Source organism: Micromonospora sp. NPDC023888 (assembly GCF_040639415.1).
Lineage (GTDB): Bacteria > Actinomycetota > Actinomycetes > Mycobacteriales > Micromonosporaceae > Micromonospora.
Genome location: NZ_JBEZZW010000002.1, coordinates 283,831 through 331,688 on the forward strand (window position 1 = coordinate 283,831; position 47,858 = coordinate 331,688).

41 protein-coding genes (1 of these 41 running past the window's edge) are annotated in these 47,858 nt (G+C 71.6%); 22 read left to right on the plus strand and 19 right to left on the minus strand.

The features are described from left to right. The 3 genes from AB0F61_RS02835 to AB0F61_RS02845 all read left to right on the plus strand — a co-directional run. A protein-coding gene (locus AB0F61_RS02835) for an adhesin (RefSeq protein ID WP_279517142.1) crosses the window boundary here: on the plus strand, positions 1-137 show its 3' end. It extends 145 nt beyond the left edge of the window; 137 of the gene's 282 nt are visible here — the last part of the coding sequence; the start codon falls outside the window, past its left edge; it ends in the stop codon at positions 135-137. A 268-nt stretch (positions 138-405) separates the two neighbouring features. Then, positions 406-798: a cupin domain-containing protein gene (locus tag AB0F61_RS02840; RefSeq protein ID WP_357802658.1), complete on the plus strand. Its 393-nt coding sequence runs from the start codon at positions 406-408 to the stop codon at positions 796-798. Positions 799-846: 48 nt separating this feature from the next. Then, on the plus strand, positions 847-2,646 hold the full coding sequence (locus AB0F61_RS02845) for a glycoside hydrolase family 15 protein (RefSeq protein WP_357802659.1): 1,800 nt from the start codon (positions 847-849) through the stop codon (positions 2,644-2,646). A gap of 1 nt (position 2,647) precedes the next feature. Here the strand turns inward: AB0F61_RS02845 and AB0F61_RS02850 are convergent, their stop codons facing one another. Together AB0F61_RS02850 and AB0F61_RS02855 are read right to left on the minus strand one after the other, a co-directional pair. After that, a complete protein-coding gene (locus AB0F61_RS02850; RefSeq protein ID WP_357802661.1) occupies positions 2,648-3,838 on the minus strand; it encodes a threonine synthase in 1,191 nt (396 codons plus the stop codon). A gap of 15 nt (positions 3,839-3,853) precedes the next feature. After that, positions 3,854-4,903, minus strand: coding sequence for a DNA polymerase ligase N-terminal domain-containing protein (locus AB0F61_RS02855; protein ID WP_357802662.1), 1,050 nt, complete (start codon positions 4,901-4,903; stop codon positions 3,854-3,856). A 94-nt stretch (positions 4,904-4,997) separates the two neighbouring features. Here AB0F61_RS02855 and AB0F61_RS02860 point away from each other — a divergent pair, with 94 nt between their 5' ends. The 3 genes from AB0F61_RS02860 to AB0F61_RS02870 all read left to right on the plus strand — a co-directional run bounded on the left by AB0F61_RS02860 (position 4,998) and on the right by AB0F61_RS02870 (position 7,027). Beyond that, positions 4,998-5,786, plus strand: coding sequence for an aldo/keto reductase (locus AB0F61_RS02860; protein ID WP_357802664.1), 789 nt, complete (start codon positions 4,998-5,000; stop codon positions 5,784-5,786). Between the two features lie 126 nt (positions 5,787-5,912). Beyond that, entirely contained in the window at positions 5,913-6,065 is a 153-nt protein-coding gene (locus tag AB0F61_RS02865) for a hypothetical protein (protein ID WP_357802665.1), read from the plus strand. Continuing rightward, complete coding sequence (locus tag AB0F61_RS02870) at positions 6,065-7,027, plus strand: N-acetylmuramoyl-L-alanine amidase (protein ID WP_357802667.1); 963 nt, start codon at positions 6,065-6,067, stop codon at positions 7,025-7,027. Before AB0F61_RS02865 ends, AB0F61_RS02870 begins: the two co-directional genes overlap by 1 nt. Positions 7,028-7,173: 146 nt before the next feature. Here the strand turns inward: AB0F61_RS02870 and AB0F61_RS02875 are convergent, their stop codons facing one another. Beyond that, positions 7,174-8,298, minus strand: coding sequence for a cellulose binding domain-containing protein (locus AB0F61_RS02875; RefSeq protein ID WP_357802669.1), 1,125 nt, complete (start codon positions 8,296-8,298; stop codon positions 7,174-7,176). Positions 8,299-8,598: 300 nt separating this feature from the next. On the opposite strand from AB0F61_RS02875, the gene AB0F61_RS02880 reads away from it, so the two are divergent. Both AB0F61_RS02880 and ctaD read left to right on the plus strand, forming a co-directional pair. Beyond that, the gene (locus AB0F61_RS02880) at positions 8,599-9,705 is read left to right on the plus strand and encodes an FAD-dependent monooxygenase (protein WP_357802671.1); all 1,107 of its coding nucleotides are present in this window, start codon (positions 8,599-8,601) and stop codon (positions 9,703-9,705) included. 130 nt (positions 9,706-9,835) lie between these two features. After that, the gene (gene ctaD / locus AB0F61_RS02885) at positions 9,836-11,593 is read left to right on the plus strand and encodes a cytochrome c oxidase subunit I (RefSeq protein ID WP_357802673.1); all 1,758 of its coding nucleotides are present in this window, start codon (positions 9,836-9,838) and stop codon (positions 11,591-11,593) included. A gap of 910 nt (positions 11,594-12,503) precedes the next feature. Here the strand turns inward: ctaD and AB0F61_RS02890 are convergent. The 4 genes from AB0F61_RS02890 to AB0F61_RS02905 are packed head-to-tail and all read right to left on the minus strand — an operon-like array spanning position 12,504 to position 18,405. Further along, the gene (locus AB0F61_RS02890; RefSeq protein ID WP_357802675.1) at positions 12,504-13,754 is read right to left on the minus strand and encodes an MFS transporter; all 1,251 of its coding nucleotides are present in this window, start codon (positions 13,752-13,754) and stop codon (positions 12,504-12,506) included. Between the two features lie 28 nt (positions 13,755-13,782). Further along, positions 13,783-14,376: an isochorismatase family protein gene (locus AB0F61_RS02895; protein ID WP_357802677.1), complete on the minus strand. Its 594-nt coding sequence runs from the start codon at positions 14,374-14,376 to the stop codon at positions 13,783-13,785. Between the two features lie 47 nt (positions 14,377-14,423). Next, complete coding sequence (locus AB0F61_RS02900; RefSeq protein WP_357802678.1) at positions 14,424-15,710, minus strand: nicotinate phosphoribosyltransferase; 1,287 nt, start codon at positions 15,708-15,710, stop codon at positions 14,424-14,426. Positions 15,711-15,726: 16 nt separating this feature from the next. Next, the gene (locus AB0F61_RS02905; RefSeq protein WP_357802680.1) at positions 15,727-18,405 is read right to left on the minus strand and encodes a LuxR C-terminal-related transcriptional regulator; all 2,679 of its coding nucleotides are present in this window, start codon (positions 18,403-18,405) and stop codon (positions 15,727-15,729) included. 196 nt (positions 18,406-18,601) lie between these two features. Here AB0F61_RS02905 and AB0F61_RS02910 point away from each other — a divergent pair, with 196 nt between their 5' ends. The 11 genes from AB0F61_RS02910 (at position 18,602) to rdgB (ending at position 27,803) form a co-directional block, all read left to right on the plus strand. After that, complete coding sequence (locus AB0F61_RS02910; protein ID WP_357802682.1) at positions 18,602-20,158, plus strand: hypothetical protein; 1,557 nt, start codon at positions 18,602-18,604, stop codon at positions 20,156-20,158. Positions 20,159-20,306: 148 nt separating this feature from the next. Next, positions 20,307-20,597 (plus strand): ATP-dependent Clp protease adapter ClpS, encoded by a 291-nt coding sequence (gene clpS / locus AB0F61_RS02915; protein ID WP_357376538.1) that lies wholly within the window; start codon positions 20,307-20,309, stop codon positions 20,595-20,597. A 2-nt stretch (positions 20,598-20,599) separates the two neighbouring features. Continuing rightward, positions 20,600-21,094: a DUF2017 domain-containing protein gene (locus AB0F61_RS02920; protein ID WP_357802747.1), complete on the plus strand. Its 495-nt coding sequence runs from the start codon at positions 20,600-20,602 to the stop codon at positions 21,092-21,094. A 52-nt stretch (positions 21,095-21,146) separates the two neighbouring features. Beyond that, positions 21,147-21,635: a M67 family metallopeptidase gene (locus AB0F61_RS02925; protein WP_357802684.1), complete on the plus strand. Its 489-nt coding sequence runs from the start codon at positions 21,147-21,149 to the stop codon at positions 21,633-21,635. A 66-nt stretch (positions 21,636-21,701) separates the two neighbouring features. Beyond that, positions 21,702-22,088: a MoaD/ThiS family protein gene (locus AB0F61_RS02930; protein ID WP_357802686.1), complete on the plus strand. Its 387-nt coding sequence runs from the start codon at positions 21,702-21,704 to the stop codon at positions 22,086-22,088. 11 nt (positions 22,089-22,099) lie between these two features. Continuing rightward, positions 22,100-23,065: a pyridoxal-phosphate dependent enzyme gene (locus AB0F61_RS02935; RefSeq protein ID WP_357802688.1), complete on the plus strand. Its 966-nt coding sequence runs from the start codon at positions 22,100-22,102 to the stop codon at positions 23,063-23,065. A gap of 223 nt (positions 23,066-23,288) precedes the next feature. After that, on the plus strand, positions 23,289-24,032 hold the full coding sequence (locus AB0F61_RS02940; protein ID WP_357802690.1) for an MBL fold metallo-hydrolase: 744 nt from the start codon (positions 23,289-23,291) through the stop codon (positions 24,030-24,032). A gap of 110 nt (positions 24,033-24,142) precedes the next feature. After that, positions 24,143-25,288 (plus strand): glycosyltransferase family 1 protein, encoded by a 1,146-nt coding sequence (locus AB0F61_RS02945; protein ID WP_357802692.1) that lies wholly within the window; start codon positions 24,143-24,145, stop codon positions 25,286-25,288. Next, the gene (locus tag AB0F61_RS02950; RefSeq protein WP_357802694.1) at positions 25,285-26,454 is read left to right on the plus strand and encodes a glycosyltransferase; all 1,170 of its coding nucleotides are present in this window, start codon (positions 25,285-25,287) and stop codon (positions 26,452-26,454) included. Before AB0F61_RS02945 ends, AB0F61_RS02950 begins: the two co-directional genes overlap by 4 nt. Positions 26,455-26,463: 9 nt before the next feature. After that, positions 26,464-27,189: a ribonuclease PH gene (rph, locus tag AB0F61_RS02955; RefSeq protein WP_357802696.1), complete on the plus strand. Its 726-nt coding sequence runs from the start codon at positions 26,464-26,466 to the stop codon at positions 27,187-27,189. Continuing rightward, on the plus strand, positions 27,186-27,803 hold the full coding sequence (gene rdgB / locus AB0F61_RS02960; RefSeq protein WP_357802698.1) for an RdgB/HAM1 family non-canonical purine NTP pyrophosphatase: 618 nt from the start codon (positions 27,186-27,188) through the stop codon (positions 27,801-27,803). The genes rph and rdgB overlap by 4 nt, the downstream gene beginning before the upstream one ends. A 64-nt stretch (positions 27,804-27,867) precedes the next feature. On the opposite strand, the gene hutH is transcribed toward rdgB, so the two are convergent. Genes hutH through AB0F61_RS02990 form a run of 6 tightly spaced genes read right to left on the minus strand, consistent with a single transcriptional unit; the run spans position 27,868 to position 35,667 of the window. Then, positions 27,868-29,406: a histidine ammonia-lyase gene (gene hutH / locus AB0F61_RS02965; protein WP_357802699.1), complete on the minus strand. Its 1,539-nt coding sequence runs from the start codon at positions 29,404-29,406 to the stop codon at positions 27,868-27,870. Next, the gene (gene hutI / locus AB0F61_RS02970; protein WP_357802701.1) at positions 29,403-30,602 is read right to left on the minus strand and encodes an imidazolonepropionase; all 1,200 of its coding nucleotides are present in this window, start codon (positions 30,600-30,602) and stop codon (positions 29,403-29,405) included. Before hutI ends, hutH begins: the two co-directional genes overlap by 4 nt. Then, positions 30,599-31,960 (minus strand): formimidoylglutamate deiminase, encoded by a 1,362-nt coding sequence (locus AB0F61_RS02975; RefSeq protein WP_357802703.1) that lies wholly within the window; start codon positions 31,958-31,960, stop codon positions 30,599-30,601. Before AB0F61_RS02975 ends, hutI begins: the two co-directional genes overlap by 4 nt. Then, positions 31,951-33,153: an allantoate amidohydrolase gene (locus tag AB0F61_RS02980; RefSeq protein WP_357802705.1), complete on the minus strand. Its 1,203-nt coding sequence runs from the start codon at positions 33,151-33,153 to the stop codon at positions 31,951-31,953. Before AB0F61_RS02980 ends, AB0F61_RS02975 begins: the two co-directional genes overlap by 10 nt. Beyond that, positions 33,150-34,805 carry a urocanate hydratase gene (hutU, locus tag AB0F61_RS02985; RefSeq protein ID WP_357802707.1) on the minus strand — a complete coding sequence of 552 codons (1,656 nt, stop codon included), beginning with the start codon at positions 34,803-34,805 and terminating at the stop codon, positions 33,150-33,152. The genes AB0F61_RS02980 and hutU overlap by 4 nt, the downstream gene beginning before the upstream one ends. A 16-nt stretch (positions 34,806-34,821) precedes the next feature. After that, positions 34,822-35,667, minus strand: coding sequence for a MurR/RpiR family transcriptional regulator (locus AB0F61_RS02990; RefSeq protein WP_357802708.1), 846 nt, complete (start codon positions 35,665-35,667; stop codon positions 34,822-34,824). Between the two features lie 261 nt (positions 35,668-35,928). On the opposite strand from AB0F61_RS02990, the gene AB0F61_RS02995 reads away from it, so the two are divergent. The 3 genes from AB0F61_RS02995 (at position 35,929) to AB0F61_RS03005 (ending at position 40,707) form a co-directional block, all read left to right on the plus strand. Next, complete coding sequence (locus tag AB0F61_RS02995; protein WP_357802709.1) at positions 35,929-37,017, plus strand: hypothetical protein; 1,089 nt, start codon at positions 35,929-35,931, stop codon at positions 37,015-37,017. 92 nt (positions 37,018-37,109) lie between these two features. Continuing rightward, positions 37,110-38,675: an O-antigen ligase family protein gene (locus AB0F61_RS03000; RefSeq protein WP_357802748.1), complete on the plus strand. Its 1,566-nt coding sequence runs from the start codon at positions 37,110-37,112 to the stop codon at positions 38,673-38,675. Between the two features lie 40 nt (positions 38,676-38,715). Beyond that, positions 38,716-40,707 (plus strand): hypothetical protein, encoded by a 1,992-nt coding sequence (locus AB0F61_RS03005; protein WP_357802711.1) that lies wholly within the window; start codon positions 38,716-38,718, stop codon positions 40,705-40,707. 147 nt (positions 40,708-40,854) lie between these two features. Here AB0F61_RS03005 and AB0F61_RS03010 read toward each other — a convergent pair whose 3' ends face one another. From AB0F61_RS03010 to AB0F61_RS03035, 6 genes are all read right to left on the minus strand, one after another. Further along, positions 40,855-42,471 (minus strand): hypothetical protein, encoded by a 1,617-nt coding sequence (locus tag AB0F61_RS03010; protein ID WP_357802713.1) that lies wholly within the window; start codon positions 42,469-42,471, stop codon positions 40,855-40,857. A gap of 114 nt (positions 42,472-42,585) precedes the next feature. Further along, positions 42,586-43,446, minus strand: a complete 861-nt coding sequence (locus tag AB0F61_RS03015; protein WP_357802715.1) for a glycosyltransferase family 2 protein — start codon at positions 43,444-43,446, stop codon at positions 42,586-42,588. Continuing rightward, on the minus strand, positions 43,446-44,360 hold the full coding sequence (locus AB0F61_RS03020) for a glycosyltransferase (RefSeq protein ID WP_357802717.1): 915 nt from the start codon (positions 44,358-44,360) through the stop codon (positions 43,446-43,448). Before AB0F61_RS03020 ends, AB0F61_RS03015 begins: the two co-directional genes overlap by 1 nt. Before the next feature lie 49 nt (positions 44,361-44,409). Next, positions 44,410-45,489, minus strand: coding sequence for a glycosyltransferase family 4 protein (locus tag AB0F61_RS03025; protein ID WP_357802719.1), 1,080 nt, complete (start codon positions 45,487-45,489; stop codon positions 44,410-44,412). Continuing rightward, on the minus strand, positions 45,486-46,337 hold the full coding sequence (locus tag AB0F61_RS03030; RefSeq protein WP_357802721.1) for a glycosyltransferase family 2 protein: 852 nt from the start codon (positions 46,335-46,337) through the stop codon (positions 45,486-45,488). The genes AB0F61_RS03025 and AB0F61_RS03030 overlap by 4 nt, the downstream gene beginning before the upstream one ends. 1 nt (position 46,338) lies before the next feature. Then, positions 46,339-47,598: a hypothetical protein gene (locus tag AB0F61_RS03035; RefSeq protein ID WP_357802723.1), complete on the minus strand. Its 1,260-nt coding sequence runs from the start codon at positions 47,596-47,598 to the stop codon at positions 46,339-46,341. Positions 47,599-47,858: the final 260 nt, after the last annotated feature.

The window sequence follows — 47,858 nt, forward strand, 5'->3', positions numbered from 1 at the left end:
GCGATCGTGTGGTCGACAACCAGGGCGCCCGGATATTCCTGGACGAGGACGCGGCCGAGCTGCTCGGTGACGCCTCGGTGGACGCCACTGTCGACGACGAGGGTGTCATCCAGTTCGGCTTCACCGAGCGGCAGTAGACGCCCTCGGGTGAGGCGTTCTGGAGTGCTGGGCACAGGAGCGCGCGGCGCCGCTTCGACAGTGGTCGGAACGTCGCCGCGCTCTGGCCGTCTCCCACCATCGCAGCCGTTCGGCGGTACGCCGGCAGGGACCTGGCTCGACCGGCTGTTGGTGCCGGTCCGCGTACTCGATCCCCGGTCTGCGCGGATCCAAACCCGCCGACCGTGGGGAGTTCCGCCATTCGCGAGTCCCGGCGTGGCGCGCCGACGAACGGGGTATGAGCGGGTCATGGAGCATTTCACGATCGCGACCATTGCCGAGCAGAGTCCGGATTTCCGGCGGGTGCTGTGGACCGGTGAGCACAGCCAGTTGGTCATCATGACCATCCCCGAGGGCGGGGAGATCGGCGAAGAGGTGCACGAGGACGTCGACCAGATCCTGACCTTCGTCAGTGGCGTCGGTGAGGCCCGGGTTGCCGGCTCGAAGCGGAAGGTCGTCTCCGGCGACCTGGTGGTCGTGCCGGCCGGCACCAAGCACAACTTCGTCAACACCGGCCCCAATCCGTTGGTGCTGTACACGGTCTACGGCCCGGCGGAGCACGCCGACAAGGCGGTGCACCGGACCAAGGAGGAGGCCGACGCGGCCGAGGAGGCGGGCAAGGACGAGCCGCCGACCGGGTGAGAAGTCGGCTAGCGGTCTGATCCGGGCCGATGCGGGTACCCGCGGCGGGTGGAGCAGCAGCCGGCGATCTCCGACTACGGGTTCCTCTCGGACTCCCGTTCGGGTGCCCTGGTCGGCAAGGACGGCTCCATCGACTGGTGGTGCCCGCACCGGTTCGACGGGGCCTCCGTGTTCGGGCGGCTGCTCGACCCGACCGCCGGGCACTTCCGGCTCGCGCCGGTCGGCGCCGGTGGCCCGGGGTACCGGGTGGAGCGCGCGTACCGGCCGGGCACGCTTGTGCTGCGCACGGTGCACCACACACCGCACGGCAGCGTGTCGGTCACCGACGCGCTCGCCGCGGAGGTCGGCGCCCGCGCCCACGAGCTGGGGATGAACTCGCCCGCCGTGCTGATCCGGGTGGTCGAGGGGCTGTCCGGGCGAGTCCGGATGGGGCTGGACTTCGCGCCCCGACCGGAGTACGGACTGCTCACGCCGTACCTGCACGAGCAGCCGGACGGCGGGGTGCTGGCCGGCGCCGGCCCGGTGGTGCTGGTGCTGCGCGCGCCGGGCCTGCGCCTGCGGGCGGACCGCGACCGGGTGACGCACGAGTTCGAGGTGTCCGCCGGTGAGGTGGTCGGGGTGGACGTGGCGTTCGGCGCGGCCTACGGCGACCCACCGGCACGGCTGGACCCGGTGGCCGCGCTCGCCGAGACGACACAGGCCTGGGACGCCTACCGGGACGTGCACCAGTATTCCGGCCGGTACCCCGAACTTGTCCGGCACAGCGCGACGGTCCTGACCGGCCTCACGTACGCCCGCAGCGGCGCGGTAGCCGCGGCGCTCACCACGTCGCTGCCGGAGCGGATCGGCGGCGACCGTAACTACGACTACCGCTACTCCTGGCTGCGGGACTTCTCGTTCACCATGCGCGCGCTCTGGGTGGCGGCCTGCCCCGACGAGGCGTCCCGGCTGTTCGCCTGGGCGTCCCGCTCGATCGGCCGGATCGGCGACCAGCCGGTGCCTGTGCTCTTCGGGCTGGAGGGCGAGCGTGACCTCTCCGAGCACCACTGCCAGCACCTGCGCGGATACCGCGACAGCAGTCCGGTCCGGATCGGCAACGACGCGTGGCGGCAGCGGCAGTTGGACGTGCCGGGTGAGGTGATGTCGGCGGTGTGGCGGTTGCGCGACTATCTCGGCACGCCGTTCGAGGGCGAGTTGCGCGAGATGGTGCTCGGGTTGACCGAGCAGGTGGCGGCGACCTGGCACCTGCCGGACCGGGGCATGTGGGAGACCCGGGACGAGGAGCGCCACTACCTGTCGTCCAAGGTGATCTGCTGGCTGACGCTCGACCGGGCGGTGGGCCTCGCCGACCGGCTCGGGGAGAGGGCCGACCCGCAGCGCTGGGCCCGGGTGCGCGACGAGATCCGCGAGACCGTGCTGCGCGAGGCGTGGAACGACCGGATCGGCGCGTTCACCGGTTCCTTCGGCTCGGCGGAGCTGGACGCCTCGGCGCTGACCCTGCCCGTGGCGCACTTCCTGCCGGCGACCGATCCGCGGATGCGGTCGACGATAGCGATGGTGGAGCGGGAGTTGGGCACGGACGGCGGGCTCGTCCGACGGTGGTCGACCGACCCGGGCGGTTTCCTGCTGTGCTCGTTCTGGCTGGTGGAGTGCCTGGTCATGGTGGGTGAGTCGAAGCGGGCTGAGGCGCTGTTCGAGCGGGTGGTGGGGTACGCCAACGACGTGGGGTTGTTCAGCGAACAGATCGACCTGACGAATGGGGAGCAGCTCGGCAACACTCCGCAGGCGCTCTCCCACGTCGGGCTGATCAACGCGGCCTGGCGGTTGACCGCGCCGGACAGCTACTGAGTCAGACCACCACCGGTACGCCGGACACGTCGACCGTGTCCGGATACTTCAGACCAGCGCCGGTGTTGAGCACCACCACCCGCTCGCCGGCCCGGATCCACCCGCCGGCGCGTAGCTGCCGCGCCGCGGTCAGGCAGGCCGCCCCCTCCGGGCAGAGCAGCAACCCCTCCCGGCCGGCGAAGTCCCGGAGGTCGGCCAGGATGTCCGCGTCGTCGACGGCGACAGCGGTGCCGGATGACTCCCGCAGCGCCGCCAGGATCAGCTCGTCGCCAAGCGGGGCCGGCACGGTGATGCCGAACGCCACGGTGTGCGCGTCCGACCAGGGCTGCGCCCGGTCCTCGCCGGCGGCGAACGCCCGCACGATCGGTGCGCAGCCGGTCGACTGCACCGCCACCAGCCGGGGCAGCTTGTCGCCGACCCAGCCCAGCTCGCGCAGCTCGTGCAGTGCCTTGTGGATGCCGATCAGCCCGACCCCACCGCCGGTCGGGTAGATGATCACGTCGGGCGTCTGCCAACCGAGCTGCTCGACGATCTCGTACCCCATCGTCTTCTTGCCCTCCAGCCGGTAGGGCTCGCGCAGCGTACCGGCGTCGAAGATCGCCCCGTTCGACTCCGCGATCAGCTCGGCGACCCGCCGGCCGGCGTCGCTGATCAGCCCGTCGACCAGGCGCAGGTCCGCTCCCGCGGCGACGCACTCGCGCCGGCAGATGCTCGGGGCCTCCAGCGGCATGACGATCGTGGCACCGATCCCGGCCCGCGCGGCGTACGTCGCCCAGGCCGACCCGGCGTTGCCGTTCGTGGGCATCGCGATCCGCCGCACGCCCAGCTCCCGGGCCCGGCTCACCCCGACCGCCGCGCCGCGCGCCTTGAACGAGCCGGTCGGGATCAACCCCTCGTCCTTGACCATCAGGTCCGTGATGCCGATCTCGGCGCCGTACGCCGGGGCGCGCAGCAGCGGCGTCCAGCCCTCGCCGAGCGTCGTGACGTTCCGTGGGTCGTCGACCGGCAGCAGCTCCCGGTAGCGCCACAGGTCGGCAGGGCGCAGCGGGAAACGTTCCGGGGTGACCGCCTTCGCCACCGCCGGCAGGTCGTAGCGGGCCAGCAGCGGGGAGCCGCACGCGCAGAGGTTGCGCAGTTCGTCGGCGGAGTGCTCCCTGCCGCAGCGCGGGCAGTCCAGGTGGGTCAGGTACACATCGCTCCTCGCCGTTCAGACCGCGTCGATGCTCAACCAGCGCCGGCTGCGCCGCCCCGGCTCGTAGACCGAGTCAAGCCGCTTGGCGACCACGCCCGGCAGGCCCTGCTCGCGCCCGGTGCGCAGGGCCTCGTCGCCCGCGCCCGGGAACCATGGCGGAGTCTGCCAGTGCGCACCGGCCAAGGCCAGCCCATCGAGCAGCTCCCGGCGTTGCGCGTACGGCACGTCGACGCTGCTCACGCCCTCCAGCCAGAGCAGGTCGACGATCAGGAACTGGGCGCCGGCCGGCACCCGAGCGCCGCTGGTCGGGCGGACCGGGCGGACCCGGCCGGCGTCGTCGATGCGTACCAGCACACCGTCGAGCACCGCCTCGGTGGGTGCGAGCGCCTCGGCCATCGCCCGCAGCCACGGGTACCCGCCGGTGATCTCCTCGTCGGTCTCGGAGAGCAGCCGCAGCCGCCCACCGGAGACGTACGCCATCGCCCGGACCCCGTCCCAGCGCAGCTCGTACCCCCAGCCGGCCCGGTCGCGGGGGAGCCCGGCGGCGGCCGTGGCGTGCATCGGGCGGACCAGGTCGGGCATCGGCGTCCAGCCCGGCGGCGCGGGGTCGGTCCGGCGGACCATCCAGTCCCGTCCTCCGGTGGCGAAGAGGACGTAGCGGCCGGCCGTCCGGTCGCCGGAGAGGGTCACGATCACCTCGTCGTCGCGCCACTTCTCACACCGGTAGGTGCCCCGGTCGTGGATCAGCATCCGGCCGCCGCCGTATTCGCCCGCGGGAATCTCACCGGCGAAGTCGAGGTATTCCATCGGGTGGTCCTCGGTGTGCACGGCGAGGTGGTTGCGACCCGGGTCGCGGGGCAGGCCGCGCGGGACCGCCCAGGACGCCAGCACCCCCTGGTGTTCCAGGCGCAGGTCCCAGTGCAGGCTCCGGGCGTGGTGCTGCTGGATGACGAAGCGGCCGCCGTCGTTGTCGGCGCCGGCCGCCGGGTGGCTCCGCTCCGGCACCGGCTCCGGCGTACGGGCCGCGTCCCGTCGCCGCCGGTACTCCTCCAGCCGGTCGGTCACACCCGCATTCTGCGGCAAACCGGACCGGTGCGCTGGATGCCGGAGTGTCCGGTTCGCTCGGCGGGGGAGGGCTCGGCGGGGTAGAACGGACCTCATGGACCTCACCGACCAGCCCACCGCACTGCTTCCGGGGGATGTCCGGATGCCCCTGCTCGGCTTCGGCACCTGGCAGGCCACCGGCCAGGCCGGTTACGAGGCGGTGCTCGCCGCGCTCGACACCGGCTACCGGCATGTCGACACCGCCACGGTGTACGGCAACGAGCGCGAAGTCGGCCGGGCGGTGCAGGAGAGCGGGCTGCGCCGGGAGGATGTCTTCATCACCACCAAGCTCCCGCCGAACCGGGTGGGCCAGGAGCGCGCGACGTTGGAGGCCAGCCTGGCGGCGCTCGGCGTCGACCAGGTGGACCTGTGGTTGATCCACTGGCCGCCGTCGTCGCCGTCGGACAGCATCCCGCTCTGGCGTGAGCTGCTGGCGGCCCGGGACGAGAACCTGGTTCGAGCGGTGGGCGTCAGCAACTACAGCACCGCGCAGATCGACGAGCTGATCCAGTCGACCGAGGAGAACCCGGCGGTCAACCAGATCGAGTGGAGCCCGGCGCTGTACGACCGGCAGCGGCACGCCGAGCACCGGGACCGGGGTGTGGTGCTGGAGGGTTACAGCCCGTTCAAGACCAGCGACCTCAGTGACCCGGTGTTGACCAGGATCGCCGCCGCACACGGGGTTTCTCCGGCGCAGGTGGTGCTGCGGTGGCACATCGACCACGAGATCGTGGCGATCCCGAAGTCGGTGACCCCGGAGCGGATCAGCGCCAACTTCGACATCTTCCACTTCGCGCTGACGGCGGAGGAGATGCGCGACATCGACGCGCTCGGCGAGGTCTGATCCGGTGGTTTCCTTCACGGCTTGACGCGGGGATGAAGGCTATCGACATCGACGCTCGTGACGGTATAGCGTGCCCGTCATCACGTTCGTCGATCCGTTCGAACCCGCCGTCGCTGGAGGATCGCCATGGCCCGATCACCGTCCATCCGTCTGCGCCGTCGTGGGGTGCTCGGCATCCCCGCCCTGGTGGCCGCCGCGCTGACAGTCGTCGCCCGACCCACCGCGGCCAGCGCCGCGCCGAAGGCGGAGTGCCTCGCCGACCTGCTCCAGGACGCCTGATGGCGACGATTCCCTGGCTGGTGGACGTGCTGCGCGCCGCCGGGGTCCAGGTCGTCGTCGAGGGCGACTGGCTCAACCGGATGCGACCGGGGTCGTTCGACCCGATCGGGGTGCTGTGGCACCACACCGCCTCGACCTCCAGCGCCAGCAACCCGCATCCGGCGCTCGGCATCTGCATAAACGGCCGGTCCGACCTGCCCGGGCCGCTGTGCCAGGCGCTCGTCGACTACCACGGCGTCTTCCACGTCATCTCCGCCGGCCGCTGCAACCACGCCGGGGTGAGCGGCGGCAGTGGCCCGATCCCCGCCGGGGACGGCAACACCCTCATGATCGGGTGGGAGATCGACTACAACGGCGTCAGCCAGGAGATGACCGCCGCGCAGTACGACGCGTCACTCGCCGCTACCGCCGCCGTGCTCACCCGCCTCGGCCGGGACAGCAGCTACGCCCGCGGGCACCGGGAGACAAGCACCACCGGCAAGATCGACCCGTCCTTCATCGACCTGAACGTCATGCGCGCCGACGTCGCCGCGCGGATGGCCGGCGGCACGGCCTGGTCCTCCACCGTGGACAACACCACCGCCGGCCGGTTCACCGCCAGCGCCAACTGGGGCGTCTCGACGTTCTCCAGTCAGCGCTACGGCGCCGACTACCGGTACGCGGACCCGGTCGCCGCCAGCGATCCCGCCTGGTACCGGTTCAACGTGCCGACGGCCGGCACCTACCGCGTCGAGGCCTGGTGGCCGACGAACTCGGGCTACAACAGCGCCACCCCGTACATCGTCGCCACCACCACCGGCAACAAGACGGTGTACGTCGACCAGCGGGTGACCGGTGGGCAGTGGCGGGTCCTCGGCACGTTCACGCTGCCGGCCGGGGACGCCAACCGGGTGGCGGTGAGCCGGTGGAGCAACGCCACCGGCCTGGTCATCGCGGACGCCGTCCGCCTCACCCGGGTCTGACCTCGACGGCCCTGCCTCGGCTTGATCGACTCGGCTTCTTGAAAGTCGGGGTATTTCAGGTGCGGGGATGCCCCGACTTCAAGGACTCCGAGTGGATCAGGGCGTGCGCGGTGGCGGCGCACGCCCTGATCCTTCCCACCGTCAGTTCAGGAGCGCGAGCAGGTGGCGCCGTTGAGCGAGAAGCTGGTGGGCGACGAGTACGACCCGCTCAGCGTGCCCTGGTAGCCGAAGCTGGCCGTGCCACCCGGTGCGACGGACCCGTTGTGGCTGATGTTCCGGGCGGTCACCGTGGACCCGCTCTGGCTCACCGTGGCGTTCCAGGCGTTGGTGACCTGCTGCCCGCCGGGCAGGTTGTAGGTGAGCGTCCAACCGTTTATCGCGCTGGACCCGGTGTTGGTGATCTGCACGTCGGCCGTGAAGCCGTTGTTCCACGAGTTCGCGGTGTACTTCACCGCGCACCTGGCACCGCCCGGCGGGGGCGTCGGCGTCGACGGGTTGGTGGGCGGGGTGCCGCCGCCGTTGACCGCCGCCGAGAACGAGGTCACCGCGAGGCCGACGCCGCCCTGCCAGGGCTCGAAGCCAGCCTGGATGCTGGTCAGGTACCAGGAGTTGTTGATCGCGCCCCGGTTACGGACGTCGTTGATGAAGTCCAGCACGCTGAAGTTCAGGCTGGAGATCGCCGACGGCGCGACGTACGAGATGACGTTGTTGGAGCCGTTGCTGCCCTGCCACACCTGCCACGTCCGGCCGGCCAGGTTCGTCGAGCCGACCACCGAGCCGATGGGCTGGATCGAGCCCTGCCGGTTGAGCCAGATCATGATCTCCATCTGGTTCACCCCGTCCCGCTTGGGCGACGGGTCCAGCCAGATGTCGTACGACGCGTTGTACGTCGCCCCGCTGACGTAGCGGTAGGAGATGTTGCTGGTGGCGCTGCTGATCTGGCTCACCTGCATCGGCAGGTTCGTGCCGGGGGAGCAGTTGGTGTAGTGACAACCGAAGAACACCGAGGGGTACGCCGTCGGTGCGCCGTTGGTGGGGCTGCTGCCGTTGAGGGTGGTGATCTCGAAGCCGCTGCCGGTGACGTTGATGCACTGCTGGGCGGTGGTGCCCCAGCGGTTGTTCTGCACCACGTACCGGCCCTGGATCACGGTCGAGCCGTACTGTTCGCAGATCTGGGTGTCGGCGGAAGCGTTGCCGCCGAAGGCCACCGCTACCAGCGAGCCGGCGAGCAGCACGCCGGCGGCGGCCAGGGCCCGAAGTTGACGTTTCATGACGCTCCTTGACTCGGCGCATGCCGGGCGCCGCATGTGGTGGGGTGGTGCGGGAGCGCTCCCACGCTCAACGACACATTTACATGCTTGAAACTGCTGCGCAACCGTACGCGCCAAACTGATGAATCGGGCGGATTGCCGCCCACCTACCGGACGGCTGTCGGGGGCCGACCAGCCAAGCGGCACGGGCACGCCGACGAGCGGCTTTGGGCGGCCGATCGGGCCTGGCGTGCGCCGATCGCTCCGAGTAGCGTGTTGCCTCCAACGCGTTCCGCTCCCCCTCCGGAGGCGTACACCACAATGGGTGGTTCCCCCCTGCGCATCCTCGTCGTCGGCGCGGGCATCGCCGGCCTTGCCGTGGCCCGGGCGCTGCGCCTCGCGGGCTTCCGGCCCGACGTCACGGACAAGCTGCCACCGGGGGAGTCCACCGAAGCCGGCCTCTACCTGCCCGGCAACGCCGCCCGCGCGCTGCACCGGCTCGATCTGCACCACCCGGTCCGCCCGCTCGGGCAGGTGATCCACCGGCAGCGGTTCTTCGACGCCACCGGCGCGCGCCTCTGCGAGGTCGACCTCGACACCCTCTGGGCGGGCGTCGGCGAATGCCGGGCGCTGCCCCGGGCCGACCTGCACCGGGTGCTGCTCAGTGGTGCCGGCGGCGCCGTCCGGCACGGCGCCGAGGTTCGCACCCTGGAACTGCTGCCGGGTGCGGTCGGGGTCACCTTCACCGACGGCACCACCACCGAGTACGACCTGGTCATCGGCGCCGACGGGCCACGCTCCTCGGTGCGCGCGCTGGCCGCGCTCGGCGGGCCGCCCCGCCCGGTCGGGCAGGTGGTCTACCGGGCCGTGCTGCGGGACGGCCCACCCGTCACCGAGTGGACCGCCCTGCTCGGCCAACGCTCCGGGTTCCTGATGGTGCCGATGGGCGCCGGGAGGCTGCACCTCTACGCCGACGAGGCCGGCAGGGAGGCGCCCGCCGACCCGCTGGGCCGGCTGCGCGACCTCTTCGCCGACTACCGCGGCCCGGTCCCGGAGGTGCTGGCGGCGCTTGACGGGGTGCACGTCGGGATCACCGACGAGGTGGAGTTGGGCCGCTGGTACCGGGGACGGGTGCTTTTGGTCGGGGACGCCGCGCACGCCACCGCGCCCACGTTGTCCCAGGGTGCGGCGATGGCACTGGAAGACGCGGTGGTGCTTGCGGAGTCGTTGCGCGCCGCCGGCAGCGTGGAAGCGGCCCTGGTGGCGTACGAGAGCCGTCGCCGTCCGCGTACCCGATGGGTGCGGGACCGGACCCGGGACCGCAACCGCACCAGGGACGTGCCGCCGGCGCTGCGCGACCCGCTGCTGCGCGGGCGCGGCGGCCGGATCTTCGGGGAGCACTACCGGCTACTGCTCGGCCCGCTGTAGGCCCGTTGTAGATCGTGTCACGCCACCCCACGCGGCGCTGCGACCTGCCGGGGACTATCCTCCTTGCGGATGACGGCCCGCCGATAAACAGCGTGTGCCGAGCGGGACAACCGAGAACCGGAGGCCACTCGTGACCACCGTCGCACCCAAGCCGGTCGTGACCCGGCCCTGGCCGGTCCGGGAGCCGGTCAAGGGGTCGGCCATCGCGCGGCTGCTGCGAACCACGGACGCGAAGCAAATCGGGATCATGTACATGGTCACCGCGTTCGCGTTCTTCATGATCGGTGGCCTGATGGCCCTGATCATGCGTGCTGAGCTGGCCCGACCCGGGCTGCAGTTCCTGTCGCCGGAGCAGTACAACCAGCTCTTCACGATGCACGGCACGATCATGTTGCTGTTCTTCGCGACGCCTATCGTGTTCGCCTTCGCGAACTACATCGTGCCGATCCAGATCGGCGCGCCCGACGTCTCCTTCCCCCGCCTGAACAGCTTCGCCTACTGGCTGTACCTGTTCGGCGGCACGATCGCGACCGCCGGTTTCCTCACCCCGGGTGGCGCCGCTGACTTCGGCTGGTTCGCGTACGCGCCGCTGAGCAGCGTCGAGCACTCGCCCGGCGTCGGCGCCAACATGTGGATCATGGGTCTGGCCATCTCCGGTCTGGGCACCATCCTCGGCGCGGTGAACATGATCACTACGGTGCTCACCCTGCGTGCGCCCGGCATGACCATGTTCCGGATGCCGATCTTCACGTGGAACATCCTGGTCACCAGCCTCCTGGTGATCCTGGTCTTCCCGCTGCTGGCCGCCGCGCTCTTCGCGCTCGCCGCGGACCGCATCCTCGGCGCCCACGTGTACGACCCCGCCACCGGTGGGCCGATGCTCTGGCAGCACCTGTTCTGGTTCTTCGGGCACCCCGAGGTCTACATCGTGGCGCTGCCGTTCTTCGGCATCATCAGCGAGGTCATCCCGGTCTTCTCCCGTAAGCCGATCTTCGGTTACAAGGGTCTGGTCGCCGCGACCGTCGCGATCGCCGCGCTCTCCATGAGCGTCTGGGCGCACCACATGTTCGCCACCGGCCAGGTGCTGCTGCCGTTCTTCAGCTTCCTGAGCTACCTGATCGCCGTGCCGACCGGTATGAAGTTCTTCAACTGGATCGGCACCATGTGGCGGGGGCAGGTCAGCTTCGAGACGCCCATGCTCTGGGCCATCGGCTTCCTGGTCACGTTCCTCTTCGGTGGTCTCACCGGTGTGCTGCTCGCCAGCCCGCCGATCGACTTCCACGTGTCCGACTCGTACTTCGTGGTGGCGCACTTCCACTACGTGCTCTTCGGCACGATCGTGTTCGCGGTCTTCGCCGGCATCTACTTCTGGTTCCCGAAGATGTTCGGCCGGATGCTCGACGAGCGCCTGGGCAAGGTGCACTTCTGGCTCACCATGATCGGGTTCCACACCACGTTCCTGGTGCAGCACTGGCTCGGCAACGAGGGCATGCCCCGCCGCTACGCCGACTACCTGCCAAGGGACGGCTTCACCACGCTGAACACGATCTCCACGATCGGCGCGTTCATCACCGGTATCTCCACGCTGCCGTTCATCTACAACTGCTGGAAGTCGTACAAGACCGGCCCGGTGGTCGAGGTGAACGACCCCTGGGGCCACGGCAACTCGCTGGAGTGGGCGACCAGCAGCCCGCCGCCGCTTCGCAACTTCGACCGGATGCCCCGCATCCGCTCCGAGCGGCCGGCGTTCGACGCGAAGTTCCCGGAGCTGGCCGCCGGTCAGACCCTGGCCGGCCCGCCGGAGGGTGGCTCGAAGCCGCTCACCAGCGAGTCGGACGGCGGCGCCAGCTACCGCGAGGACACCGCAAGCGACATCGACAGGCACTGACTCTCAAACCGAGCTGTACGACGGGCGCCGCCCCCGGGACCACCGGGAGCGGCGCCCGTCGCCATGTCCGGCCAACCTCACTCCCACCATTCCGTCCTCGTCCTGACCCACGGTCCCTCCACCGGCGACTGCTCACCCGCCGCTGACTGGACTTCCGTCCCGGCCTCAGCCCGTCCCGGCCTCAGCCCGTCCCGGCTTCAGCCCGTCCCGGGCGTCAGCCCGTCCCGGCTTCAGCCCGGCCCGGCTTCAGCCTGACCCGGCCTCAGCCCGGCCCGGCTTCGGCTCGGCCTGGTCCTGCCTGGTCTGCCCCGGCTCGGCTTGCTGGCTTGGTCCGGCTTGGTTCGGCTTGGCCCGGGTCGGCCCGACTTGGAGGTGGCTATCTCCCTGATGAGCGTGATGCCTGTGAGTCATCATGATGACTCACAGGCATCACGCTCATCGAATGCGTTCGGTCCGGAAGCCCGGCGGACCTCCGATTGGTCACCGCCGCGGGGCAAGCCTGGGACCGATCAGCCGAAGTCGCTGTGCCACCCACCGTCATTGAACGCATCGGCGAAGCATTGTCGGGGTGGCGCACCCACTCGATGTAATCGCTGCGTTTGGCACGTTCACCGGCGTGCCAGCAGGTCCAGCCCGGCCGATCGAGGCCGGACCATCCGACCTCGGCCCCCGACCCCAGGCCCTCGGCCCTCGGCCCTCGGCCCAACGGCCTAGCGTGCGCGGCGGCTCCAGCGTGCCCGGTCTGTCCGCCGGCCCCCGCCGTGCCCAGCGGACTCACCCGGGCGACCCTGCCTGCCTGGCCTGCCTGCCTGCCTGCCTGGCCTGCCTGCCTGCCTGCCTGGCCTGCCTGCCTGGCCTGGTCGGCAGGGTCGCCCGCATCAACGTGCCGTCGGTGGCGTGGGCGTAGCCGTCAGCGGGAGGTGGGGGCGAGGTTGGCCTCGACCGGCTGCGTGGGGGTGGCCGCGTCGGCGTTGCGACGGCGGCCCAGCTCGATCACGAACACCACGAGGGTGACCAGTGCGCCGAGCGCGCCGGTGACCACGAAGCCCCAGAGCGGCGCGCTGGCGTCGATGACCGCGCCGGCGAGCGGTGCGCCGACCGCGATGCCGACGGTGACCGCGGAGCCGTGCAGGCCCATCGCCTCACCGCGTACCTCGGCCGGAACCAGGCGGCTGACCGCGTCGGACGAAGCCGCGATGGTCGGTGCGCAGAGCGCGCCGGCCGGGATCAGCGCCAGGCACAACAGCCACCAGTGCGCACCGCCGAGCCCGACCGGGATGGTGCACAGGGCGAGTGCGGCGGTCAGGGCCAGCGGAGAGAACGAACGGTGGACGGCCCCGTAGGCGAAGCCGCCAGCCAGCGAGGCGACCGCCCAGCTCGCCAGCACCACGCCGGTCCAGCCGACCTCGCCGCTGGCCCGCAGCACGGCGACCACCGCCACGTCGGTGCCGCCGAGCACCAGGGTCGCGGCGGCGCTGAGCGCCAGCACGGCGAGCAGTCGAGGTGTCAGCCACTCCCGGCGAGGCGTCCGGCGCTGCGGACCGGTGGCCTCGGCGGCGCCGCGGATCGGTGGGTTGACCACCCACAGGGCGATCCCGGCGGCGACGATGCCGCCGCCGACCAGGTACATGGTGGTCTGTGCGGAGATCGCGGTGACCAGGGCCACAGCCAACGCCGGGCCGATCATGAAAGACAGTTCCACAGACATCGAGTCCAGCGCGTACGCGGGGCGACGTTGGTCCTCCGGAACCAGCGCCGCGATCGACTGACGCACCACGGAGAAGATGGGCAGGGCCAGGGAGCCGGCCACAAAGGCCGCCGGCAGCAGCAGGGGGTACGGCAGTCCGGGCGCGGTGGACCAGAAGACCGCCTCGGTGATGCCGGTGAGCACCAGGACCGGGCGCAGGCCACGCCGGTCCACCAGTCGGCCGAGCAGGGGTCCGCCGATCGCCGCGCCCACGGTGACGGCCGCGCCCACCAGACCGGCGGCCCCGTAGCCTCGATCAAGGTCGAGCACCACATGGAAGGTGAGTGTCACCCCGGTCGCGGTGAGCGGGATGCGGGCAAGGACGGCGACCAGCAGGAGCGACCGCAGGCCGGGCAGGGCGAGCGCCTGCCGGTAAGGCTTCATGTTCACGTGGGTCCGTACCTCCGGCGACATCCTCGACCGGCGGCGTCCCGATGACCAATCAATTACCGTCTTGTGCGGCCCTCATCACAGGCTGACCGTGCAGGGTCACCCCGGCGCCGTCCATGGCACGCAGTGCCACGTCGGTGGTCGCCGGAGCGACCGCGGCGGTCAGTTCGAGCAGCACGGTGGTGGCGAAACCCTCCCGAGCGGCGTCCAGCGCGGTCGCCCGGACGCAGTGGTCCGTGGCGATGCCGACCACGTCCACCCGGTCCACGTTGTGCCGGCGCAGCCAGTCGGCCAGGCACTCGCCGTCGTCGGCGTGCCCCTCGAACCCGGAGTACGCCGCCGCGTGCTCGCCCTTGTGAAAGATCGCCTCGACCCGACCGGTATCCAGTTCGGGATGGAACTCCGACCCGCTGGTGCCGACCACGCAGTGCCTCGGCCAGGACTCCACGAAGTCCGGCGGATCGCCGAAGTGCGCACCGGGGTCGACGTGGTAGTCCTTGGTGGCGACCACGTGCGACCAGCGGTCCGGCTCGGAGGCGAGCAGCCGGGAGATGCCGGCGGCCACCCCCGCGCCGCCCTCGACGGCCAGCGAGCCACCCTCGCAGAAGTCGTTCTGCACGTCCACGATGATCAGAGCGTCGGCCATTGGAGTCCCTTCCTCATGGTCTGTCTGCGGCGAGATGCCCGGCGAGCTCAGTCGGCGGGTACGACCGAGACCGGCACCGCCGGGTCGCCGGCCGAGAGCTTCAGCCCCTCCCACGGGATGGAGATCAGGCACTCGCGCAGGTGCTCCCGCGACTCGTCGAGGGTGGGCAGCCACACCGGCTCGCCGGCGACCACGTACGAGTGTTGGAGCATGCGGTCGTTGGGCTGCCGGTCCGGTACGCCCTGCGGCACGATGATCTCCTCGGTGGCGGTGCCGGTCGGCTTGTGCCGGCGGACCGCGACCTTCCGGCCGCCGATGGTCGCCTTCTGCTCGGAGCGCTTCACCACCGGCCGCCCATCGACCTCGACGAGCTTGTAGACCAGCCCGGCGGTCGGTGCCCCGGAGCCGGTGACCACGGCCGTGCCGGCGCCGTACATGTCCACCGGTTCGGCGGCCAGCGCGGCGATCGAGTACTCGTCCAGATCACCGGAAACGATGATCTTGGTCTCGGTGGCGCCCAACGAGTCGAGCAGCTCCCGGGACTGCTGGGCGATCACCGCCAGGTCGCCCGAGTCGATCCGTACCGCTCGCAGCTCCGGCCCGGCCACCGCTATCGCGTTGCGGATGCCCTGGCTGATGTCGTACGTGTCGACAAGCAGCGTGGTGTCCTTGCCCAGCGTGGCGACCTGCGAGGCGAACGCCGCCCGCTCGTCGTCGTGCAGCAGGGTGAAGGCGTGCGCCGCGGTGCCCGCCGTCGGGATGCCGTAGCGCGCACCGGCGGCGAGGTTGGACGTGAACCGGAAACCAGCCAGGTACGCGGCCCGCGCCGCGGCCACCGCCGCCTCCTCGTGGGCCCGGCGCGAGCCCATCTCGATAAGCGCTCGACCCCGCGCAGCGGTCACCATCCGCGCCGCCGCCGCGGCCACCGCGCTGTCGTGGTTGAGCACGGAGAGCGCAAGCGTCTCCAGCACCACACACTCGGCGAAACCGCCGGAGACGGTGAGGATCGGTGAACCGGGGAAGAACAGCTCACCCTCGGCGTACCCGTCGATGTCGCCGGTGAAGCGGTAGTCGGTGAGCCAGGCAGCGGCCGCGTCGTCGACCACGCCGGTCCGCCGTAGGAAATCGACATCGGTGGGGTCGAACCTGAAGTCGCGGATCAGTTCGATCAGCCGGGCCGTGCCGGCGACCACGCCGTAGCGGCGGCCGCTCGGCAGCCGGCGGCTGAACACCTCGAAGACACACCGGCGGTCGGCGGTGCCGTCCTTCAGTGCCGCACTGACCATGGTCAGCTCGTAGTGGTCGGTCAGCAGCGCGGGGCGGTTGATGCTCACCGCCCCAGCCTAAGGTTCAGTCCGCGTCGCCGTCGTCGTGGCCCGGGATCGCCCGCAGCGCGGCCCACAGCTCGGCCCGTCCGGTCACGCCCAGCTTGCTGTAGATCCGTTGGAGGTGATTTTCGACTGTGCGCGCCGAGAGGTAGAGCCGTTCCGCGATGGCCCGGCTGGACGCGCCGTGCGCGGCGAGGCGGGCGACCTGCCACTCCCGCTCGGTCAACACCGGCGCTCCCGCGTGCAGCGCCGGCGTCCGGATCAGGTCACAGCGCCCCAGCAACCCGGCCAGACGTTCCCGGGCGCCGTTGGTCGCGGTCGAGTGCTGCCGGCGCAGCCGCTGCACGGCCTGGGAGGTGGCCTCGGCGGCGTACACGGTCAACTCCAGCGCGGCGTAGTCGTCGGCGACCGCGAGCAGATCCGCGGCGGAGTCCGTCACCGCCGCGCGGGCGTGCCGGGCCAGCAGCGGCGGGAGCACCCCGTCGACCCGCTCGGAGAGCTCGGCCAGGCGCTGCGCCACAGTGCGTCGACCACCATCGGAGCAGGTGGGACCGACCGGCATGCCGGCCTGGTCCAGCCGGACGAGGTCGTGCAGGGCGTGCACCTCGTGCCCGGCGAAGCCGTCCGCGCGCAGCCGGTCCACCAGGTCGGCGAGGTGCTTGACCGCACCCGGCAGGTCACCCGACGCGGCGAGGGTCGCACCCCGGGCCTGCTCCAGCCACGGGTAGAGCACCGCCATGCCCGGTGCGTGGGTGCGGTCCGCCTCGGCCATCGCCGCAGTGGCCTGCGCGGCGTCACCGCGCAGCGCGGCCGACTGGGCTCGCTCGGCCTGGGCCAGACCGGCGTAGACCCGGCTGGTGGCCAACACCGCGCAGGCACCCAGCGAGGCGCGGGTGGCGGCGTCACTCTGCCCCCGCAGCCGGGCCGCATACGCCTGGAGGATGGCCAGGTAGCCGGTGCCGAGCCGGAAGTCGCCGGCATCGGCGAGGTCGGCGAACTCGTCGGCGACTATCGCGTCGATCCCGGCCAGGTCGCCGGTGAGCATGAGCCGGGTGCCCCGGGCCAGTTCCAGGGCCAGTTGCAGGTACGGCATGTCGGTGCGCCAGTTGGCGACGGCGGAGTGCACCTGGGCGATCGCCGTACCGCTGTGGGTGAGCTGGCCCTGCGCGGCCTGGACGTACGCGATGGTGCAGCGGGCCAACTCGCGGGCGGCGACGCCGGCCGCCGGCCGGTCCAGCACCTGTTGGCTGAGCCGTACCGCGGTGGTCGTGTCCAGTCGGTGCAGGCGCATGATCGCCTCGAAGGCGTGCACCCGGGACCGGTCCGCGGAGTCGCTGAGCTGCTCGACGCGGCCGGCGATCTCCTCCACGGTCGACTGCTGGCTCAGCCCCCAGTAACTGACCATCCCGCGTACGGTCAGCCAGCGGCAGTACCGCCGCTCGTCGCCGGGCTCGGGGGTCACGGCGTCGAGGACGTCGATGGCCTCCTCCGGCCGGTCGGCGAACATCAGAATGGTGGCCAGCAGCTCCGCCGCGTCGGAGCCTCCGCCCGCGTGCAACGCGGCCCGCGCCAGGCGGGTCGCCAGCGGCACGTCGTACCGGGTGAACGCCTGGACCGCGGCGTCCACCAACAGGGCCGGATCCTGTGCGGTGCCCGAGTCGAGGCGCCACACCGCGACCCGCAGCAGGTCGTCGCGGCGGCGCTTGCCGACCTGTTCGAGAAGCTCCGCGAGGTGTGCCTGAAGCCGGCGGGTGCGGCTGACCGGGCAGCGGCGGCGCATCACCTCGCCGTAGAGCGGATGGGCCAGCCGGACGTTCGTCCGTCGGTCGTTCTGGACCACGCTGATCAACCCGCGTTCCTCGGCGGTCTCCACGTCCGACTGGTCGGCGGCCTGCCGCAGAAGCTGTAGGCCGAGTGGTTCGCCGAATGCGACAAGCTCGACGACCGCGCGGACTCCGTCGGTGAGTTTGCCGACCCGGGTGTCGATCAGGTCGGTCAGGCTGGGTGCCAGCTCCAGCCGCCCGGTCCACTGCCAGATCCCGTAGGTCTGTTTCAGCTCCGCGCTGCCGCTGGCCGCGTGCACCAGCTCCCGCAGCAGCAGCGGGTTGCCCGCCGACAGCCGGCCGAGCCGGTCGGCGGAGTTGGCGTCGACCGGGCCGCCCAGGATCTCCGCCAGCAGGCCGGCGGTCTCCCCCTGCGGCATCGGGGTCAGCTCGACGTGTTCGACCAGGTCATCGGTCCACAGTGCACGGATCGGCAGCGGGATCTGCTCGCCGTCGCGCAGGGTGCCGACCACTGTGGCGTTCTCGGCGCGGGCGACCAGGTGGACAAGTGCCGCCGAGGGGGGATCGAGCAGATGGGCGTCGTCGATGGCGAGCACGATCCGTCGACCGGCCGCCTGCTGTTGCAGCACGTTGAGCGCCCAGCGCAGGATGCCGGCGGGGGAGAGGCCCTGGGGCTGCTCGGCCGGAAGAACCTGCACCAGCCCGCCGAAGGGTAACGCCGCGGTGGTGGCGCTGGCCGCGATGGTCCAGATCGCGAAGCGTTCGGTGGGCAGCGTGCTCACGCCTTCGCGCAGCAACCGACTCTTGCCGATCCCGGCGCTGCCGCTGAAGAAGAGCCCGCGGCCAGCCTCGCCGGTCACCGCCGCCAGCAGGCGGTTGAGCTCGTCGGTCCGGCCGACGAACTTCCATCGACTCATTCGCGCAGCATATCGACCGGAATCCGTCCGCGCCCGCACCGTCACTCAACGAAGTTGAGTAGTCGCACAATTACCGCTGAGTATCCGAGGTGTTCCACCTGGTTGCCGGCCCGCCCGTAGTCTTCCGGCATCCGGATTCTTCACCGGATTTCCCACCTGGCCGGGCGTCCGGTCACCTGCCCCGGGAGGCCGCCTGATGAAGCAGGGCCCTCTCCCCTCGGTCGACTCCAGCGATGACGTGGTCGGCGCAAGCGATCTGCCGAGCTGCGGCCCGCTGCCCGCCCGGGTCGGCGTGACCAGCCCCGCACCGGAGGAGCCGCTCGGCGTGGTCGCCGTCGGCCCGGCCGGTGCCGAGCGACGCGCCGTGCTCGCCACGCTGCTCGATCTCGACCCGGTCATGCTCACCGTCCCGTCGGGCAGTTGGTTGCTGGTGCGGAACGCCAAGGTGCCCACCCGGGCGGCGTTCGTGCCCGGTTACCGCCAGCCCCACTCGTACGGTGCGGACCGGAACGCCGCCGGCCCGGCGTTGGCCCGTCCACCCCGGCGGGTCGAGCTGAGCGTGCCCGAGCCGCTGCTGCGGCACTTCACGCTTATCGATGTGCCGGACACCGCGACGCTCGGCGTGTCCGGCAGGCAGGTGCTGCTCGACGCGGTGGGCCGGGCCGGCGCGTTGCTCTTCGTGATCGCCGCCGACCAGGCGTTCACGGCCGCCGAGCTGAACCTGCTCGCCGAGGTCGCCCCGACCCCGGTGGAGGTCGTCTTCGCGGTGACCCCTGGCTCGGCAGGGTGGGCCCCGCTGGCCGACGGCGCGGCGGCGACGGAGGACGCGGGGGCGTCCGTCTCGCCGGTCGGAGGTCGGGCGACCGAGATGGACGCGGCCGAGGTGACCGTGGCGGCTCACCGCGCGGCGCTGCTGGCCGCGGTGCCGGCGCTGGCCGGCGCGCGGTGGTTCCCGGTCGACGCCCACTCCGCCGACTCCGCCGCCGACCTGCGGCGGGCGTTGGTGGGCTGGTCGTCGGAGGAGGGGTTGCGGCGGGCCAGCGTCGAACCGCCGGTGCTGCCGGGTCAACACGACCGGGTCGCCGTGGCCGCCGATCCGGGCGACTGGTCGGAGCAGCTCGACCGGCAGACCCGGACGTGTGCTCAGCGGATCCGCCAGCACCTCGCACTGGAACTGGCGAACATCCACCTGCGGGCCGTCCAGGAGATCGTGTTCGGGGTCGGCTGCGCGGGTCTACCGGACCTCCTGGATCGGGAGATGGCGGCGCTGTCGCTGTTGGCCACGGCGCAGTGCGACCAGGCGGTGCGCGGCATCGTGACCGATGCAGCGGCCCGGGTGCTCGGCGCGCCGCCGGTCGAAGGGGTGCGGCGGCGGATCGCCACCGCCGTGCAGTACGGCCTGGCCGACGACCGGCCGGGCCACGAGCTGGACAAGGTGCTGCTCATCACCAGCACCGCCGGGGTGGCCGGGTTGACCGGCCCGGAGGCGATCGACGCCCTCGCCAACTATCCGGCGGTCTTCCGCGACGAGGTGCTTCCGCCGGTCGCGGTGGCGCTCTCCGGCGGGTGCTGGCAGCAGTGGCGTACCCCTGGCAGGGACGACCACAACGCGGCGCGGGCCTGGTCCCAGCGTGCGGTGCGGGAGGTCGAGCTGGGGTTGTCCCGGGAGATATCCCGACGGTTCGAGGTGATCCGCCTCTCGCTGGGCGCGGTGCTCTCCGATGCAGTCGATCACGGCATCCTGCTCGCCTGACGGTGTGGTCGCCCCCGGGTCCGGGTCCGCGCCGCGCCACGGGTCCGAGGGCGCTCGGGGCGGTTCAGGGGTGTCCCGGGTGGGCGATCCGCGCCGGTCCGGCGTTCCGGTTCCTCGGTTCCGGGAAACCGGTGGCACGATGGGGGGTATGGCGGCTCCACAGGTTGCACCGGTCGAGACGCCGGACACTGACGAGGTGCCGGCGGCTGACCGGCAATGGGTGACGATCGTGTGGGACGACCCGGTCAATCTGATGACGTACGTGACCTGGGTCTTCCAGAAGCTTTTCGGCTACAGCCGGGAGAGGGCCGAGCAGCTCATGCTTGATGTGCACCACAAGGGCCGGGCCGTGGTCTCCACCGGTGTCCGGGAGCGGATGGAGCATGACGCGTCGCAACTGCACGCGTATGGGCTGTGGGCGACGGTGGACAGGTCGTGAGCATGTTCCGTCGCCAGGCCGGCCGCTACGTCGCCACCTTCGCGGTCGACGAGGTGCGGGTGCTGCGCAAGGTCGCCTCCGAGGTGGTCGGCCTGCTCACCGATGGCTTCGACCACACCGACCCGGTCGTGGGTCGGCTCTTTCCGGCGGTCTATCCGCAGGACGCGCCGGGGACAGCCGAGTTCCGTCGGTACACCGAGGGCGATCTGAAGACCGCGAAGATCGATCAGGCGGGGGCGATCCTGGCCGCGCTGCCCGACGACGCCGGTGGTGAGGTACGGCTCGACGCCGAGGCGGCCGAGGCGTGGTTGCGGGCGCTGAACGACGCCCGGCTCGCGATGGGTGTCCGTCTGGAGATCAAGGACGGCACGGATCTGGGCGAGGAGTTGGACGACGCGGTCGCCGACGATCCGGGGTCCAGTCGGGTGTTCCAGCTTTCGGTCTACGCCTATCTCGGGTATCTGCAGGAGTCACTGCTCAACGCCTTGATCGACTAGGCGTGACCCGCACCACTTCGGCTCGCGCTCGTCAGGCGTTAGGCTGGTCCTCGTGCTGAGCATCGACCGGTCGATCATCGACGCGATCGTCGCCCACGCGCGCCGGGATCACCCCGATGAGGCGTGCGGCGTGGTCGCCGGTCCCGTCGGCAGCGACACCCCGACCCGGCACATTCCGATGGACAATGCCGCGCGGTCGATGACCTTCTACGAGTTCGACTCGATGGAGCACCTGCGCGTGTGGCGGGAGATGGATGACCGGGACGAGGAGCCCGTGGTCATCTACCACTCGCACACCGCCACCGAGGCGTACCCATCGCGGACGGATGTCTCCTTCGCCGGTGAGCCGGGCGCGCACTACCTGCTCGTCTCGACCCGCGATCCCGACGCGGAGGAGATCCGCTCGTTCCGGATCGTCGACGGTGTGGTCACCGAGGAGCCGGTCCGGGTCGTGGAGGCCGGGGTCGACCCGCATGCCGTCCAGTCCTACATGTTCGGGCAGAGCCCGGCGACCGTCGACTACGAGTGTTCCGGCCGCTGATCCGTCAGCGTTCGCACTCGTCTCGTCCCGTCACCGTAGGCACACCCGATCAAGGAGTTCGACATCATGGCCATTGAGGTTCGCATCCCCACCATCCTGCGCAGCTACACCGGCGGCGCCAAGGTCGTCGACGGCTCCGGCGACACCCTCGCCGATCTGCTCACCGACCTGGATTCCCGGCACGGCGGCCTGCGCGGCCGGTTGATCACCGACGCGGGCACGCTGCACCGCTTCGTCAACGTCTACGTGAACGACGAGGACGTCCGTTTCCTCGGCGCCCTGGACGCCAAGCTCTCCGACGGTGACAGCGTCACCATCCTGCCCGCCGTGGCCGGTGGCGCGTTCGGCTTCGCCGCGGCGGCGGCGATCAGTTCGCACAGCGCCGCGGCAGCGGCGATCAGCTCGCACAGCGCCGCCGTCGCGGTGGGCCGCGGCGCCGTCGCGGCTCGCTGAGGTCGGCCGCCATGGCGCGGTACGACAGCCTGCTCGACGCGTGCGGGGGCACACCGCTGATCGGCCTGCCCCGGCTCTCCCCGACGGTGCCCGACGGGGCCCCACCGGTGCGTCTCTGGGCCAAGCTGGAGGACCGGAACCCGACCGGCAGCATCAAGGACCGCGCGGCCCTGTTCATGGTCCGGGCGGCCGAGGAGGCTGGCCGGCTCCGGCCGGGTGACACGATCCTCGAACCGACGAGTGGCAACACCGGCATCTCGTTGGCGATGGTGGCCAAGTTGCGCGGCTACCGGCTGGTCTGCGTGATGCCGGAGAACGTCTCCACCGAGCGGGTCCAGTTGCTCCGGATGTACGGAGCCGAGATCATCTTTTCGCCGGCGGCGGGTGGCTCCAACCAGGCCGTCGCCACCGCCAAGCTGATCTCCGCCGAGCACCCGGACTGGGTGATGCTCTACCAGTACGGCAACGAGGCCAACGCGCGGGCGCACTACGAGACGACCGGGCCGGAGCTGCTGCACGACCTGCCCGACATCACGCACTTCGTGGCCGGGCTCGGCACCACCGGCACGCTGATGGGCACCGGGCGCTACCTGCGGGAGAAGGTCGACGACATTCAGGTCGTGGCGGCCGAACCGCGCTACGGCGAGCTGGTCTACGGCCTGCGCAACATCGACGAGGGGTACGTGCCGGAGCTGTACGACGCCTCGGTGCTGTCCCGGCGCTTCTCGGTCGGCACCCGGGACGCGGTGCTGCGTACCCGCCAGCTCGTCGAGGTCGAGGGCATCTTCGCCGGCTTCTCCACGGGTGCCATCCTGCATGCCGCGCTGGCGGTGGCGCACGAGGCGGTTCGCGACGGTCGGCGGGCCGAGGTGGCCTTCGTGGTGTGCGACGGCGGGTGGAAATATCTGTCCACCGGGGCGTACGGCGGCACGCTCGCCGATGCCGAGGACGCCCTGGAGGGGCAGCTCTGGGCCTGATCGGACTGGTCTTCCCGGTACGGGCCGTTGACGTGCGTCGACGGCCCGTACGCCGTCCGGCGCTCCGTGAGCAGGTGTCACGTTCGTGACAACTTCCGGCGGATGATTCTTACCGCCGGGTACCCCAGCGTAGGCTGCGCAGCGTGGCGTACGCGTCGGTAAAGATCATGGCTGAGGCGATTGCCGGCACCGATGCTACTGACAGTGACAGCGAGACAACTCGATGCGACTGACAGTCCTTGGCAGCGCCGGCAGCTTTCCCGGCCCCGAGTCGCCCTGCTCGGCCTATCTCGTCGAAGCCGACGGCTTCCGGCTCCTTGTCGACTTCGGCTCCGGGTCGTTGTCCAGCCTCCAGCGGTACGCCGGCCTGCACGCCCCGGACGCGATCCTGCTGACCCACCTGCACTGCGACCACATGTTCGACGCCGTGCTGTACGTGGTGGTGCGCCGGTGGGCCCCGGACGGCCCCTACCCGGCGCTGCCGGTGTACGCGCCCGCCGGCGCGCCGGACCGGCTCAGCGCCGCGTACGGCGAGGACGGTTCGGTGGAGGACGTCTACCAGTTCTACGCCCTGCAGCCGGGCACCTTCCCGATCGGCCCGTTCACCGTCACCGTCGACCGGGTCAACCACCCCGTCGAGACGTACGGCGTGCGGTTGGAACACGACGGCCGGTCGCTGTGCTACTCGTCGGACACCGCGCCCTGCGCGGCGCTGCTGCGGCTGGCCCAGGACGTCGATGTGTTCCTCTGCGAGGCCAGCTACCTCGATGGCATGGACAACCCGCCGGATCTGCACCTGACCGGCCGCGAGGCCGGTGAGGCGGCGACCAAGGCCGCGGTGGGCCGGCTCCTGCTGACCCACCTGGTGCCCGCCTGGGGGAGCGAGGCGCACACCCTGGAGTCGGCCGCCGGCGCGTACACCGGGCCGATCGACGTGGTCCGACCCGGCGCGAGTTACGACGTCTGACGCACCCAGGCCCGGTTTGCCAGGCCCGACCCCGGTGTTGTGCCGTATTGTTCGCCGCCCGGTCAGCGGACCGTCGTCTGGCGCACCCGTGACACCCGCACGGTGTGGGCATGCGGATCGCCATCGTGACCGAGTCGTTCCCACCGGACGTGAACGGCGTCGCGCACTCCGTGGTGCGCACGGCGGAACACCTGCTCGACCAGGGCCACGAGCCGGTGGTCATCGCGCCCGCCCCACCCGGTGCCGGCCGGCAGCACCTCGACCGGCTGCCGTACCCGGTGGTGCGCATCCCCAGCGTGCCGCTGCCCCGCTACCAGGGTTTCCGGTTGGGCGTGCCGACGACCACCCGGTTGACAGGTGCGCTGCTGTCGGCCGAGCCGGACGTGGTGCACCTGGCCAGTCCGTTCGTCCTCGGCGCGCGGGCGGCCACGCTCGCCAGCCGCTACCGGCTGCCCACCGTGGCGGTCTACCAGACCGATGTGGCGGCGTACGCGCGGGCGTACCGGGTGAGCTGGGGTGAGGCGGCGGCGTGGCGCCGGATCCGGGAGATCCACAACTCGGCGCAGCGCACCCTCGCCCCGTCCACCCGCGCCGCCGCCGACCTGATCGCCAACGGGGTGCAGCGGATCTGGCTGTGGCGCCGGGGTGTGGACGCGGTCCGCTTCGATCCGGCCAAACGGTGTGCGGCGCTGCGCGACCGGCTGGCACCAAACGGTGAACTGCTGATCGGTTACGTCGGCCGGCTCGCCCCGGAGAAGCGGGTGGAGTTGCTGGCGGCGACGTCGCGGCTGCCCGGGGTACGGGTGGTGGTGGCCGGTGACGGCCCGGCCCGCCGCCAGTTGGCCCGGGAACTGCCCGGGGTGACCTTCCTCGGCGTGCAGCACGGCGACGATCTGGCCCGGCTCTACGCCAGCCTGGACCTCTTCGTGCACACCGGACCGCACGAGACCTTCGGCCAGACCATCCAGGAGGCGCTGGCCTCCGGGGTGCCGGTCGTGGCACCGGCCAGCGGCGGCCCGGTCGACCTGGTCGACGAGGGTGTGACCGGGCTGCTGGTGCCACCGGACGACGGCGACGCGCTGGCCGCCGCGGTGGCCGACCTGGCCGGCGACGCCGACCGGCGGCGGGCCTACGGGCTGGCCGCCCGGGTCGCGGTCAGTCGACGTAGTTGGGCGGCGGTCGGCGACGAGCTGATCGGGCACTACCACGCGGTACGCGCCGTGGCCGCCACCGTCGGCCTGCCGGCCGCGTCGTGACCTCGGCTGCCGGCGGGCTGCGGATCGTCCGGCTCGCCAACTTCGTGACGGCACGCTCCGGTGGGCTGCGGACCGCGCTGCGGCACCTCGGGGAGGGCTACCGGGCCGCCGGGCACGAGCCGGTGCTGGTGATACCCGGCCGACGGGCCGCCGACGAGTCGTACCCGTGGGGGAGGGTGGTCACCCTGCCCGGCCCGGAGCTGCCCGGCAGTGGCGGTTACCGGCTGCTGGCCGGTCGACGCCGGTTGGCCCGGCTGCTCGTCGACCTGGCACCGGACCGGTTGGAGGTCTCCGACCGGTTGTCGCTGCGCTGGACGGGCCGGTGGGCGCGGGCGCACGGGGTGCCGTCGGTGATGGTGTCGCACGAGTCGCTGACCGGGCTGCTCGGCCAGTGGGGCGTGCCGGACGCGTTGCGCCGCCCGACCGCCGACCGGCTCAACCGGGCGACCAGCCGGGCGTACGACCGGATCGTCTGCACGACCCGGTGGGCTGCCGAGGAGTTCGACCGGATCGGCGCCGACAACGTGGAACTGGTGCCACTCGGGGTGGACCTGGACACCTTCCACCCGGACCGGGCCGACCCGCGGCTGCGCGCCCGGTACGCCGACCCCGGCGAGTTGCTGCTTGTGCACTGCGCCCGACTGTCGCCGGAGAAGCGGCCGGAGCTGGCCGTGCAGGCGCTCGCCGAACTGCGCCGCGAGGGCGTACCCGCGGTGCTGGTGCTTGTCGGCGACGGCCCGCTGCGCGGCGCGCTGGCCCGGCGGGCGGCCGGGCTGCCTGTCACGTTCACCGGTTTCCTGCCGGACCGCGGCGCGGTCGCCGCGTTGCTGTCCAGCGCGGACGTGGTGTTGGCGCCCGGCCCGGTGGAGACCTTCGGCCTGGCCGGACTGGAGGCGCTGGCCTGCGGCACCCCGGTCGTGGTCAACGCGGCGAGCGCCCTGCCCGAGGTGGTCGGTGACGCGGGCGTGGCCGCGTACGGCTCGGGTGCGGCGATGGCGGCGGCGGTGACCCGCCTGGCGGCCCGGCCGGAGGCGTGGCGGCGGCGGGTCGCCCGCGCGCGGGCCGAGGAGTTCGGCTGGCCGGCGGCGGTCGCCGGATTCCTCCGGGTGCACGACGCGGACACTTGTCGGGACACCCCGGCTGAGGTGGATCAGGGCACCGCATAGGGTGCAGGAATGGCGCGACCTGACGGGCGAGGGCCCAATCAACTTCGACCGGTGACCCTGACCCGAGGCTGGAGCACCCATCCGGAGGGGTCGGTGCTCGTCGAGTTCGGCGGCACCCGGGTGCTCTGCACGGCGAGCGTCACCGAGGGGGTGCCCCGCTGGCGCAAGGGCTCCGGGCTCGGCTGGGTGACAGCCGAGTACGCGATGCTGCCCCGGGCCACCAACACCCGCTCGGACCGGGAGAGCGTCAAGGGCCGGGTCGGTGGCCGCACCCACGAGATCTCCCGGCTGGTCGGCCGCAGTCTGCGGGCCAGCATCGACCTGAAGGCGCTCGGCGAGAACTCGATAGTGCTCGACTGCGACGTGCTCCAGGCCGACGGGGGCACCCGGACGGCCGCGATCACCGGCGCGTACGTCGCGTTGCACGACGCGGTGACCTGGCTTGCCGCGCGTAAGGCGTTGGCCGGTAAGCCGGAGAAGGTGATGCACCGGTCGGTGGCCGCGGTCAGCGTGGGGATCGTCGCCGGTGAGGCGCGGCTGGACCTCTGCTACGAGGAGGACGTCGCCGCCGAGGTGGACATGAACGTGGTGTGCACCGGTGCGGGTGACTTCGTCGAGGTGCAGGGCACCGGCGAGGCGGGCGTGTTCGCCCGCGACCAGCTCGACAGCCTGCTCGACCTGGCCGTGGCCGGGTGCGCGGATCTGGCCGAAGCCCAGCGGAAGGCACTCGCATGAACAAGGTCCTGCTCGCCACCCGTAACCGCAAGAAGCTTGTGGAACTCCAGCGGATCCTGGACGGCGCGCTCGGCGCGCAGCGGATCGCCCTGCTCGGGCTGGACGACGTCGAGCAGTACGCGGAGCTGCCGGAGACCGGCCTGACCTTCGGCGAGAACGCGCTGATCAAGGCGCGGGAGGGTTGCCGGCAGAGCGGGCTCCCGACCATCGCGGACGATTCCGGGCTCGCGGTGGACGCGCTCAACGGGATGCCTGGGGTGTTCAGCGCCCGGTGGTCCGGCCGGCACGGCGATGACCGGGCCAACCTTCAGTTGGTGCTGGACCAGATCGCCGACGTGCCGGACGAGCACCGGGCGGCCTCGTTCGTCTGCACCGTGGCGTTGGTGCTGCCCGGCGGCAAGGAGCACCTCGTCGACGGTCGGCAGTCCGGTCGGGTGCTGCGCGCTCCGCGCGGTGACGGCGGGTTCGGCTACGACCCGATCTTCCTGGGCGACGGTCAGGACCGGACCAACGCCGAGCTGACCCCGGCGGAGAAGGACGCGATCAGCCACCGGGGCAAGGCGCTGCGCGAGCTGGCCAAGCTGATCGCCAAGGTGCTGCCGCCCGCCGCCTGACGGGCGAACCGGGTGCTGCCGCCCGCCGCCTGACCCGCGGCGGACGACAGCGACCCGACGGAGCTCAGCCCAGCGGGCCGACCTCCCGTTCGATGGCGGCGCGCAAATCCGGCCCGGCGACGACGCCACGGGCCGCCTCCATCACCGGTGCGAGGAACACGTCCGGGCCGGGCTCACCGGCCGCCGGACCGAGCGCGGCGACGGCCGCCCGGCCGGCCGGTGACGGCTCCAGCGGGGCGCGTAGCTGCAGGCCGCGTACGCCGGCCAGCAGCTCGACCGCGAGCAGACTGGTGAGGTTGTCCAGCACGGTGCGCAGCTTCTTGGCCGCCGCCCAGCCCATCGACACGTGGTCCTCCTGCATGCCGCTCGTGGGCAGGGAGTCCACCGAGGCGGGGGCGGCCAGCCGACGGTTCTCGGCGACGATCCCCGCCGCCGTGTACTGCGCGATCATCAGCCCGGAGTTGACGCCGGCGTCGGGGGAGAGGAACGCCGGCAGTTCCCGGGAGCGGGTGACGTCGAGCAGCCGGTCCACCCGACGCTCGGCGATCGCGCCCACCTCGGCGGCGGCGATGGCGAGGAAGTCAGCGGCGAAGCCGAGCGGCGCGCCGTGGAAGTTACCTGTCGACTCGACCCGCCCGTCCGGCAGCACCACCGGGTTGTCCACCACGGACACCAGCTCCCGGCCCGCGACCGTGCGGACGAAGTCCAGGGTGTCGCGGGCCGCGCCGGCCACCTGCGGGGCGCAGCGCATCGAGTACGCGTCCTGCACGGCGTGCGCCAGGTCGTCGCGGTGCGAATCCATCACCCGGGAGTCCTGCAACAGCCGGTGGATGTTCGCCGCCGACGCCGCCTGACCGGGGTGCGGCCGGATGGCGTGCAGCTCCGGCAGGAACGGCCGCTCGGAGCCGAGCATCGCCTCGATGGCAAGCGCGGCCGTCACGTCGGCCATGGCGAACAGGTGCGCCGCGTCGTGGATGGCCAGCAGCAGCATGCCGAGCATGCCGTCGGTGCCGTTGATCAGCGCCAGCCCCTCCTTGGCGGCCAGCTCGATCGGCGTGAGTCCGGCGGCGGTCAACGCGCCCGCCGCGTCCTGCCGTTCGCCGCCGGGCCCGAGGACCCAGCCCTCGCCGAGCAGCACCAGCGCGCAGTGCGCGAGCGGCGCCAGGTCACCGGAGGCGCCCAGCGAGCCGTGCTCCGGCACCCACGGGGTGATGTCGTGGTTGAGCAGGTCGACAAGGGCCTCCGCGACGAGCGGCCGGACCCCGGAGCGGCCCAGCGCGAGGGACCGGACCCGCAGCAGCATCATGGCCCGGACCACCTCGCGCGGCATCGGGGCGCCCACCCCGGCGGCGTGTGAGCGGATCAGCGCGTGTTGCAGCTCGGCCCGCCGCTGCGGGGCGATGAAGGTGTTGGCAAGCGCCCCGAACCCGGTGGAGACCCCGTAGACGGGACGGCCCGACGACTCGATGCCGTCCACGATGGCCCGACTGGTCGCCATCGCCTCGATGGTGGCCGGTGCGAGGACGACCGTGGCGCTGCCGCGGGCCACCGCGAGCACGTCGTCGGCGGTGATCCCGGTGGGTTGGATGGTCACGTTCGTCATTGCGGTGCTCCGTTGCGTATTACCTGGCGGATCAGGGGGACACCGGGCCGGTAGGCCAGGTGCAGGTGCGACGGCGCGTCCAGGACCACGAGGTCGGCCCGCGCGCCGGGGGTGAGCACGCCGATGTCGTCGCGACGCAGGGCCCGCGCGCCGCCGGCGGTCGCGGCCCAGACCGCCTCCGCCGGGGTCATCCGCATCTCGCGGACCGCCAGGGCCACGCAGAACGCCATCGACGAGGTGTACGACGAGCCGGGGTTGCAGTCGGTGGCGAGCGCCACCGTGACACCGGCGTCGAGCAGCCGGCGGGCGTCCGGGTAGGGCGAGCGGGTGGAGAACTCCGCCCCGGGCAGCAGGGTCGCGACGGTGGTGGTGTGCGGGCCCTCATGGCACATGCAGTCGACCCGGCGGGACGCGAGCGCGTCGATGTCGGCGTCGGACAGGTAGGTGCAGTGGTCGACGCTCGCCGCGCCCAGCTCCACGCCGAGTCGCACGCCCGGTCCGGGGCCGAGCTGGTTGGCGTGCACCCGCACGCCGAGCCCGAGGGCCTGCCCGCAGGCCAGGATGGCCCGGGCATGATCCACGTCGAAGGCGCCCCGCTCGCAGAACACGTCGATCCACTTCGCGTGCGGCGCGGCGGCGGCCAGCATCGGCCCGCAGACCAGTCCGACGTAGTCGTCCGGGCGGTCGGCGTACTCGGCGGGGACCACGTGCGCGCCGAGGAAGGTGGTGTCCTCGGTGACCTCGGCGGCGATCCGCAGCGAGCGGGCCTCGTCGGCGACGGTCAGCCCGTACCCACTCTTGATCTCCATGGTGGTGGTGCCCTGGCGCAGCGCCTCCCCCCGCAGTCGGCGCACGGTGGCCCGCAGCTCGTCGTCGGTGGCGGCCCGGGTCGCCCCGACAGTGGTGCGGATGCCGCCGCCGGTGTAGGGCTCACCGGCCATCCGGGCGGCGAACTCGGCGGCCCGGTCCCCGGCGAAGACCAGGTGGGCGTGGCTGTCCACGAAGCCGGGCAGCACGGCGGCCCCACCGGCGTCGACCCGCCGGTCGGCGGCCGGCGCGGTCGCGGACGACCCGACCCAGGCGACCCGGCCCTCCTCGACCAGCACGGCGGCGTCGCGGCGGATGCCCAGTGGGCCCTTGCCGGGGCCGTTGGTGACCAGCTCCCCGATGTTGTCGACAAGCAGAGTGCCGCTCACGCGGGTGTCACCGCCTCGATGGCGGCCGACAACTCGGCCGGCACGTCCACGCTCAGGTGCCGGCCCTCGGCCACCACCACCCGGCCGTCCACAAGCACCTGCTCGACGTCACCGGCGGTGGCCGCGAAGAACACGCCCACCGGCGGCACCCCGGCGGTGCGGGGGCCGTCCAGCCGTACCGTCACCAGGTCGGCGCGGGCGCCGACGGCGATCCGGCCGGCGTCGGCCCAGCCCAGGGCGGCGTGCCCGGTGACGCTTGCCGCCGTCAGCAGGTCGACGGGGGCGAAGTGCCCACGGCGGCGGGTGCGCAGCCGCTCGTCCAGCTCCACCGCGCGGGCCTCCTCGAACAGGTCGACGACGGCATGGCTGTCGCTGCCCAGGCTCAACCGGATCCCCGCGTCGGCCATCAGGCGGGTCGGGCCGATCCCGTCGGCGAGGTCCCGCTCGGTGGTCGGGCAGAGGCACACCCCGGTCCGGCTGTCGCCGAGCAGAGTCAGGTCGGGGCTTGTCGGGTGGGTGGCGTGCACGGCTGTGGTGTCCGACCCGAGCACGCCGTGCTCGGCCAGCAACGCGGTGGGCGTACGCCCGTGCACGGCCCGGCACTCGTCGTTCTCGGCGGGCTGCTCGGAGAGGTGCGCGTGCAGCGGCGCCCGCCGATCCCGGGCCCAGTCGGCGACCGTGCGGAGCTGGTCGGCCGGAACCGCGCGCACCGAGTGCACCGCCGCGCCGACCCGCACGTGCGAGTCCGCCGGCTGGAACGCCGTCGCCCGCTCGGCCCAGCGGGCCGCGTCGCCGTCACCGAAGCGGCGCTGCGGCCCGGCGAGAGGCTGACCGTCCACGCTTGAGGTCAGGTAACAGGCGTCCAGCAGGGTGAGCCGGATCCCGGCGTGCGCGGCGGCCTCCACAAGCGCCGCGCCCATCGCGTTCGGGTCGTCGTAGGCGCCGCCGTCGGGCCGGTGGTGCAGGTAGTGGAACTCGCCCACGCAGGTGATCCCGGCGAGCGCCATCTCGGCGTACACCGCGCGGGCCAGGGCGAGGTAGGTGTCCGGGTCCAGCCGGTCCGCCACCGCGTACATCTGGTCCCGCCAGGTCCAGAAGTCACCCCGACCGCCGTGGGTACGCCCGCGCAGCGCCCGGTGGAAGGCGTGCGAGTGCACGTTGGCCAACCCCGGCAGGGTCAGGCCGGGCAGCGGCACGGCGTGCACCTCGACCCCGGCGGGTGGCCGGCTCCCGGGGGTCAGCGGCGTCACGGCGCTGATCCGGCCGTCCTCGATCTCGATCAGCACGTCGGGGGTGGGTTCGGCGTGCTCGGGCAGCCAGGCGTACTCGGCGAGCCACCGGCTCGGTGTCACCGGCATGTCAGCTCCTCAAGGACCCGGGCCAGGGCGCGTACCCCGGCGGCGCAGTCGTCGTCGGTCGCGGCTTCGGCGGGGGAGTGCGACACCCCGGTCGGGTTGCGGACGAACAGCATCGCGGTGGGCAGGTGCGCGGCGAGCACCCCGGCGTCGTGCCCTGCCCCGGTGGGCAGCACCGGCGCGTCCAGCAGGGCGGCCAGCCGCCCGGCCAGGCCGCCGTCGAAGGCGACAAGCGGCGTCGCCGACTCCTCGGTGACGGTAACCGCCGTACCGTCGCGGCGGGCGCGTTCGGTGAGCTTGCCCCACACCGCCTCGACCAGCCCGGACAGTGTCTGCGCGTCGGCGGCACGGGCGTCCAGCCAACCGGTCACCTTCGACGGGATCGCGTTAGTGGCGTTGGGTTCGACGGCGACCCGGCCCACCGTGGCGTGCGCGTCGCGCAGCCGGGCCTCCTTGTTGGCCGCCAGCACCGTGAACGCGTACGTGAGCATCGGGTCGCGGCGGTCGGCCATCCGGGTCGTACCCGCGTGGTTGCCCTCGCCGACGACGTCGAAGCGCCACCGGCCGTGCGGCCAGATCGCGCTGGCCACCGCGACCGGCGCGTCCGTCCCGACAAGCGCGCGGCCCTGCTCGACGTGCAACTCCACGAAGGCGCCGATCCGGCCCAGCAGCTCCGGGCGGGCGCCCGCCGGCCGCTCGCCGAGCGCCTCGGCGAAGCTCACCCCGGCCGCGTCGCGCAGGCCGGCCGCGCGCTCGGGCGACAGCGCCCCGGTGAGCAGCCGCGACCCCAGGCACGGTACGCCGAAGCGCGCACCCTCCTCCTCCACGAACGCGGCGAGCACCAGCGGCCGGTTCGGGGTGACACCTCGGGCGCGTAGCTCGTCCACGGCGAGGAACGCACTGACGATGCCGAGCGGCCCGTCGTACGCCCCGCCGTGCGGCACGGAGTCGAAGTGGCTGCCGGTGAGCACCGCGTCGGCGGCCTGCGGGTCACCCCAGTGGGCGAAGAGGTTGCCGTTGCCGTCCTCGCTGACGGGCATGGCGCGCTGCCCGGCCTGTGCCCGGAACCAGTCGCGCAGCTCCCGCTCCGGCTCGGTCAACGCGTACCGCAGATAGCCGCCGCTGTCGGTGTCCCGCCCGACCGGCGCGATCTCGTCCCACAGGGCCCGGAACCGGCCGGGCAGGTCGTCGCTCACGCTGATCCCTCGGCCATGGGCGTGCGCAGGCCGGTGCGGGCCGCGACGTCGCGGGCGATGTCGTAGCCGGCGTCGACGTGCCGGATCACGCCCATCGCCGGGTCGTTGGTGAGCACCCGTTCGATCTTCTGTCCGGCGAGGGCGGTGCCGTCGGCGACACACACCTGCCCGGCGTGGATCGACCGGCCGATGCCCACCCCGCCGCCGTGGTGGATGGACACCCAGGAAGCGCCACTTGCCGTGTTGACCAGGGCGTTGAGCAGCGGCCAGTCGGCGATCGCGTCGGAACCGTCGGCCATCGCCTCGGTCTCCCGGTACGGGCTGGCCACGCTGCCGGCGTCCAGGTGGTCCCGCCCGATGACGACCGGGGCGGACAGTTCGCCGGAGGCGACCATCTCGTTGAACCGCACGCCCGCCCGGTCCCGCTCCCCGTAGCCGAGCCAGCAGATCCGCGCCGGCAGGCCCTGGAAGGCGACCCGCTCGCCGGCCAGCCTGATCCACCGGGCCAGCGGCTCGTTCTCCGGGAACAACTCCAGGATGGCCCGGTCGGTGGCCGCGATGTCGGCCGGGTCGCCGGAGAGCGCCGCCCACCGGAACGGGCCCTTGCCCTCGGAGAACAGCGGCCGGATGTACGCGGGCACGAAACCGGGGAAGTCGAAGGCGCGCTGGTACCCGGCGAGCTGTGCCTCGCCGCGGATCGAGTTGCCATAGTCGAAGACCTCGGCGCCGGCGTCCAGGAAGCCGACCATCGCCTCGACGTGCGTCGCCATCGACGCGCGGGCCCGGTCGGTGAACTCGGCCGGCTTCGCCTGCGCGTAGGCACGGGCGTCGGCCAGCTCCACCCCCACCGGCAGGTACGACAGCGGGTCGTGGGCGCTTGTCTGGTCGGTCACGATGTCGACCTCGACGCCGCGACTCAGCAACTCGGGGAAGATCTCGGCGGCGTTGCCGACCACGCCGACGGAGAGCGCACGCCGGTCCCGCTTCGCGGCGAGCACACGTCGTACCGCGTCGTCGAGCGAGTCGGCGACCTCGTCCAGGTAGCGGTCGTGCATCCGCCGGTCCAGCCGGGTGCGGTCCACGTCGACGATCAGGCAGACGCCGCCGTTCATGGTGACCGCGAGCGGCTGCGCGCCGCCCATCCCACCGCAGCCGGCGGTCAGTGTGAGCGTGCCGGACAGGGTGCTGTCGAACTTCTTGGCGGCCACCGCCGCGAACGTCTCGTAGGTGCCCTGGAGGATGCCCTGGGTGCCGATGTAGATCCACGAACCGGCGGTCATCTGCCCGTACATGGTCAGGCCGAGCTGCTCCAACCGGCGAAACTCCGGCCAGGTCGCCCAGTCGCCGACCAGGTTGGAGTTGGCGAGCAGCACCCGCGGCGCCCACTCGTGGGTGCGCAGCACGCCCACCGGGCGGCCGGACTGCACGAGCATCGTCTCGTCCTCGCGCAGGTCGGTGAGCGTGCGGACCAACGCGTGGTATGACGGCCAGTCCCGGGCCGCCCTGCCGGTGCCGCCGTAGACGACCAGGTCCTCGGGGCGCTCGGCCACGTCCGGGTCGAGGTTGTTCATCAACATCCGCAGGGCGGCCTCCTGCTGCCACCCTCGGGCGGTGAGCTGGTTGCCCCGTGCGGCACGGACGGGCTGGGTCATCTCGGGTCTCCTCCGGTCATCCGCGGAACAACTGACGGCGGGCCGCGGAGGCCTCGAACGCCTCCAGTCGGCGTTGGGTGTCGGCCGGTGCGGCGTCACAGATCGCCTGTAACAACACCATGGCCAGGGTCATCGGGGCGGTGTGCAGGTCGAAGACGAGCTGCGCGCCGACCGCCGCGGGCAGCACCACGTCGGAGTGCTCGGTGGCGGGGCTGACCGGTGAGTCGGTGATCGCCACCACGGTCAGCCCGGCGTCGCGGGCGTCGCGGAGCGCGTCCAGGGTCTCCCGGGGGTAGCGGGGCAGGACGAAGGCGAGCAGGGCCGACGCCCCGGCCTCGGCCGCCTGCTCCAGGCGGTCGGTGAGCAGGCTGCCGCCGTCGTCGAGCACCCGCACGTCCGGGTGCACCTTCGCCGCGAAGTAGGCGAAGTACGCGGCCAGCGGCGCGGCGGCGCGCAGGCCGAGCACCGGCAGTGGGCGGCTTCGGGCGAGCAACCGCCCGGTCTCGGCGATCCGGTCGCGGTCGGCGAGCTGGCCGGCCAGCCGGTCCAGGTTGCCCATCTCCGCGCGTACCGCCTGCTGTAGCTCGTTGCCGGCGTCCGTCGATCCGCCGGGAGTGGCGGTGGTGAGGTCGCGCAGCCGGCGGCGGAGCGCCGGGTAGCCGTCGTGGCCGAGCGCGACGGCGAACCGGGTGACCGACGGCTGGCTGACCCCGGCGAGTTCGGCGACCTCGGCGGCGGACAGGTACGCCACGGCGGGTGCGTGTTGCACGAGGCAGTGCGCGATCCGGCGCTGGGTGGGGGTCAGCCGCACCCCGTCGAACAGGTCGAGCAGATCGCTGCCCTGCGCACCACTTTCATTCACGGGCCGACTCTATGCATGGAATCTTTCACCTGGCAAGGCGGCGTCCTACGCCGTCCCGGCACGGTTCCGCGACGTCCGGAGGGTGTGCGAGGGCACGTGCTGACGGGGCAGTCCGCACTCGGCGGTGATCGGTAGTATCCCGCTCGGCGAAACGACGGAGGAGCGCACATGCAGCCGGAAAGTCCCTACAGGTTCACCCGCGTGCTCGGCGGGTCTCTGGTGGGAAAGGCATGGGCCGCCGTCGACGCGCAGGAGCGACCCATGACGGTCATCCTGCTGGACGGGCCGGCGGCGACGGACCCACGCTGGCGGGAGGCCTTCGCCCACGCCGTCAGGATGTTGTCCCAGGCACCCGCCGGTCACCCCTACGCGGAGGCCGACCTGTCCTCGACGAACCCGTGGGTGGCGTACGAGGGCGAACAGCCGGATGTTCCGGAGCACCTGTTCCGGCTCCTCCAGCAGGACTACCGGGCTGACGACGCCACAGTGTCGCTCGGTGACTCCGTCACCCCGGTCAGCGGCACCCCCGTGTCGACCGGCGGTGTGAGCCAGGACCCGGCGGGTGACGGCGCACTCGGGGAGCCGACCCAGCAGGTCGCCCTGTACGCGCAGGCCCCGTGGTCCGGGCCGTCGTCCCAACCGGTCTCGGCGGCGCCCTCGTCCGGCGTGCCGGTCCCGGTCGACCGGGAACCGTTCGGGATGCCCGGCCGGCGGATCGCGCCGGTCCAGGTCGTCCGGAAACGCCGCAGCTGGATCGCCCTCGTCGCCGGCGGGTTGGCGATCGCTCTCGTCGCCGGTTTCGTGGGGTACGCCGTCGGTGGGCCCGGTAAGGAGGAGAAGGCACCGTCCGAAGCGGCCTCCCTCTCGCCCTTTCGGGCGACCCAGTTCTCCATCAACAAGGCGAAGTTCATCGGCGAACTGGCTCCGTTGGGCGAGCCGTGGCTGGCCGACGTCAGCGGTTGCGTGGTCTACAACGACGACGGCGGCCCGGATCTGCCACCGAACGAGGAGCGCCACATCTTCTGCCCCGACGGGGCACTGGAGCTGCACTTCGTGCTGTTCCGGGAGCAGGCCCAGCGGGACGCGGCGCGCGCGCAGCGCCAGGACCTGAACCTCGCCGCTGGTTCGCTCGCCCCGGGGCTGAAGGAGGCGACCCGGACGACCGGCGGCAAGAGCGGTGTGCCCGGCAGCTACGTCGAGTACGCGTTCAAGGTGGAGACCGGGACGTACTGCGGACTCTGGTGGAATCGGGACGACTCCAACGGTGTCCTGGTCATCGAAACGCCCTGTGAGGCAGGCATCGCGGGCAACTGGGAGGCGCTGCGAGACCTGTGGCGCCGGTACAGTTGATGCCGCGCGTGCCGCGACCGGCTCCGGGCGGCGACGCCGACAGAGGCCGACGTCCATCGACGCCGCCTGCTCCGTACGATCGCAGCGTGCACATGGTGACTGACCGGTTCAACAGCCTGGGGCGCCCGGCGCGCTACGTCGGGCTGGGCCTGCTGTTGGTGGCAGCGGCGTTCCTGGTCCTGGGCAGGTGGGACCTCGCGCTCGCCGTCGGCGCCGGTGCTCTGCTGGGTTGGGTGCTGCTGAAGCCGGTCCGGATCACCTGGGCCATCTTCCTGGTGGCCTTCATGGTCCCGGTGACGATCGACTTCGGTTACCCGACCAACCCGTCGTACACCCTGCTGCTGCTTCTCTTCATCCTCGCCGGCTGGGGGCGGCTGCACCGGGCCGAACGGGACGGTTGGTCGCCGAGGTTGATCGGTGGGGCGCTGCTGCTGCCCTTCTGCACCGTTCTCGCGGGAGTGCTGCACTGGCACGGCATCAAGCCGGTGGCGGTCGGTGTCGCGCCCCTGCTGTGCATCGGCGTGCTGGGCTGGCACCTCATCGAGGAAGCGCGTCGCGATCCGAAGCTGATCGGGCGCATCGCCGAGACGTTCACCTGGATCAGCGTGGCCGTGGCGGTGTTCGCCAAGTACCAGACCCTCACCGGCACCTGGCCGCTCTTCGACCAGTTCGCCTACGACTGGACCTACACGTCCCTGTTCGATCCGACCCGGGCGGCCGGGTTCTTCGGTCACCCGATCGTCTACGGCTCCTTCGCCATGGCCATGGCCCTCGTGGCGCTGACCATCCGGGGTAAGTACTGGTACATCCCCTTCACCGCCAACCTCGTCGGGCTGGTGCTCTCCGGCACGCGCAGCGCCTGGGTGGGGACCTCCCTCGCGCTCGGGATCTGGCTGCTGCTCAAGCTGCGGAAGATCTCCTGGCGCGGCGTGTCCACCGGGGTCGTCATCGCGGTGGTCGCCTTCGTCGTCGTCGCGGTCAACCCGTCGACCTTCCGGGTCGGCTCCGAGGAGCCGCCGCCGACCTGGGTCAGCCCCGCGGAGCCGGGCGCGACGCCGTCGGCGAGTGCCACCACCCCGTCCGTGGACTCGGTCGACGTGGCGGGAGCCCGGATGTCGGACCCGGTGGGGTCGGCAAGCGCGAGCGCCCGCTTCGAACGCATCTCCGTCGCCTGGGACGGCATCACCCGCGACTGGTCCACTGTCATCTTCGGCAACGGCCCGGAATCGAGCGTGCGCTACCTGGAGGACGTCGGGATCGGCGACGGGCAGGCGCAGGTCTTCGACAACACCTACCTGACCATCTGGCACAACCTCGGCCTGGTCGGTCTGCTCAGCTTCGTCGGCCTGCTGCTGGCGCTGTTCTGGCGTTCCCGCTCGCTCGCCGGTCGGCTGATCATGGTCGGGTTCGCCGCGCAGATCTTCTTCTTCGACGTGTGGCTGTGGCTCAGCGCCGTGGCCGTCCTGCTCCTGGCGATCAGCCTGGGCGCCGCGGGCGGCCCGGGGGCATCGCCTCGGTCACTGTGGGACCTGGTGCCCGGACGGCAGCGCGTCCCCGGGCGAGAAAGCGCCGGCGAAGGGGAACCGCACCGCCAGCCGCCGCCCCCGCCGGCTGGTGCGGCAGTGTCCTTCACCGCGCGTGGCACCCACAGTCACTGACCGCGCGAACCCCCAATCACCCCTTAAAAGAATGGCCCCGATGAACGACGACACTGGTCCCCGTGGCCGGACCATGCGTGCCGGCGGTAGGTTCGCCCGCAGTATCTGGCTCTTTCCGGCCCTGCTCACGGTCGTCTTGCTGGGGTTGACGGCCCTGCAGATCAATGGCTCCTCGGTGGGCATGTTCCACGCCATTGTCTCCGGCGAGGTTCCGGATCCGAACCTCCTGGCCAACGAGCCACAGGGGATCCGGGCGGACGAGTGGAACGTCAACACTCAGCTCACCATCGCCCAGGAGGCCGCCGACTACCCGCGGGTCAATCCGAACGTCGGGCAGGGCGAGGACGTCACCCTGATCAGGGACGTCCCGTACAAAGAGTGGTCGACGGTCTTCAAGCCACACAACCTGGCTTTCCTGGTGCTGCCGTTCGACTACGCGTTCGCCTTCAAATGGTGGCTGATGGGCTATCTGCTCATCCTGAGTTGTTACTTCTTCGTGCTGGCGCTGATGCCCAGGCAGCGGTGGTTCGCCGCCGGGCTCGGGTTGGCGTTGTTCTTCAGCCCGTTCAACCAGTGGTGGTACCAGTACGTCACGCTGTCGTCGATCTACTACGCCCTGTTCGCGGCCACGGCGCTCATTTTCCTCATGCGGTCGAAACGGCTGCTCACCACAGTCGGCTGGGGAGCGCTCCTGGCCTATGTGCTCACCTGCTTCGCGCTCGTTCTCTACCCGCCGTTCCAGGTGGCCTGTGCCCTGGCGGTGGCCCCGTTCGCCGTGGGCTTCCTGATCGAGCAGGGTCGGGCAATGCCGCGCCGGCTGCTGCTGCGGCAGTTGGGCATCGCCGTCGCCTCGCTCGTGGTCGCGGGCGCCGTGATCGGTGTCTTCGTCGCGACCCGGATGACTGTCATCGAGACCATCCAGAACACGGCCTATCCGGGTAAGCGTGTCGTCGAGAGTGGTGGCTTCGACTTCATGCACCTCTTCGCCGGCAACACCAGTTTCGGCTTGCAGTTCCCGGAGAAGGCCGGGCTCTACAAGGTGATGGCCAACCAGAGCGAGAACTCCAACTTCCTGCTCGTCTTCCCGTTCCTGCTGGTGCCGAGCGTGGTCCTGCTGATCATGCTGTACCGCGCCAAGCGGATCATCGACTGGCCGCTGCTGCTTTCCAGTCTCACGCTGCTGGGAGCAGTGGTCTGGCTGTTCGTTCCGCACCTGGACCTGGTCGGCAAGATCCTGTTCCTCAACCTGGTGCCGCCCGCACGGCTGATCATCGGCATCGGTCTGCTGAGTTTCGTCGGGATGGCCCTGGTCGTCCGGCGGCTGCTGGACGAGCGGATCGGCCTGCCGAGTCGCAAGCTCGTCATCGGGTACACAGCCGTCGTGCTGCTCGCCCAGGTGTTGCTCACCCTGCACGTGGAGCGGGCGTTCCCCGACTTCATGCAGGAGCGCGGTCTGCTCCTGTCGGTCATCCCCATCCCGCTTGTCGTGTTCCTGCTGCTTCGTAAGCACTTCGCCTGGGCCGCAGCCGCGCTGCTTGCCTTCTCGCTCGTCATGACGGTGTACATCCACCCGCTGTACCGCGGCACCACGGTGCTGACGCGCACACCGTTGGCGGAGTCCATCCGCGCCATCGAGGCCGAAGACCCCGACGCCACCTGGGCGACAGATGTGCCCTCCGTGGAGAACTTCGCCTACATGAACGGCGCCCACTCGTTGGCCGGCGTCTACGGCTACCCGCAGTTGGAGCTGTGGCGGACCGCGGACCAGCAGGGCGAACAGGACTTCGCCTACAACCGCTACGCCCATGTCTGGTTCGTCTTCGACCGGGATCCGGCCAAGACGGTGCCGACCAGCTACAAGCTCGTGACCGCCGACCATTTCGACGTCATAACCGAGCCGTGCGGCGACTTCCTCCGGCAGCATCAGGCCCGGTACCTGCTGACCGGGGAGCCGCTCAACGAGGCGTGTCTGGAACTCCGCGAGACGATCCGCTACCCGGCCGCGACGTTCCAGATCTACAAGGTTCGGTGAGGATGCTGGGCGGCTAGTCAGAGCCGGGGCCGGCCAGCGGCGGGCCCCGGCTCCGCCCGAACCCAGGCGGGGATCCATGCGGTTACCACACCGGTAGCCGCCTGGATCCCCGCTCTGCTGTGCGCCGTGCCGCTCGCACGGGGGCGGTCACCCCCGGCTGATCAGCAGGACCGGTTCCACTCCACCACTCGCCTGCTCGACCCGGTAGTCGGCGAGCACCTGCTGCCAGGCCTCCGCCTCCGCCATGGCGTGGGAGCGGATCAGCCACACGCGCCCGCCGCGCTGATCGGCGAGCGTGAGCGCCTGGTCGAGGCTGGCGTGCAGGGCTGCCGTCTCGTTGTCGAGAAGCACGCGCACGTCGGAGCGCGTGGGCATCCGGATCCACCAGCCGACCGTGTTGGTGTGCGGCGCGACCAGCTCGATCGGGTCCTGCGGCGAGTAGAACGCGAAGCCGTACCAGGCCAGCTCGTTCATGACGATGACGTCGTTGGCGGACCGGTGCTTCGCCACGTACTGGGTCGCCGAACGGATGTCGGTCACCGCGATGGCCGTGTAGTAGAGCCCGGGTTCGTCGCCGTCGAACCGGTACCAGCGGCCGTTGTGCAGGCCGTACAACGCGAGCAGCACCGCGCAGGCCGCCGCGGTCAGCGCCGGGGCCGGCAGGCGGGGCACCAAGCGACGGACGAGCAGGGCCCCTCCGTAGGCCAGTCCGGCGACCCCGACACCCGCTACCGCAGCCCCCGTGACGAGCAGGAAGTGTGAGGTACGCAGCTCCAGCAGCGGATAGAACCGGGCGACCCCAAGCGTCGTCACCCCCACCGGCAGCAGGAGCAGCGCGATCGCCGCAGCGGGGCGACCCTGCCAGGCGAGGGTGACGACACCGGCCAGGCACAGGCCGCCGATCAGCAGAGCGGGCGCGCCCACCACCGGTGCCAGGCTGTGCACCTGCCGGCTGAGGTAGCCGGGCAGCTCGGTCAGGCTGGGGAAACTGTCGGCCCAGTACTCCCGCATCTTGTCGTTGTTGCCGCGCGCCGAGACGCCGAAGTAGAAGGCGACGATGACTGTCATCGCGCCGAACGCCGCCACTGCCACATCCCGCAGCCGCGCCCACTGCCGGCGCAGCGCGGTCACCAGCAGCAACCCGCCGAACACGCACGGGGCGGCGATCGCGGTGACGTGGCTGAACGCGATGCCGGTGGCGGCCACTGCCGCGAGCACGCCGAGTCGCCGCCGCGACCAGGTCTGCTCCGTCCAGGCGCTCAGGGCGACGAGCAGCAGGGTGATCGCGGCGTCGGCGGTGTACTGCTTGAGGTCGTGACGGATCTGCTGGGCCGGCACGAGCAGGACCGCCGTGGCGCCGGCGAGGCCCGCGACGACCCCGAGCCACCGCGTCGGCCACCGCAGCAACCGTCCGAGCGCGTACGCGGCGACAATGGTGAGCCCGTGGAACGCCAGCGGCACCACGCGTAGGTAGTCGGTGTCCGGCACCAGTCGCAGCAGGAAGCTCCACCCGAGCGGGGTGGACGAGGTCGCCACCGGCAGTTCGCTGAGCGGCAGCCGCACCGACAGCGCCACCCAGGCCTCGTCGAGCCAGTACCCGGCCGTGAGCATCGTCTTGACGTCGTGGACCACCGGAAAGAGGGCCAGCAGCACGCCGACGGCGACCCAGTCCGCGGGGATGGGACGGCGCCCGCTCCGCGTCGCCGCCGTGGCCGGACGACCCACGTCCCCGCGCTCCAGTTGTACGACCACGTCGGTTCCCATCACGAGTACGGAACGACAATGCTCCACCCGTACGACGTCATCGGGGGAGGGAAACTCGGTGACCGGCCCGGCGCGCCGGGCCGGTCACGGCCCGACGCCACCGGCGGCCTCGAATCAGCTCGCCCCGGCCTGCCGGACCGACGTGGGCAGGGGTTCGGTCGCACCACGCTGCGCCGGCACCGACGTGCCGATCAGGCGTGCCGCCTGCGGGTTACGCCGGGCGGCCGTCGGCAACCCGACCACGAACTCGGGGAACAGGCCGAAGAAGGTCCGGGCGCTCTGCAACTCCAGAGTGTGTGCCCGCGACCACTGGAACGAGTTGGTCGCACGGGCCCAGTGGTGGGTCCACCGCACGTCGCCGAGCAGCACCACCGGCATGTCGTGCCGCCACGCCCGCAGCCCCAGCTCGTGGTCCTCGTAGTAGAGGAAGAACCGCTCGTTCCATCCGCCCATCGCGACGAAGTCCGCGGTGCGGGCCGCGACCGCCGCGCCCATCACCCAGGCCACGTAGACGGCCTCGCCGGGCTTCGCCACCACCCGGTAGTTCGCGTGCATCCGCGACAGCGGCCAGATCTTCCGGTTGCCCAACTTGGCAGTGGCGTAGGGGAAGCCACGGCCGTTGGGCTGGGGGGTGCCGTCGGTCGCGAGCAGTTGCGGAGCGACAAGGCCGCCGTGCGCGTCCAGGTGACGCTGCATCGCGGCGAACCCGGCCGGCTGGACCTCCAGGTCGGGGTTGGCGAACAGGACGTACTCACCCGCCTGGCGTACGCCGACGTTGTTGGCCTTGGCGAAGCCGACGTTCTCCGGCAGCCGGATCACCCGGGCGCCCAGCTCCTCGGCCACGGCTGCCGAATCGTCTGCGGAGTTGTTGTCCACGACGATCCACTCGTAGGGCTTGGCGCCGGCCCAGCACCGCCGGAGCGTGTCCGCGGAGTTGTAGGTGACCGTCACGACACTCCACGGGGTTCCTGCCATCACGCGCTCCGAACTCTCAGATAGCTGACCAGGGATGCAAAACCGAACCGCTTGCCCTTCCACTGCCGGCGGGCGGCGGGCCCCTCCACCAGGCCACGTCCCACGCCACGCAGGAAGGGCCGGAGCAGGCCCTGGCGGGCGCGGCGGGCGGCCAGCGCCAGGTGTGCCAGCGCGAGGATCGGGATCGCGACGAGCATCAGCGGCCAGGTGAAGGTCCGCGCGGCGACCAGGAGCCGGTTGCGGGCCAGGAGGAACGCCCGGAACCCCTGGAGCTTGTTGTCGCCCTCGACGCTGTGACCACCGGCGTGCGGCAGCATGAAATCCAGCCGCCGCGTCCGCAGGCCCTCGGCGTACATGCGGAAGGCGAGGTCGGCGTCCTCACCCCAGGCGAACAGGTGCTCGTAGAACCCGCCGAACCGGTGGAAGAGCGCGGTGGGGAAGACGGCGGCGCCGCCGGACGGGCCGAGTGGCCCGCGCGGGACCGTCGCCGCCCGGTCGATGAACAGCGAGACCGGGTGCAGGTCGATGCCGACGTACTCGCCGCCGTGCATGGCGAGACCCACCGCGATCGGGCTCTCCGGGTCCGCGGCGATGCTCTGGAACAACCGGGCCAGGGCGTCCTCCGGCAACCAGACGTCCGGGTTCAGCAGCAGTACGTGGCTGGTCCGCACCGCGGCGACAGCCCGGTTGCAGCCCGCCGCGAACCCCGGGTTCGACGAGTCGGGAAGGTACTCGTACCGCTCGTCGTCCAGAGCATCAGCGATGACCTTCGCGCACTCGTCCTCCGGCCAGTTGTCGGCGAAGATGAACCTCACCGGTAGCCCGTCGGCGGCGCGTACCCAGGTCGGGAGCGTCTCGGCGAGCATGTCGCTGGACCGGTAGAGGACCGTGACGATCGTCAACGTCTCTGCCACTCGGACACCTCCCTCACTGTCTGCGGATCACTGGACGACGGCATGCTCCTCACAGGAGCGACCTGTACAGGCTCTGCCACCGCTGCACACACCTGTCGAAGGCGTACTCCTGGGCGTACCACTCGGCCACCCGCTGCCCCTCGTCGACGCCACGGTGGCCGACCGCCTCCCGGATGGCGCCGGCGAGCGCGGCGGGCGCGAGCTCCGCCTGGAACGCCAGGGTGCCCGTCGCGTGCCGGGTCACCTCGGCCAGGCCGCCGGCCCCGGTGTGCACCACCGGTACGCCGAGCGACAGCGCCTCCAGTGCGCTGAGCCCGAACGACTCGACCCGGGACGGCACCACGAGGCAGTCGATCTCCTGGAGGAAATCCGCGGCCGTGACCCGACCGACGAGGTCGAGGTTGGGTCGGGCTGCGATCGCCATCGAGCCCGCGCCGGCGACCTTGAAGTCCAGGTCCGGGAGGAGGGAGGCGATCTCGGGCAGGAGATCGGCACCCTTCTCCTTCTCCAACCGGCCGAGATAGCCGACCACCGGCCGCCGACCCGGCTCCGGTGTCTGGGCGGGCTTCGGGCTCGGCCAGGTGACGGGCAACGGGTTCGGGATCAGGTGGATGTTCTTGACGCCGCCACGTTCGCGCAGCTCGGCCGCCTCGAACTCGGACACCGCCACCGTCGCGTGTGGACGTACCCGACGCATCGCCAGGTCCAGCGTGATGTTGGACTGGATGAGCGCCTTCTGCTGGAACGAGCCGGCGGTGTCCCGGTACTGCCAGAGGCTGTTGTGCAGGGTGACGACGAGCGGGGTCCGTCTGCCGCCCATGCTCAGCGCCGCCCGGGAGTGCATGGCAGCGGACAGCAGGTGGGCGCAGACCACGTCCGGCTGCACCTCGTTGACCAGGCGGCGGATCTCCCGGGCGTAGGCGAGATCGATCCGGCTGGTGGCGCTGAGCCCGATCCACGGCACCCCGGCCTCGCGCAGCGCGTGGCCCACCTCGTCGTCCGAGGTGGCGGCGATGACGTCCAGGCCGGTTCGCGCGTGCGCCGGGATGATCTCGGTCAGGATGCGTTCGGCGCCACCGAGCTGCCGCCGCCCCGAGCCACCCGTGGTGCAGACGAACAACACCTTCACGAGGTACGCAGCCCCTCGACGGCGCCACGGGCGATGGCGCGACGAACCGGGTTTCCGCCCACCGCGGCGCGCAGCAGCACCCCGCCCACGTACGCCGTCGTGGCGATGCGGCCGCGCCGGCCACCCATGCTCCGGCTCGCCCGGATGAACTCCCGGGTGCGGCGCTCGGAGATCTCCTCCTCGGACCAGCGCCGCTTCGCGGTCGCGTCGTCCTCGTGCATGATCACGGCCTCCGGCACGTACGCCAGCCGCAGCCCCTGTTGCCGGACGGCCCAGCAGAGCCGCATGTCCTCCGAGTAGAAGAACGACGTCTCGTCGACGCCGCCGATGGCGTCGAAGGTGCTCCGGCGCATGGCGACGAAGGGGCCGGTCAGCCAGTCCGCCTTCTCCGGCGGGGCGACGATGCGCAGGTTCGGCAGCACGAGGCTGAGGCCGGTGGCGTGGGCGAGACCGACGCCCAGGCCCAGGAACCGCCCGCCCTCGGTCTGTGACACACCCGACGGCGTGACGACGCCCGGGAAGGCCGCGCCCACCTGTGGGTCCTCAAGGGCGGTCAGCAGGCGGGACACGGCGTCGGCGTGCACGATGATGTCGTTGTTGGAGAGGATCACGTTCGCCCGGCTGGTGTGGCGTACGCCGAGGTTCATGCCCCGCGCGTACCCCAGGTTCGAGCCGGACTGGACGTACTGGACACCCTGCTCGGCGCAGAACGCGCTGAGCGACTCCTGGATGTGTGCCGAGCTGCCGTTGTCGACGACGACGATCTCTGCCTCCGTCGGCAGCGACAGGACGCAGGCGCGGGTGCGCTCAAAGTCCTCCCAGGCGAGGACAACAATCGAGACATCCATGTCAAACCGTCCCATTATTCGGCGACTGCGCTCGTCGCAGGCTCGCTCTGGAGGCGAAGGCGTGTACGGCGTAGGCGAGCGTCGAGGCGATGGCCGCCCCGATCACACCCGCCCACGGGATGATCGCAAAGTACGCGGGAACAGCGAACCCGAGGGTGATCAGTGCGACCACCGTCGTGGCCCGCTCGCCCCGCCTCTTCAGCAGCAGGGCGCTCCAGCTCTTGCCGGCCGCTGTGGCCAGTGAGCCGGGCAGGAGGACGAGGCCGAGAATCCAGGCGTGCCGGTACTCCGGCTGGAGGTAGCCCAGCACACCGAGCCCGAGCACGGCCGCCAGGGCGACCGGCAGCGCCGCGGTGACCACGGCTCGGGTGGGGTCGGGTCCGGTGTCACCGTCCCGGCTGGCCAGGATCCGCTGCGCCCGTACGACGGCACCGGCCTGCGCGAACTCGAGCGCGGCGACGGCCAGGGCGTACACGCCGAGGGGGCCGGCGCCGACGAACCTGGCCACCAGGATCTGGTTGAACCGTAGCGTCATCATCTGGGCGAAGATCCCGAGGTGCAGGTTGCCGACGGCTGCCATGTCGGCGCGGTAGTCGACAGCGGTGGCCTCCGGCCGTGGTGCGGGCCCGATCCGCCGGAGCATCCCCAGCACCAGGGCGCACACGGACAGCGCGCTCACCCACTGGACGACGAGCCACACCATGCTCCACAGGCCGCCGTCCAGGTAGCCGGCGAAGTACAGCGCCACGTAGCCACCGACCAGGACCGCCCCGCTCGCCGCGCGCATCGCGTAGACGACCAGGAAGCTCTTCTGGCGAAGCGCGATCGACGAGACCGTGTTGAAGATCGTCAGACCCGCGGCGGACCCCATGCCGACCAGATAGCTGCCGATCCCGGCCACCGTGGTGAGCACCGCGGCGGCGACGACGGAGAGCAGGACCGAGGCCGTCAACATCGCCAGGACCCACTGGCGTCCCCGCGAGAAGACCCAGCCGCCCGGGCGGGACAGCAGGAAGGTGTCCAGGGAGAGGCCACCGACGGCCGCGCCAAGCGTCGCGCTCACCATGTTCGCGGAGAGTTCACCGCGCTCCGCGGGCGGCAGTGCCACGGACAGGACCGCCGCCAGCCCGGTCAGGCCCAGAGCGCCGATGTAGAGACGTTCGGGTGCGACGAGCCGCCGCAGCAGGCCCAGTGCGCGGCGTCCGGGCGATGGCTTCGTGCCGGGGCCCGGCGAAGGCCGAGCGGTATTGACCAGCGACACGCCGTTCACTCGCCCCCCATAGATGCGATACGTGCGGGCACGACGAGTCGTACTTCGCTGGCACTTTCTACCCGAATGCCGTTACACCTGCAATCGCCCAGGTGGCCCTAACCGATAATGCCGAAACACCTACCGGCACCGCCAGTCGGCCCGCGTAGACTCTCGGACCCGTGAGGATCCTCGTCACCGGCGGAGCCGGATTCATCGGGTCGGAGTACGTTCGCCTGCTGCTGGGCAAGCCCCTCGGCAGTGCCGACGGC

Coding starts and splice junctions, on each gene's coding strand:
- AB0F61_RS02920 (WP_357802747.1), top strand. CDS start 20,600: ATGTTCCGTCGCCAGGCCGGCCGCTACGTCGCCACCTTCGCGGTCGAC.
- AB0F61_RS02880 (WP_357802671.1), top strand. CDS start 8,599: ATGGGTGGTTCCCCCCTGCGCATCCTCGTCGTCGGCGCGGGCATCGCC.
- AB0F61_RS02995 (WP_357802709.1), top strand. CDS start 35,929: ATGACGGTCATCCTGCTGGACGGGCCGGCGGCGACGGACCCACGCTGG.
- AB0F61_RS02945 (WP_357802692.1), top strand. CDS start 24,143: ATGCGGATCGCCATCGTGACCGAGTCGTTCCCACCGGACGTGAACGGC.
- AB0F61_RS02840 (WP_357802658.1), top strand. CDS start 406: ATGGAGCATTTCACGATCGCGACCATTGCCGAGCAGAGTCCGGATTTC.
- AB0F61_RS02875 (WP_357802669.1), bottom strand. CDS start 8,298: ATGAAACGTCAACTTCGGGCCCTGGCCGCCGCCGGCGTGCTGCTCGCC.
- hutH (WP_357802699.1), bottom strand. CDS start 29,406: ATGACGAACGTGACCATCCAACCCACCGGGATCACCGCCGACGACGTG.
- AB0F61_RS03030 (WP_357802721.1), bottom strand. CDS start 46,337: ATGGATGTCTCGATTGTTGTCCTCGCCTGGGAGGACTTTGAGCGCACC.
- AB0F61_RS02865 (WP_357802665.1), top strand. CDS start 5,913: ATGGCCCGATCACCGTCCATCCGTCTGCGCCGTCGTGGGGTGCTCGGC.
- clpS (WP_357376538.1), top strand. CDS start 20,307: ATGGCGGCTCCACAGGTTGCACCGGTCGAGACGCCGGACACTGACGAG.
- rph (WP_357802696.1), top strand. CDS start 26,464: ATGGCGCGACCTGACGGGCGAGGGCCCAATCAACTTCGACCGGTGACC.
- AB0F61_RS02940 (WP_357802690.1), top strand. CDS start 23,289: ATGCGACTGACAGTCCTTGGCAGCGCCGGCAGCTTTCCCGGCCCCGAG.
- AB0F61_RS03015 (WP_357802715.1), bottom strand. CDS start 43,446: ATGGCAGGAACCCCGTGGAGTGTCGTGACGGTCACCTACAACTCCGCG.
- hutU (WP_357802707.1), bottom strand. CDS start 34,805: ATGACCCAGCCCGTCCGTGCCGCACGGGGCAACCAGCTCACCGCCCGA.
- AB0F61_RS02860 (WP_357802664.1), top strand. CDS start 4,998: ATGGACCTCACCGACCAGCCCACCGCACTGCTTCCGGGGGATGTCCGG.
- AB0F61_RS02935 (WP_357802688.1), top strand. CDS start 22,100: ATGGCGCGGTACGACAGCCTGCTCGACGCGTGCGGGGGCACACCGCTG.
- rdgB (WP_357802698.1), top strand. CDS start 27,186: ATGAACAAGGTCCTGCTCGCCACCCGTAACCGCAAGAAGCTTGTGGAA.
- AB0F61_RS02930 (WP_357802686.1), top strand. CDS start 21,702: ATGGCCATTGAGGTTCGCATCCCCACCATCCTGCGCAGCTACACCGGC.
- AB0F61_RS02890 (WP_357802675.1), bottom strand. CDS start 13,754: ATGTCGCCGGAGGTACGGACCCACGTGAACATGAAGCCTTACCGGCAG.
- AB0F61_RS02870 (WP_357802667.1), top strand. CDS start 6,065: ATGGCGACGATTCCCTGGCTGGTGGACGTGCTGCGCGCCGCCGGGGTC.
- AB0F61_RS02895 (WP_357802677.1), bottom strand. CDS start 14,376: ATGGCCGACGCTCTGATCATCGTGGACGTGCAGAACGACTTCTGCGAG.
- AB0F61_RS03000 (WP_357802748.1), top strand. CDS start 37,110: ATGGTGACTGACCGGTTCAACAGCCTGGGGCGCCCGGCGCGCTACGTC.
- AB0F61_RS02905 (WP_357802680.1), bottom strand. CDS start 18,405: ATGAGTCGATGGAAGTTCGTCGGCCGGACCGACGAGCTCAACCGCCTG.
- AB0F61_RS03010 (WP_357802713.1), bottom strand. CDS start 42,471: ATGGGAACCGACGTGGTCGTACAACTGGAGCGCGGGGACGTGGGTCGT.
- AB0F61_RS02910 (WP_357802682.1), top strand. CDS start 18,602: ATGAAGCAGGGCCCTCTCCCCTCGGTCGACTCCAGCGATGACGTGGTC.
- AB0F61_RS02975 (WP_357802703.1), bottom strand. CDS start 31,960: ATGCCGGTGACACCGAGCCGGTGGCTCGCCGAGTACGCCTGGCTGCCC.
- AB0F61_RS03005 (WP_357802711.1), top strand. CDS start 38,716: ATGAACGACGACACTGGTCCCCGTGGCCGGACCATGCGTGCCGGCGGT.